Below are 57,671 nucleotides of genomic sequence, written 5' to 3' on the forward strand. Positions count from 1 at the left end.
TAAACGACTAACGGAATTCCTAATCTGATTAAACGATCTGTAATGAATTTGAAAGTTCCTTTTTTGGTGAAGGAAGCATCAGTAAAATAGGCGGCAAGCATAAAGAAAAAGCCCATAAAAAATGCCTGATTGATACTGATAAACATTTTCATTGGAATTAAAACGCCCATAATTGTAGTGGGTTCTGTATAATACCAACCTGAACCGGAATACGCAATAAAAGTGTGGTGCAGTATAACCAAAATGGTTAATAATACTTTGATGTTGTTGATGTAAACAAGCTTATTTGGCTGTTCTGCATTTTGAGATAAAGCTACATTTTGAGATGACATAATAAATAGATTTTGAGTTACTGATGGCAAACGTACAACAAGAAAACAGGGTTGTAAGTACGCATGTTATCGGCAACAAGCTTTTGTGATGAACAACAAGCTTAAGCTATTTGTCGGCTTCTCAATTGGTTATAACAGCTGTTAAAACTCTCAATTTGATTTCTGGAAACAGGCACTTTCAGATCGGTATTATAAAACGATAACACATATCCCTGAGAATTTCCGGATACTTTTTGAATCTTAAACATGTTGACCAAATAAGTTCTGTGGCTTCTGAAAAAATGAGGATAATCTGTTATTTGTTTTTCGAATTGAGTAAGGGAAATTCTTTTTAATTCGACATTGACTTCTTCATTTTCAGATTTGGTAAGTTCGATATAATTGCCATCAGCTTTTACAAATAGTAAATGTTCTAAATCTAGCGTAAAATCATCTTGTTTGACTTGCGTATTAATGAAAAGCGTCGATTTTAGAATTGTTTTTTCAGGTTCATTCGCTAACGGAACAAATTGCAGTACAAACGGCGAACCTTTTTTGGACTGAAAATAAAAACCGGTCAACCTCAGAAAAAAATAGAAAAAGATTCCTGCAACAAAGCAATTTCTGATTTCTTCGTATAAATAAAGTAATGACCAATTGAGTTTGTTATTATAAATCAGATCACGCATTAAGAAACTTCCAATGCCACACAACAGCAAAACAAAGCCAACATGAAGGTATTCGTGCAATAAACTCCAATTATTAAACCGATTTCTTTTTTGTTTGATGTAATTGAATGTTCCAAAATAAACAAACAAAATTAAGGCAGGCGAAAAAGCGTGGAAGAAACAAATCAGGAAATAATTCATTCTGAATTCCGGTTCGTAAACACCAAACGGAGTAAACAATAAAAGAAATACAAAAAGAACGGCAAAAACGGAAAGCGAACTTTTCAGGAGATTTTCTGGTTGATATCGGGTTGGATATTCAATTTCGTTTAATAAATGCTCTTTATTGATGTAAAATCCCATGGTTGAATTGCCTTTGTTCGGGAATAAAAGTACGAAAAAAGCCTTCTCAAAATCAAAAGATTTTAGAAGGCTTTTTTTAAAATCGCTTGTCTTATTCTAATACTTATAAAACTTATTGAGGCTGTTTCGTGATTGGCTTTCAATTTATTTTACTAACGCCTTACATTCTTTTGCTTTCTGGTCCACAGCACCTTTTGTGGATATTCTTGCATAAAACCTGCTAATGCTGAGTAATAAAAAAGCGATTCGAAATAATAACCCAAAAATACAAATATGAGTTTTTTAGCAAAATTAGAATTAGACAATGAAGTTTTTAATGTTTTAGAATTTGATGTGAATTTTACACAAAGCATTGATAACAACGGAAAACCCGCCAGTAAAGCCAAAGGCGGACAAATTAGACTAGTAATTGAAACAACCCAAACCGATTTATTTTCAGATTGGATGATGGCTTATACAAGTATCAAAGACGGGAAAGTAATTTTTTACCGCAGAGACGCCATGAGTACCATGAAAAAAGTAAGTTTTAAGAAAGCGTATTGTATTTCGCTTCAAAAAAAAATCAATAGCGAAGGAACTGTGCCTATGACTACAGAGATTTTAATCACTTGTAATGAAATAAAAGTAGGCAATACTTTATTTGATAATAACTGGAAAAACTCTTAAGTCGAAAATATACCATTAACTAATTTAAAACCAAGCAAGCATGGCACTACAAACTGATACAACAATTAAAATTGGTGAAACGATTATCCGAAATTTCAGCCGCTTAGCCATTATTCAAAAAATTCATGACCATCATAGTTTTACTTTAGAAGTACGAAAAGACCTGTTGGTTGATGAGTTTAAAAGTGTAATGCCGGTTTCACAGCAATTATCGGGCGCAAAAATCAGCATCGAAATAATACCTGCAAAAGGTTTGGATGATCTTATGATTATTCAAAACCCAAAAGATTATGTCATGCAGTTTTATGGGGTTATCACCAAAGTAAACTTTCAAAAATCGAATATTCGGGATGTAGAAGAAACAATATTGATTCAGGGACACAGTACTTCAAAATTATTAGACAATGCTCAGGATTGCTGCTCATTTACCAAAATGACGCTCGAAGAAATTGTCAATAAAGTAAAATCGGGTTATGAAATCGATATGCATGTGCATCCGTATTATAAGGATAAACTAGCTTATACAGTGCAGTATAACGAAAGCGATTTTAATTTCCTGAACCGTCTGGCCATGCGTCACGGGCAATGGTTTTATGATAACGGACGCATGATTGTTTTTGGAACTCCGGGAAGTTCATCCGTAGAACCCACTTTGGTTCACGGCGTTAACCTGCATGATTTTAGTTATGATATAGAATTAATGCCTGTATTGCTCAAAATCCTTGAAAATGACAATCGCAAAGGAGATTATTCGAGCGATGATGTTTTAAAATACAGAAAAGAAATTGACGGTTTCCACCAAAATTTTATCAATAAATCTAATGAGGTTTTCAATAAGGAAACTGTAATGCAGCGCAATCAAAATCCTGTTGAAGGATACGGAGACAGCACAGGCGAGGAATATGCTAAAAATAAAATGCGTGAAATAGCAGGCAAAATGATGCAGATAAGAGCTATCAGCGAAGTTCCGGGCATTACAATAGGCAATAACGTAATTGTAAGAGGTGTCGACATTCAACTGGACAGTTCTTACACAGTAACCGAAATAACGCATAGTTGTGACGATGGCGGCGGTTACGAAAATCATTTTACAGCGGTAAATTTTAATGGCAATGTGTTTTCACCTAAAACCAATCCTGATTTGATACCAATATGCAAAAGTCAGACAGCCATTGTAACAGCCAATGCAGATCCGGACGGACTCAGTGGTGTACAAATACAAATGCCGTGGCAGGAACTCAAAGGCGAAACTACACCATACATACCGGTATTGCAAAAATATGGAGGAGATGCCAGAGGAGCTCATGTCATACCTGAAATTGGCGATACGGTTTATGTCAGTTTTCAGGGAGACAATGCGGAATTGCCAATTGTAGAAGGAACTTTAGCGAGCGCAAAAGAAAAAAGCGGTTACAGTACACCAAATAATGATTTGAAGGTATTTCGAACACGATCAGGAATCTTAATTGTGTGTAACGATGAAGAAGGAAGTGTTTTGATTGAGGACCCAAGCGGGAATAAATATTTTATGGATGGGAAGGGGAGTATGGAATTAGATGCTCCTAAAAACATGACTTTTAATGCTGGGGAAAACATCAATATCAATGCTGGACAAAATATGAATACGAATATAGGTTTTAATAAAACAGATACTGTTGGTGGTGATTATACGGAAACAATAACGGGATCAAAATCTCTTAATATTGGTATTGATTTTATACTCAATGTTACAGGAAAAATGTTTGAGTGGATAAAAGGATCTAAAGAAACAAAAAGTGAAGAAATTAAGGAAATGGCGCAGGAGTTATTTATAAGTAGTACCGAAAAAAGTATAAACTTAAAAGGCTCTAAAGATATTAACAGCCACAGTGGTGAAAACTCAAGAAATTATTAGATATGAGCATTACAAGAATTATTGGCGGATCATTCACAAAGACAGCCACCGGAAATATAGAATTGCATGCAACTAATGGCAATATCAATCTTCATGCAGCCACACAAAATAACTGGGACGGAGGAGAAAATGGTATTTTTCATCACGATTATGAACCTTCACATCCGGAGGATTTAATGAGTAATAGATTGGATCTCACGCTGAATTTATTTTTTGATGGCACTGGAAATAATAGAGAAAATACTAGTGCCCGAGAATATAGAACGAGTGATTATGAAAAAGAATCGAACAAGAAAGATGATAGCTATGAGAACGACTATACCAATATTGCAAGGGCTTATGATGTAATTTCAACTAAAAAGCCTATTAAAATTAATGCTTCAAAACCTTTAAAAGTATATGTAGAAGGAGTTGGTACTAGAGATTTAAAAAGCGATGATATGTTGCCAATGGGTATTGCACAAAATGCAGGTTTTTGGAACACAGGAATAAAAGACAAAGTAAAAGTGGCTTGTGAAAAGGGAGCTTTGGAAATAAAAGATGCTTCTGATGGAAAACCCATTGATCTTCTCACTATCAACGTTTATGGCTTTAGCCGTGGCGCAGCAACTGCGAGACATTTTTTAGATATTACTAATGTAGCTTATACCGTAAAAGTTTCTAAAGAAGGATATTTTACGTTTCCAGGTGATTTGTTGCCAAAAAGATATCCAAAAAATCAAGATAAAAGCAAACCTGACTATCCCGAAAGTTTTGATATTAAATTGGGTTATTTTGGCAGATGTCTGGTTAATAATGGTGTTTTTGAGATAAAAAACGTTTCTTTCAATTTTGTAGGTTTGTATGATACCGTCTCCTCTCACGGTTTTAATCATAATAATGATGTAAAAGATTTAGGCCTTGATGCCATAAAAAAAGCAAAAATGGTTTTTCAGCTTTCGGCGGCTGATGAATATCGAGAGAATTTCGATTTGACTAATATTGATAGCGCAGGTTTAAAAGGATTGGAGTTAACGTTGCCTGGTGTACATTCAGATATTGGAGGTTCCTATATTGCCTGTGATATTGAACGTTCTGTAATACTAAAAGAAAAGTATTTTACAGGAACACGCGATGCACATTTTAAGTTTAGACCAACTACTAAAAAAGCAGATGCATTTAAGGAATTATTGGTAAATGAAGGCTGGTACAAAGATCATCAACTAATACTGGAATATAATGAAGATGCTGGTATAGCCTATTTGGTTGGCAGAAGAGAATTAGAAAATGCTTACGACAAAATCGCGTTGAATAAAATGATTATGGTTTCTAACCAATTTGGTGTCGAATATGATGAAAACAAAAAAAAGAAAAAGACAAATCTTTCAGATCCTTTTTTAGCTAGTATTTTCGATCAGCTTACAAAATATAGCCAGGCAGTTATGATGCACAGAAATCAATTTATAAGAGAAAAGAAACCCGTTCATCAATATTGGGCAGAATCAAAACAAATAAGTTATCTGGATTATTTAAGTCCAACAGATTTAAAAGAATTACGAAACAGATATTTGCATTGGTCGGTGAAAGCAGATCATTTTGGACTAGGCCCCAGATTTAATGAAGTTTTACCCGTCGAAAAACGTAAAAGAGAAATACATAATGGATAAAATAAACAAAATATTGATTTTTTTAATCATCACATTAAACACAAGCTGTCAAATGAAAAAATACGAATGGGAAAGTTATACCTGCCAACCTTCACGAGAATATAAGGGTAATGAAAATATATATGGTGTAGAATTTGTTAGAGGTGACATCCTTACGCTTGATGGAGATCACGCTCATTTGCCTTTTGGTGGTTCTTCAGGTGAATGGGGATATACTGGTGCTGCATGGACTTCACAACATGGTCTACCTGTAGGAGCCGATGTTATCTATTATGCTGGTTACGAAGATAAGTTTTACCAGCTAAAAGTTGACTTTCCTGTAGAAGAAATGAAAAAAGCAATGGATACGACTTATCGTTACAATGACCATACGAACGAAAAATTTTCAGGATTAATTTTTGGTTTTGCACCACAAGGTATGGTAGTAGTATGGAAAAAATATGGAATTTTTAGGATTGAACTGGGACGTTATCAGGCTCAGGTAATTAAAGACGACGCAGAACTGGAAGAAAAACTGTTTAAAGGCTGGTCAATGAACCGTTTGGCAGTCAAACAAAGAGATTTTTTGCCCGATGCAAGTTGTGCCAAATGGGATATGTATCGTAAGCGTTACACTTTTCGGATAAAAATGGAAAACGAAAATCCAGCATTGCGCCTATTCCGATATTGTTTTACCAATTACAATGGAGAGAAAGATATTATTTTTATGCCACCACTTCCTGCTACGAGCTATGATAATCGTGCTTTACCGCAAATTCTCGAACTAGATTGGGAAACTGGTGTGGGAGAAAGTTTTAGAGGAAATATTTTTTTGAATGAAAAAATAATATTCGAAAAATTTCAAAATTTTAAGACCGAGGATAAACAAGAATTTGAAGTCAGGATTAGTAAAGATAACAGAACTATGAAATTGTATTTAAATCATGAACCCTTAGAAGTAGATAGTGTCCGTATTTATAAAGGTTCTGTTATGTATGAAGGATCTTATTAGTTTTTAATTTGATTTTTTAGATTATTATAAAACCCAAATCAATAATAGAAAAAGGATAAATAGATATTTATCTTATTTTAGAACAAAAAAAAGCCTTCCAAAAATCAAAATGATTTTAGAAGGCTTTTTTAAATTGGAATAATAATCTACTTAAATTTATTCCTTGATTACTTTTTCGACTTTGCTGCCTTTTTCAGTTGTGATTCTGATGAAGTAAAGACCATTTGCTTTGTCTGAAATATTAAGTTGAGTTGAGTTATTGTCTTCTATTTTTGTTTGCAGGATTCTTCCCTGAACATCAAATAATTCGATATATTTTATAGCATTATCTGCCGTAATATTTACGTTTCCTTTTGTATGAGTTGGATATAAAGTGACAGTTTTATCAACCTGATGATCTTTAGTTCCTAAGTTTTTAAAGATCGTTTCAGCTTTGTTCGTTTCGATTGGCGCGTTGTAATCAAAATAAATATCAGCTTCTTTACCAACCTGGTCGCCTGAAAGCAGGTTTCCTTGTGTTTGAATTTTGAATAAAATATTTCCATGTCCGTTAACCGGAGGATCTTTAGACGTAATCTTATTTTTTTTAGCTGTACCTAAATTAATATTGGTAAAAATAAATTCGGCTACATTTCCGTGAATAACAATTTCAGATTCGTGAGATGTATTTAATACCTGTAGCGAATTAATGTCATATTTGGTTTGGTCAACCACAACTTTTACAACTACATTTTCTGCCGCAGCAGTTCCTGTGTTTTCAAAATTGACCACATAATGTAAATAATCTCCAATGGTACTTGGCGAAATACTTGGACCTTCAAGACACGTTATATCGTTTGGATCATATGAACCAACTATAATCTCATTGAAGTTGAATACATTGTCATCCGGATTAAAATCGCCTGCAATTGGGTTTACTGTCGCTGTAAAATTTAATACATCTCCAATATTTGCAGGAGGTGATTGTATTGGTGTATTTACATTTAAACCCACATAATAACTTCTGCTTTCAAAAGGAAGTAAATCATTATAATTCCAAGTCATTAATCCTGGACTTTGCACATTGGGCGCTAAAGTAGCCAGTCCGTAATGTAAAATATCCTGATTGTATGCAAAATTAAAACTTCCGCTTGCTGCCTGATTTCCTTTGTTTTTAATCACGATTTGATACCATGCCATAAATCCAGGTTTTGCTGGCGAAATTGGAGCAATCACAATTTCGACATCACTTTGATTTCCAGCTGCTGTAATACAAAAATCCTGAGCGGTAACATGATTATTGTTGTCTGTAAAAGTAAGTGTTGGGTTTACCGGAGAAATTGTAAAAAGCGTTGGGTTTTCAAGATGCGGAACTAAATTAAAATTTCCTGCATCGGTATAAAAAGTATATTTTCCGTTCGTTTTGGTAAAACCTTCACTTTGTATTGAACCATCGTTAATCCCTATTTTTACATTAGCTTGTTTAGCATCAGCAGCGTCACAGCCATTATTATCAATGTCAAAAGCAATCGTTCCTGTTATTGTATTATAATTTCCGCCCGGATTAAAAGAGCAATACGAGTTTACAACAGCATTTGATAATCCTAAATTGCCTAAATACAATTTTGTCGCATCAATATTGGCTTCATCCTGACAAACAAAAATCAAATTCGTGTTTGCGCTGCTAAAAAATAAGTTTTCGTTTCTTCCATTTTTAGCAAAAACCATTTTTAGATTCGGATTATTATTGGCAGATAAAGATTGAAAGTTTGTTAAATTTGAAACATCTATGGTTTCTAAACCAGTTGCGCTTACATTCAATGTTTCAATATTTGGAGCATCAGAAAAATCTAAAGTTGTAATTGGCGCTTCTATACAAAATAAAGAAGTTAAACTGCTACAACCCGAAATATCCAGAGAAGTAAGGCTATTATAACCACAATCTAAACTTTTTAAATTAGTTAAACCTGAAACATTTAAAGTTGTTAATGGCGCTTTTTGTACTGCAGTTCCGTTTAATGAAAGTGTTTGAAGTGCCGTACAACCCTGCACATTTACAGAAGCTAATACACTACTAAGATTACTAATGTAGGTTAATGCACTACAATTTGAAAAATCAGCTGTGACAAGATCCGTATTTTGTATCAAAAGATTATTTAATGCCGTACAACCTGAAAGATTTAAATTAGCAGTTGGGTTTTCATCTAAATTAAGAACTTGTAAATTGGTATTTCCTGAAAGATTTAAAGACGGAATTTGATTTGAATTTAAAATAGCATTCTTTAAATTACCTGTTCCCGTTAGATTTAAAGTAGCAATTGCATTTGTTGAAGCTCTAAGATCTGTAAGACCTGGTGATGTATTTAAATTTAGTGCTGTAATTTGATTATTGCTACAATCTAAATTATAAAGTGCAGTACAACCTGTAAGGGTTAATGAAGTTAAAGCATTGTTTTTTACATCTATTTCTTTTAATGCACTACAACCGGAAAGATCTAAAGCAGTAATCAAATTGTCCGGTATTTTTAAATATTCAAGACTTGAACAGTTTGAAAAATTAGCTGTTGTAATATCATGATGAAGACTAAATGTAGATTGCGGAAAATTAAGCAATGTACAACCTGCAGCATTTACAGAAGTTAACGTTAGATTATCTTCGATTAAAAAAGTAGTTAATTTTGTGAGGCCGGAAACATTCAATGAGGTTAGTTTATTGTTCACCGCATTAAAATAATTCAAATTTGGACAACCGGTTAAATCAAGAGATGTTAGAACATTATCTGCAAGATATATTTGATTTACGGAAGCAAGATTACTCACATTAAAAGTAGAAAAACTTGGGTTTTGCTGTGCAACAATTGTGGTTTGACTCGGGTTATTTGAGATGTTTAAAGTGGTTAATGACGGACTTTGCATAAAGGTAACACCAGTTAAAGTACTCATTCCTGAAACCGTTGCTGTTACCAAAGTTGGACTGTCAACATAAATAGTTTTTAGGTTTGGCATTCCGCTTAAACTTATTGATGTTGCACTGATTCCTTTAAAACCTAATTCGGTTACGTTGGTAAAACCTTCAATTCCTTGAATATTGGTTACCAAATACGCATTTGAACCTTCAATCCAAAGCCGATCAATTAAAGCCGCTTCAGAAACCTGAATCTGGTTATCAAAATTCGTATCTATTCTTGTCACAGCTACACCGCCTGAAAAGGCTGTAAAGTTGGCTGAACCACCATTTACTAACATGTTTTTGAATGTGCTATCTGTAAAAGTAAGTGTCTGGGCATTTACCATTCCGGTAAGCAATAACACCATTAAGAGTAATTTTCTTTTCATAATTTGGGTAATTAAGTATTCGTTAGAAAATATTGGGGATGATTTTTGTTAAAGTGAATTGATTAATTCTTGCAATTTTTCTTTTTTGCTTTGGGCAATCGGAATATTGGCATTATCAGCCATAATCACATATCCGCCATCTGTTTTAATGTATGATTTCAGATAAGATAAATTGATTAAATGTGATTGATGAATGCGTTCAAAACCATGTTCAGCAAGCAATTCTTCATATTCCTTAAGTGTTTTCGATATCAAAACAGGTTTATGGTTTTTAATAAAAAACTGCGTGTAATTTATTTTGGCTTCACAGCGAATAATATCCGAAACCTCAAATAAATGAATTCCGTCACTCGTAGATAAAGCGATTCTTTTGAAATTATCGACCTTTTTTCGAATGTTTTCCAACAATAAATCGATGTTTTCAAATGAATTATTTTTTCCAACAGCTTCTTTTATTTTAGCCATTGTCAATTGCAATTCTTCAGGATCAACAGGTTTTAGAATAAAATCTAAAGCACTAAATTTAAAAGCCTTCAAAGCATATTGTTCATGCGCGGTAATAAAAACAACATGCGATTTAAGTTTTGCATTTGCCTGAGAAATTCGTTCGAGAATATCAAAACCGGTTCCGTCTGTTAAATGAATATCAAGAAAAATAACCTGTGGGCGCAATTTTTCTATGGCAGCGATTCCTGTTTTTACACTTTCGGCTTCTCCAACAATAAAAATATCATTTGTATAACGTTCTAAAAGCGCTTTTAGACCTGTTCGTAAATGTTTATCGTCGTCGATTAATAATGCTGTTATCATGATTTTGGTATTATGGTATGTATTGAATAGGCAGAAACAAAGTAACCTTTGTACCTGTTTTTTGTTGGTCTGAATTTAATTCGATAATCTCAATTTTTGCCGATTTGGAAGTGATCGATTCCATAATCTTCAAGCGTTTTTTTGTAATGTCCAAAGCCATCGATTGGTGTGCCGTAACCGAGTTTTCTTTTAAAAGTTTTGATTCTGATAAACCAATTCCGTCATCCGTAATCGTGCAAACCAATTGTTGATTCTGAACATCAAAATTGACACTTATTTTTCCTTTTCCTTCTTTGGGAACCATTCCGTGCAGAATCGCATTTTCTACAAAAGGCTGAATCAATAAAGGCGGCAATCCCATATTAAATTCGACATTTTCTGTTGACTGAATATCAAATTCAAACTTATCATGAAAACGAAGTTGTTCCAGTTCCAGATAATTCTGAAGACTTTCAATTTCTTTATCAATCGGAATCAGCGAACCTTTAGAATATTCAAGTGTAAGGCGCATCAACTTTGAAAATTTAGAAAGATATTTTAAGGCAGAATCTGTTCCGTTCTGAACAATAAAACTTGATATTGAACTCAGGCAATTAAAAACAAAATGCGGATTCATTTGCAAATGCAACGCTTTTTGCTCGTATTCTGCCACTTCTTTTTTAAGTGTGAGCTGGCGTTTTACCTGCATTCGGTTATAAATTACGATGCCTAAAACAATCAGTAATAAAGCTCCAAAAATGGAAAAAATAACGAACTGAATTTGCCTTTTATGCTCTTCAGAAAGTAATGCTTCTTTTTTATTGAACTCATAATTCATTTCAGCTCTGGCAAACTTATTATTCGTTTCCTGATTGTTAATGCTGTCGCGGGCAATGATGTAATTTTTATAATGCGTTAAAGCCGCTTTCGAATCGTTTAGAGATTCATACAATTCGCTCAATAATTTTTCAGTATGAAAAGTCTGGTCCTGAACACCAATTTCTTTTGCATACGCCAATGATTTTATGGCAAAAGGAAGCGCTTCACTATATTTTTGTTGTTCCTGCAGTAATGATCCAATATTAAATAAGGAAAGGGAAGCACCAAATTTATTCTGAATTTCTTCGTATAGATTCAATGATTTTTGATAATAATCTAAAGCCAGCGATTTATTGTTTTGCTTTTTATAATAATCTCCCAGGTAATTGTTTAAGAGAGCAAATCCGCGTTTGTTATTATTTTTTTCAAAGCCTTTTTTCGCCTTTTCGTAATATTGAATAGCGTTTTGATATTCGCCCATTTCAAAATAGATAACACCAATATTAGTAAGCGTCATAGGCGCATTTTCTTCGCCAAGAGCCAATTGTATTTTGTGAGCTTCCTTAAGATAATATAAGGCTTTAGGATAAATTAGCTGTGATTTATAGACAATGCCAATATTGTTTAATACTTTCGAAATGCTAAGTTGTTCCTGAATTTCCTGATATAATTTTAATGCTTTTTCGAAATTTTTTAAGGCGAAAGTATAATTGCTTTGTTCTGAATACACTACGCCGGAACTTGCATAAGCGCGGGCTAATCCTTTTTTGAGTTGGTTTTTATCAGGATTTTGTTTCAGTTCAATTTCAAATTGAGTTTGGGCATTTTTAAAATATTTTATGGCAACAGGATAATTTCCTAAAATAATAGAAGCATTTCCTTTATTCATAAAAGCAGTTGCCAAACCAAAATTATATCCTGTTTTTGTACTTAATACGGCTGCTTTTTGGGCATAAAATAAAGTAGAATCGGGATTGATTTCTTTATATAAATCAGCAATTGTATTGTAGTGATTAACCTTTGCAGTGTCGGCCTTGATAATACGCAACACATGCTGTAAACTGTCGATTTGAGCGCTTTGTGCATGAACAATGCTGCAAAGAGAACTAAATAATAAGAAAACGGTTAAGCGGAATTTGGGATTCACCTGGTTTCTGTTTTGGTTGGTTGAGACAAATGTATAATATGTTTTCAACTATCATAACACCAATTATTATTTATGCCGTTTAGATTATTATTTGATTGTTTTGGATTATTTGTTGGTGAAGAGAATAGATGCAAGATGAAAGAGAATAGATGCAAGAATAAAGAATAAAGAGAATAGATTAAGATGTAAGAATGGATGTTTGATTTAATGTTTAAATTGATATTCCTTACTGATGAATTTATACCGATATACGATTAATTTATACCATTTTTAAAATTTAACAGGGTGTTATCTTTGATGTATTATTTTAACTTAAAGAGAGAGAAAATGAAAGCAATAGGATTTAAAACATCATTAGACATAGCAGAAAAAGAGAGTTTCATTGAATTTGAAACTCCAAAACCAATTCCGGGAGCACGAGATTTATTGGTAAAAATTAGTGCCATATCTGTGAATCCGGTAGATTTTAAGATTCGCCAGAATAGTGCAAAAGATACCGTTCTTGAAACTCCGAAAATTATTGGCTGGGATGCCGTGGGAATTGTTGAAGCGATAGGAGAAAACGTAACTTTATTTAATATTGGCGACGAAGTTTATTACGCAGGCGATATTACAAAACAAGGCAGTAATGCAGAATTTCAGGTTATCGATGAACGAATTGTAGGCAGAAAACCAAAATCGTTAAGTATTGAAGAAGCCGCTGCAATTCCGTTAACGGGTTTAACGGCATGGGAGATATTATTTGATCGTATTCGTATTAATCCTGAAAAAGATAAAGGCAAAACAATTTTAATCATTGGCGGAGCAGGCGGAGTTGGTTCAATCGCGATTCAATTAGCGAAAAAAATTGCAGGTTTAACGGTTATCTCAACGGCATCACGTCCTGAAACTATAGATTGGTGTAAACAACAAGGTGCCGATTTTGTTGTAGATCATAAAAACCTAATTGCATCTACGAGAGAAGCAGGATTTGAATTTGTTGATTTTATTTTAGATTTTGTAGATACCAATTTTTATTGGGATACAATGGTTGAACTTATCAAGCCGCAAGGACACATTGCATCGATTACCGGAAGTAGTGAACCGGTTGTATTGAATAAATTAAAAGGTAAAAGTGTTTCTTTTTCTTGGGAATTGATGTACACGCGTTCGATGTTTGAAACCGAAGATATTCAGGAACAACATAATATTCTCAACAAAATCGCCGATTTACTAGATGACGGAACGCTGAAATCTACTTTAAAACAAACGCTTACAGGACTTACAGTTGATAATCTTAAACAAGCGCATCAGCTTTTAGAATCAGGTAAAACGATTGGAAAAATCGCCATAAAGTTTTAATGCTATAGAATTCTTCAAACCTTTAATTACATTAAACTAAAATCCCAATTGTTCGATTGGGATTTTTTTGTTGTAAACAATGGACTTTTAAACAAATAAAACTTGAACTTTTAAACAAACCCGTGCTTTTGCAATATTCTGAACTTTGCTTTATAATTTTTTAATACAAATAAAAATGTGGACAAAAGAAAATATTACGGATCAATCAGGAAAAACAGTAATTGTTACGGGAGCGAATACCGGAATTGGATTCGAAATTGCATTGGCATTTTATGAAGCAGGAGCTAATGTTACTATTGCCTGCCGAAATAAAGACAAAGCAGAGGATGCCATAAATAAAATGAAATCGAGTGGAGGGAAAGGTACTTTAGAAATTGGAATTCTGGATCTTACGAATTTAAATGCGGTAAAAATTTTTGCAGATGATTTCAAATCAAAACATCAAAAATTAGATATTCTTATTAATAATGCTGGCGTTATGATGCCGCCTGCAACAACTACAGTTGATGGTTTTGAATTGCAATTTGGAGTTAATTTTTTAGGGCATTTTGCTTTAACTGCACATTTATTTCCGTTATTGAAAAAAACTCCAAATGCCCGAGTGATGACGCTTAGCAGCGGAGCCGCAACCTTGGTTGACGGAATTGTTTTTGAAAATTTAAAATTAGAAAAACCGTACGACGCACAACGCGAATATGGTGTGAGCAAACTTGCAAATGTTTTATTTGCTTTTGAGTTGCATAAAAAACTTAAAGCTTTAAACAGTACAATTATTTCTGTAGCAGCACATCCCGGTGTTGTATATACAGATTTACAACGTCATATTCCGTCAGAAATTTTAGAAACGGCTTTTGCAGAATTTAAAGAAGTTTCTCAGCCGTGGCAAGGCGCTTTGCCATCACTTTTTGCTGCGACAGAATCTACAGTAAAAAGCGGAGAATTTTACGGTCCAGATGGCGAAAAAGAATATACGGGTTATCCTACTCTTTCTAAACATACCTCAAAAGCCATGGAGGATGAAGAACTTTCTGTGAAACTTTGGGCTTTTTCAGAAGAAATTACCGGTTTACAATTTCCTTATTAATCAATTTAAAAATAAATAAAATGTCAAATTCAAATAAAACGGTTCTTGTAACGGGAGGTTCAGGCTATTTAGGCACGCAATGTATTTTGCATTTATTGCAGGAAGGTTATACCGTAAAAACAACAGTTCGTTCGTTATCAAAAAAAGATACTATTCTGCAATCTTTAAAAAGTGGCGGAATTTTATCTTTCGAAAAACTAAGCTTTTTTCAAGCCGATTTAAATAATGATGAAGGCTGGAGCGAAGCGGTAAAAGATTGCGATTATGTATTGCATGTTGCTTCTCCTTTTCCTGCACAACAACCTGAAGATGAGAATGAATTAATTATTCCGGCTCGTGATGGCGCTTTAAGAGTTTTAAAAGCTGCTCGCAATGCAGGCGTTAAACGATTGGTATTTACTTCTTCATTTGCGGCCATTGGTTACAGTATAAAAGATCAGAATCATGTTTTTACAGAAGAAGACTGGACAGATCCTGAAGCTCCGATTCAGCCCTATATTAAATCTAAAACTATTGCCGAAAAAGCGGCTTGGGATTTCATCGAAAATGAAGGTGGAAATTTAGAATTTACGGTTATAAATCCGGTTGGAATATTTGGCCCAGTTCTGAATAATAACGATTCAGCTTCTGTACAGGTTGTTATTACAGGAATTCTAAGCGGAATGGTGAAAGAAAGCCCTGATTTTACTTTGGGCGTTGTCGATGTTCGTGATGTTGCTGATCTTCACATCAAAGCGATGACAAATCCTAAAGCAAACGGCGAACGGTTTTTAGCAACATCTGATGGTGTAATGAGTTTTTATGATGTTGCGGAATTAATTCGAAAAGAAAGACCGGAATTATCTGCAAATATTGCCGACATGAAACCAACCGATACCTCGTTTTATATTAAAATGTCTAATGAAAAAGCAAAATCTATTTTAGATTGGAAACCAATTAGTAAAGAAGAAGCTATTTTGGCAAGCGTTGATACCGTAAAGATTGCTTAACTTTACAGGAACTTGTGTATTATAAAAAAATATTTAACACATAGAAACATAGATTTTATATACGAGGAAAAAGAATATAAAAAGAAACTAGTTTCTCACACATAGCTATCGGGATGTGTTATTGCAAGTAAAACGCCTTTGTCTAAGTTTGCAACAACTATATTTCTATGTGTTAGAACAAATTACACGCAACAGTTTATTAAAATAAATATGAAATTTAACAACATACAATCCTGCCATCTCGGACCTGAAATTTCTCCTGAGCAATTTATTCCGGAACATTTCTTTTTGTTTTTATTGAAAGGCTCGATGGTTGCTTATGATGGAAAAAAGCATTATCAAATGAAAGAAGGCAATTATTGCATTGCCCGAAAAAATCATTTGGTTCGCTATACAAAACATAAAGAAGATGGAATGTTTGAGAAAGTTATTATTGCTCTTGATGAAGCCTTTTTAAAGAAGTTTTTGGAAAGACATTCTTATTCTGTTTCCGTTTCTGGCAACGACGATGCTTTTTTGTTTATTGAAGAAGATAAACTAATAAAGAATTTTATACAATCGTTAGAGCCTTATTATAATGGTTCTGAACAAATTGATGCTTCTTTTGTAGATATTAAAAGAGAAGAATTACTGGTAATTCTGTTAAAGAATAATCCTGATCTGGCTAATGTATTTTTCAATTTCGGAATTCCTGAGAAGATTGATCTGGAAGAATTTATGAATAAAAATTTCAGGTTTAATATTAGCCTGGAGCGTTTTGCATTTTTAACCGGAAGAAGTTTGTCAACCTTTAAAAGAGATTTTCAAAAGACATTCAACAGCAATCCCGGAAACTGGCTAACGAAAAAACGTTTAGACGAAGCTTATTTTCTGATCAACAATAACAATCAAAAACCAAGTGAAATCTATCTTGAAGTTGGTTTTGAAGATTTATCACATTTCTCTTTTGCCTTCAAAAAGCAATTCGGAAAAGCACCAAGTTTATTATAACAAAAAAGAGCTGATTTTAGAATCAGCTCTTTTTTGTTCTGGTTCATTTAGCAGAATCTTTTTTCTTTACTTTTTCGAATAAAAAATCGCAGCTCTCTTTAAGGTTGTTAATAAAGTGAGGATTGCCTGTAATAGCAAGTTGTTTTACTACGGCTTCTTCATCGTTTAAAAAATAAATTTTCCTAACACGTCCTTCGCTTACAGAATCCCAATACGTTTCTTTTAATTCCTTATTGTCGGTAAGAAAAAAATTGAGGATGTACTTATTTTCGTCTTTATGTATGAGAATACTATCTTTCATCGTATCCCTATATAAGCCTTCATAGCCAATATTGTATCTTACATACGAACTATTCTTTTTTACATTTATTGTATATCCGTTCAACGAACTAAATCCGACTCTATTGTCATACGGGCCATACATAAATACAGAAACATTACTGACGGTTTCAAAATTTTTTGTGTCTAAAGATTTGTTTTTCTGTGCCTTGATTATTTTAGTTTTTTTTATTTCTGTTTTATTATCTGATTTACAGGAAAGAAAGAAAAGGCTAATTAAAAGCAATGTTTTGTAATAAGTAATTTTACTTTTCATAATTGATATACTTTACCTTTAAGCACGTTTAAAATAGGCTTATAAATAGCTATATTACAATAAAAAAAAGAGTTGACGACAAGTCAACTCTTTTTTTATCTTTATTAATGATTCTTATTTCAATGTAGTTTTAATAACTGTTGCTGCTTGCAAAATAGCAGTTTTCACGGCAGGAACATTAGCAATAGGATTTAAAAGCCCGTAATCGTGAATTAAACCGCTGTATCTTGTTAATGTTACAGGAACTCCGGCTTCGTTTAGTTTGCGTGCATAAGCTTCACCTTCGTCTCTTAAAACATCATTTTCAGCAGTTTGAACTAATGCAGGAGGTAAGTTTTTAAGTTGTTCTGTGCTAGCTTGTAATGGAGAAGCATAGATTTCTTTTCTTTTATTAGTGTCAGGCAAATAATTATCCCAAAACCATTTCATCATATTTTTAGTTAAGAATCTTCCGTCAGCAAATGAGTTATAAGATTCAGTTTCAAAATTAGCATCAGTTACCGGCCATAATAAAACCTGTAATTTAATTTGTGGGCCTTTTTTATCTTTTGCCATTAATGTAATAGCTGCAGTCATATTTCCACCAACACTATTTCCTACTACGGCAAGGTTTTTACCATTTACGCCAATTTCTTTTCCGTTTTCTGCAACCCATTGCGTTGCAGCATAAATCTCGTTTATTGCTACAGGATATTGCGCTTCAGGAGAAGGAGTATAGTCTGGAAAAACCGCAACGGCACCACTTTCTACAACTAAATCACGAACCAATCTTCGGTGAGTTGGATAATCTCCTAAAACCCATCCGCCACCGTGAATAAAGATAAATACCGGTGCATTTGCTTTGGCTCCTTTTGGTTTTGTAATATGAATTTTTACTTTTAAACCGTTTTGAGAAATCACTTTTTCAGATTCTTCAATTCCTGAATAATCCACTTCTACAGATTTTTGAGCACCAACTAAAACGCCGCGTGCATCTGCAACACTTAATTGTTCTAATGGTTTTCCGTTACCAGAATTTAAAGCTTTCAAAAATGTACGGACTTCTGTAAAAACCTGTGGGTCATTTTCTCCTTTAAATTGTCTTTCTTGTGCTAAAGCAATTGTATTTATGGTTAACAATGCTGCAATAAATAAACCTTGTTGTAATACTTTAATAGTTTTCATATCTCTAATTTTTTATCAGTTATAATTTGATAGGACAAAGATATGGCGGTAGTAAAGCTCTAAAAATAGACAAAAGTCTATTCTGATTGTACATTTTTCCCTAGAAGGTATTTTTTCTTGAAATTGGATGGAGTGTCACCAACTTTATTGGTAAAAAGGCGGTTAAAATAAGCCGGATCTTCATAACCAAGTTGGTAAGCGATTTCTTTTACACTTAAAGCAGAATATCCCAAGAGCCTTTTTGCTTCCAGCATAATTCGGTCTTTAATAATATCGTTGGGTTGTGTAAGTTCTAATCGGTTAAATTTATTCGATAATGTTTTGGGAGCCACGCCAAGAATATCAGCATAATCAGCCACAGTATGTTTGGTTCTGAAGTGAATTTCGACCAAACGGCTAAAATCTCTGAAAAAATCCATTTCTTTTGAAGGTTCATCGTTTAAAACTCCCAATTGTTGTATTTTCCAGATTCTGGTAGCTTTTATAATAAGTTGTTTCAAATATGTTCTGATCATTTCTTCCTGCGAAGAATCAGGAGCATCAAATTCTCCCTGAATCTGGTCGTAAATACTTTCTACAAATAAAACTTCTTTATCCGGTAAAGCCGTCATTGGCATTTCGAAAATATTATTAAACAATAATCCGTCGCAGGCAACCTCGGCATCGTGAATTTGTACGCAATAAAAATCGCGATTGTAGTACATAAAATATCCTTGGCTTTTTCCTTCTTTATCAATCTGCAAATACTGATTGCTGTTAATGAAAAAGAGGGAAGGTCTTGTGGTTTTATATTGTTTAAAATCGATCGTAACCGAATAATCTTTGGGTAAATAAAGGACTTTTATATAAGGTTTGTAATAATCGCCATTAATTTCTTCAATAGAATCCTGGTTCAAAACCAGAAACCCCAGTTTTTTATAATTAGATTCGAAAAATTTATGATTGTTCATTACTTATTCATGTTCAATAATAGTCAGAATGCTTTTTGGTATTTCTTCAAATGCCTCAAAAGAATAAGGTTTAATCAGATACGCTTTTACGCCCAATAAATCGCACTTTTCTTTATATGCAGGATTTATACTTGTAGAGTAAACAAAGCACGGAATTGTCTTTAAATCATTGTTATTCAATATTTCCTGCAGTGCTTCGATGCCATCAATTATGGGCATATTAATATCCGTAAGTATAACATCGGGATTTTCATTAGAGGTATCTTTCAGATAACTTAAAAGTTCTTCTCCATTTGCCACAAGACTAACTTTCCCAAAATTGGGGTTTTTATTAAACGTTTCGCAAATAACATCTGCGTCGTCTATATCATCTTCGGCAATAATAATATGTAAATTATGTAAGTGTGGCATTTTATAAGATTGGGAAAAAAAGATTAAATGTTGTACCTTCATTCAGGTTACTTTCTACAGTTATTTTTCCTGAATGGTTTTCCATTATTTTTTTGCAAATTGCAAGTCCAATACCGTTTCCGGAATATTCATTTCTGGCATGTAAACGCTGAAAAATGGTAAAAATTTTACTAAGATGATTTTTCTCCATTCCAATACCATTATCTTTTATCTGAATTTTCACAAATTGATTGGCTTCATTAGGAATTTCAGATTCAAAATTTTCCTGCTGAGAAATTTCTATAATTGGCGAAACATCTGCTTTGCTATATTTTATGGCATTTGTAATCAGGTTAGAAAAAAGCTGGCGCATTTGTACTTTAGAGGCTTGTATTAAAGGTAGTTTTCCTATTTGAATTTGTGCTTTTTTATCCGTAATTATAATTTCGAGATCATCCTGAACTTCAGAAATTATTTCAACCAAATTAATTTCTGTACGTTGTTCCTGCGCGGTATGCGATGAATATTGAACCAAATCATCTACAAGTGAGTTCAATCGTAATGCCGATGATTTCATAACACTTATAGATCTTGCATCTGTTTCATTAAGATAACTTCCGTCTATTTTTCCGTTATGCATTACAATTTTTCTTAAAGGCTCTTTCAAATCATGCGATATAACATGAATAAATTCTTCAAGATTTTTGTTGGTTTTATTTAATTCGTTTATTTTTTCTTCAAGTTCTTTCTGATGGCGTATTAATGCTTCTTCATGTTTTTTCTTCTCTGTCAGGTCCGTGACAACAATTCCAATGGCTTCTACAGAAGGTTCAAGATCTGTGACGGTTATATTTGCGGGGAAAATCTTTTTGGCATTGTTTGTCTTAAATTGTATTTCATGGTCAGTTATACCATATTTTAAAGCTTCGATAAGCGCAACAAAATTTCCCGGATTATCAAAATATTCATTTAAAAAAGTTCCGATTATTTTTTCAGAAGGTAAACCCACAAGTTTTGAAAAATAGGTGTTACAATATAATATAAGTCCATTTCTTGAAATACTCAAAGCGCCTTGTCTGAATTTCTCAATTAATAACCTGAAAGTATAATCAGCAGTTTCAAGCGAATAAAGCTGAGGCACTCCATTACTATTTAGCACCAATGCATCAACATCTCCGTCTTTTATGGCATCAACAATACTATTTGACTCGTAAAGTTGGTCCTTTAAAGAGGCTATTTCAGCTAGTAAAGAGTCTATATTTTTATCGTTAACCTCCAAATTATTCACTTAAGTTTAGTATTCGTAATACCTTTTCTTTATCGGATAAATCGCCTAATATGATTCTTCTTGGAGCAGGATTTGTCTTTATTAAAGTTGGTATTGCTACAATTTGATGCAATACCGCCTGTTCTGTATCACGACTTATATCTATAATTTCAAGTTCGTAATTTTCAGCAAGATATTTATCACATACCCTGCGCAGGTTTTCGATGGCATGACCTGATTTTACAGACATACCCGAAACAAAAAGCATAAACTTATGTCTGGTTGAACTTGAATCATCGGAGGAGTTGTCCATTTTTAAGAGTTTAAGGGTTTGATATTAAGCCCAACAAGTACTCTTTCCTCATTCGAAAGATCACCAATGATTTTACGAATAGGTTCTGGAAATTTTCTCACCAAAGTAGGTACAGCCAAAATTTGATCGCCTTCGGCCAATTGTGGACTTTTAAGCAAATCGATAATTTCAATGCTGTATTTTCCTTTCAGGTGTTCTTCGGCGTATTTTTTTATGTTTTCAAGCGCCTTGATTGATTTTGGCGTTTGACCCGCTATATAGAGCAGTAATTGCCATTCGGCTACAACTTCTTTCTTCATTTTACTGCTATTTTTTATTATTTTTTTGAAGCCAGTTTTTCCTGTAATTCTTCTGTTGCTTTAAGTATACTCAATTCTTCCTCTGCAGATTCGAACTCGTTTTTCAACGCCTCTATATTTGCTTCTAAAACTTTACGTTTACGCTCAATTTCTCTGTCTTTTCGGTTAATTTCATTTTGAAGTTTAATATCCGAAATTGTTTTCTTGAACTGATGAGATTTTCTTGCAGCTCCCGTAAGTATTCCTTGTGGACCCAATTCTACATCCAGTAATTCTATTCCGTTATTGGTAATTACAAATTCTCTTACCTGGTTAGAATGTCCCATTCCTCTTGATTTTACAATAAAAATTCCACGGTTTCTTTCCCCAATTCCTTCCATATCGCGCACCGTAATCCAGGTATCTACCAATGAAGAAACAGATTCTTCTGCAAGGTCAGGTCTGAAATTATCAGTTTGTTTATTTAAAGAAGTAAAAAGTGCCGTAATATTATTGGCTTTGAGCATATCTATAAGCCTTACCAGCATCGAACGAACTTCCTGCTCGCTGCCAACGGTAATAAGATTGCTTATAGGATCTATAATTATAGTTGTTGGATTAAACTCCTTAATCAATTTTCTAAGGGTAAGCAAATGCAGCTCCAGACCATTTAATGACGGACGTGAAGAGTGAATTTGTAATGTACCGTTGTCAAGATGTTTTTGAAGATTAACATTTATCGATTTCATGTTGCGAACCAATTGCTGTGGCGATTCCTCAAAAGCAAAATAAATAGTTCTTTCGTTTTTTTCACATTGCTTGTCAGCAAAATAAGACGCTATGGTTGTTTTGGCTGTACCGGCAGTTCCTGAAACTAAAATATTGCTTCCGCGGTAAAATCCTCCACCCTGAAACATATCGTTTAATCCCGGAACTCCTGTCTCGATTATATCAGAAGAAACTTCATTATCAAGTTTAAGCGATGTAATTGGTAATACAGAAATTCCTTCTTCATCAATAAGAAACGGATATTCGTTTGTTCCGTGAGTTGATCCTCTGTATTTTACAATACGAAGTCTTCTGGTAGAGACCTGCTCGATAACACGATGATCCAGAACAATAACGCAATCTGAAACATATTCTTCTAATCCCTGACGGGTTAAAGTTGCTTCGCCACGTTCTCCTGTTATAATTGCTGTAACGCCTTTTGTTTTTAGCCAGTGAAATAATCTTCGCAATTCAGCTCTAAGAATTGCCTGATTATCTAAACCGGAAAATAAAGATTCAACAGTATCTAATACTACTCTTGTTGCTTTTATTGAATCTATAGCATGTCCTAACCTGATGAATAAACCATCAAGATCGTATTCGCCCGCTTCTTCAATTTCAGATCTTTCGACCCTAACGTAATCTACTACGAGTTTTTTTTCAGCTTTAAGCTGTTCAAGGTCGAAACCAAGTGATTTAACATTTAAGGTAAGGTCAGCCGAAGGTTCTTCAAAAGACATGAAGACTCCGGGTTCATTATATTCAGTTATGCCTTTAATAAGGAACTGCATTGACAATAAGGTCTTTCCGCATCCGGCTCCACCACAGATTAAAGTAGGGCGCCCTTTCGGGAATCCTCCATCAGTAATCTCATCTAGGCCATCTACTCCGGTAGGAGTTTTGGGAAATATAAAACTATGTGATTTTTCTTTTTCTTGCACGATATAAAATATTCTATTTACTCAAATATACGTTTTCCTAAAAGACTTTCAAAAATTATTTATTAAGATTTAACAGATGTTTAATGAAAATTAATAAGATTTTAGAAATATTCGCGACCAAAAAACGCAAAAGATGAGAAAAATAGTTAAAAAATAAAAATATTAACTTTTATCGATCAAGTTGGTCAATATTTTTGCGAATAATATTTTTATCGGAAGTTGTTTTGGCTAAGCCAATTGCAGTTTCAAAATATTGACGTGCTTTTTTGTTATCAACGTCAGTATATAAATTTCCAAGTAAGGAATAGTAAAAATGATTGTCGGTTAAATTTAGTTTTTCAGCTTCAACAATCGCTTCTTGTTTGTTTTTTGCTTTAGATAAAGCATAAGTTCTGTTTAAAGCTACAATTGGAGAATACTCCAAAATAATCAGATTGTTGTAAAGCTCTAAAATATGCTGCCACTTTTCGGTAGTATCTTTTTTCTGTGTATGCCAATAAGCGATTCCGGCTTCTAAATGGTATTTTGAAAGTGTATTTCCTGTAGAAGATTTACTTAAAAAATAAATTCCTTTATCGATTAATTCCTGATTCCAAAGTAATTCATCCTGATCCTGATAAAGAATAATTTCGCCACTTTCAGTTGTTCGGGCTTCAAATCTTGAAGAATGAAAACACATTAATGCCATTAATGCATTAGTAGCAGGCAAATTGGTAGCTTCATTTTGAATTAGCAAATAAGCAAGACGCATCGCTTCTGTACAAAGATCTTTGCGTAAAGTAGTATTTTGCGAAGTAGAATAGTAACCTTCGGAATAGAGGAGATAAATGGTTTTAAGAACCGTTTCTATTCGGTCTTGTACCTGTGTTGCGCTCGGATTTTGAATTTTGATATTTTCTTCCTTTAGTTTTTCCTTAGCGCGATTAATTCTTTTATAAATCACCTCTTTGTTAGAAAGAAAAGCATCTGCAATTTCATTTATTCCAAAACCACACAATAAGTTCAGTGCAAGCGCAATTTGTGCTTCGTCAGAATTACAGGGATTACAAACCGTAAATATCATCGCCAACTGGCTGTCGGCAATATTTTTTTCGGATAAATCGATTTCCGTTTCAGGATTGTTTAGTGGGGTATTGTATTTTATTTCAGAAACAATTTTCTTTTCAAAAATATCATTTCTCTTAAAGTGATTTTTGGTTTTGTTTTTTGCCACGGTATAAAGCCAGGCTGTAGGATTTTCGGGAATTCCTTTTATAGCCCAGGTTTCTGAAGCCGCCAGAAAAGTATCACTCACAATATCTTCGGCAATTTCGATATGATAAATGCCAAACAGATTACAAAGTACAGAAACGATTTTTTGGTATTCGGTTCTGAATAAATTGGGGATGAGTTCCTGGTTGTTCATGTAAAGGTTAAAAGGCTAATTTAAGATAAATTCTAATTGTATTTAACGCAGTTTGTGTCATTTCGACCGAAGGGAAAAATCACATAACGGATTCACGGTTCGTTGCTCTCTGGATGTGATTTCTCTCTCCGGTTGAAATGACACACCTTTATCTAAAATCCAAAAAATCTAAACCGCCATTCTTATTTCCACATTTCCACCCAAATTCAAAATTGGGCATTCCTGTGCAATTGCAGCCGCTTCATCGTAATCTTTTGCTTTTATGATAATCAGTCCGCCAATAGATTCTTTAATCTCTACAAAAGGCCCGTCAGTGATTCCTTTGCTTTTGCTTACCACTTTTCCTTCGCCATCCCAACGTTGCAAAGGTCTTGCAAGTTTATCCTGAGCGGCAAGGCCTCCAAACCAGTTTTGCCATTGTTTAAAGTGTTGTTGCATTTCTTCCGGAGAAGGCTGTATTTCTTTTGATGTAAAATCTCTTCTGAAAATTAATATGAACTCATTCATTTTTTTCATTTTTTATACGTTGTCAATTATCATTTATAAATTGTTTATAAGGATAAAAGGCTGTTTTTTATAAAGATAAAATTACTCTTTTACCAGATATAAAAAACAGCCTTGATTTATTTATCCAAATTGTCCCACTCTGTAAGTTCCCGGAGTATTAGGGAAAGCAAGATTAAAACGGTTCCAGGTATTAATTGTCGTAATTGCCAAAGTAAGATCAATTAATTCTTCATCAGAAAATTCATTTTTTGCTTCATTATAAACTTCATCAGTAACATGACAAGCCGTTACAGCTTCGGCGTAAGCCAATGCAGCTCTTTCTTTAGCAGTATAATATGGAGTTTCTCTCCAGGCGCTTAAACCAAATAAACGTTGTGGAGTTTCTCCTGTTGCTAAAGCTTCTTTTGAGTGCATGTCTAAACAATATGCACAGCTATTAATTTGAGATACTCTGAAATCTACTAAATCTACCAAAGATTTTTCAAGTCCTGATTTTTTTAAATACGCGCTGATTCCAAATAAAGTACTTAACGCTTTTTGACCTTTTTCGAATGCATTGATTCTAGTTTCCATCTTGTATAATTTTTAAATGTTATACCCTAATGACAACTGAACTTTCAGGATTGGACAAAATTTATAAAAAAAAATGAAAAAAAATTCAGATCTAAAAAAAAGAACGCGGATGACACAAATTCGCTAAAGCGAAAACGCGGATAAAAACAGATTTTTTCTTTTAGTTATCAATATTAAAGCAATAAAAAATCCGTTTTTATCCGCGTTTTTACGAAGTAAATCTGTATTATCTGTGTTCAATTTTTTGCACTTTATGTGTATACTGTATACCAAATGGGTAAAAATTATACACATAAAATTTTGATAAAATCAGGTAAAACGCTCAATTCCAGTTGAAAAAGATAATGGCATGTTGGTTGCTTAATGAAAAAGTGTGTTTCTGTATACAAATTCAATAATAACAAAAGAAACCGTTTTTAAGTAAGAGCCATTAGATAAAATAAATACAAAATATGGAAAGCGAAACAATCATCTCAAAACAATTTTATTCTTCAAGTGAAGTAATAAATGCCGAACATTCTTTAAACAATTCCATCTTTCGTATAGATAACGACAAACCAAACAATAATATTGCAAAAAAATCAAATCCATTTGGATCTTTTGTACTGGCCGGTACATTTGCCTTAATGATAATGGGTGCTTTTTTAGTATATCAATTACAACCGGATTTTGACCAATTTCAATTAGACAGAATAAATTCGACTTGGGGTTATCCATTTCTTATTTTCACAATGGTGTTGTTCTTTTTTCAAACCGCATCATTTTTATATAACGCCTATTTATATCTTCGTTACAAACCTATCGAATCTGTTTCAGATGAGTTATTACCAACTTGTACCGTAATTGTTCCTGCATACAACGAAGGAAAATTAGTTTGGGATACTCTAATAAGCTTGGCAGATAGTGATTTTCCGGAACACAAAATGCAATTATTAGCTATTGATGACGGAAGTAAAGACGATACATGGTATTGGATGCAACAAGCAAAAATAAAATTAGGAGATCGTTTAACGATTTTTCAACAACCAGAAAACAAAGGAAAGCGTCACGCACTACACCGTGGATTTGAACTTGGTACGGGAGATATTTTTGTAACCGTAGATAGTGATTCTATCGTAAAAAAAGATACCTTACGTAATTTAGTTACTCCGTTTGTAACAAATGAAAACTGTGGAGCTGTTGCAGGAAACGTTCAGGTTTTGAATAATAAGAAAGCTGTACTTCCAAAAATGCTAAACGTAAGTTTCGTAATGAGTTTTGAGTTTATGCGCTCTGCAGAAAGCATGTTAGGTTCTGTATTATGTACTCCGGGCGCTGCGGCGGCTTATCGTAAAACGGCAGTATTTGCATGTCTTGACGAATGGATCAACCAGACTTTTATGGGACAGCCATCTGATATTGGTGAAGATCGCGCGATGACCAATATGATTTTAAAACAAGGACAACATGTATTGTTTCAAAGAAATGCTACTGTTTTAACAAACGTTCCTGAAGAATATACAGGTTTGTATAAAATGTTCATTAGATGGGCGAGAAGTAATGTTCGTGAAAACATTGCAATGGCAAAATTTGTTTTTACAGATTTTAGAGAAGGTTCTAAATTTGGTTCAAGATTATTGCTTATCAACCAATCGCTAAAAATGATGATGTCATATCCGTTTTTGATCTTCATGTTCATTTTTATTGCAACACATCCGTTATTATTTTTTAGTTCAACACTTGCGAGTATATTAATAATATCAACTTTCCCAGTTATATTTTATGCTAAAAGATATAATCTGAAAGATTCTCTTTGGGCTTATTCATATAGTGTTTTTTATACTTTTAGTTTATTCTGGATTACGCCATACGCTATTGCAACCGCAAATAAAAGAGGTTGGTTAACCCGAGGTTTAGCTGAAACGAAACAAAATTAATTACCATAAATATTTACTACTTTAAATTAGAATCTGTTATTTGTTTGAAAGACTCCTGCCCATAAAGTAGGAGTTTTTTTATGTACTTGAAGGATTGAGACTGAATATGTTATTATTTGAGAAAAAAAATAAGTTAAGGTACGTATTGCGGATAATTAACTAGTAGGATATCTATATTTTTGCCTTAAATCCTTAAGAAACGATTATAAATACCCAATAAAACTAAAATACCTATGTCTGATTTTTTAAAACAATTTGGAGAAGATCTTCAAAAAAATGTTCCTGGCTTTATCGCAGTTTCTGTAGCTGAAATCAAAAGCGGAATGTCATATTACTCACAATCTGTTGTATCTGATTTTGATCCTGAATTGGCATCTGCATTTAACCTTGAAGTTGTAAAAGCTAAAATGAACGCTATAAAAGCATTGAATTTACAAGGGCAAGTAGTAGATAATGTTATGATCACGCTTACATCTCAAATTCATATTCTTGATGTTTCTGATAACGGAGATTATTTTATTTACTTAGCAGTAGATTCTACTAAAGCAAATTTAGGAATGACAAAATCTATTCTTAATAAATATAAAAAAGAGATTGCCGAAAAATTATAACTGTACTTTTTCGTAATTCAAAGGGAATATTCAAATTGTGTATTCCCTTTTTTTTGTTTCTTTATTTTCACGATTCATATCCGTCTCCCATAGTTTAAACTGCGGGCTATGTTTATTATGATTGCAAACATAACCAATGGTTTTAACCATTGGAACGCAATATTATCACTATATGTTGTCATAATCCGTCTCCCGCAGTTGAAACTGCGGGCTATATTTATAATGATTGAAAACATTGCCAATGGTTTCAACCATTGGGACGCAATATTATCACAATATATTATCATAATCCGTCTCTCGCAGTTTAAACTGCGGGATATGTTTATAATGATTACAAGTATAGCCAATGACTTCAACCATTGGGACGTAATATATTATGACAATATGTTATAAAGATCTATAAATATTTATCCTATATTTATTCCGTAAACATAAAGTGCAGCAATGGAATTACGTGCGTTTTTCGAAAAATATCCGGACGAAGAAACTTGTATTGAAGAATTTAAGAACAAACGTCTTGAGAATAATTTAGTCTGTAAAAAATGCCAGCACAATGTACATTCTTTTAGAAAGGTTGATTTAAAATTTCAATGTAAAAAATGCGGTAACCGAATGAGCCTTCGTTCAGGAACCGTAATGGAGAATTCAAATTTGCCAATAAAGTACTGGATGATTTGTATTGAATTAATGACATTATCCAAGAGAAAATTCTCGGCACTTCAAATACAATATTTATTAGGACACAAACGCTATGAACCAATCTGGTTAATGGTTCAGAAAATAAATTTCGTTATGCGTAAAAGGGATGAAAAATACAAACTTCGGGCATATTCAGAATTCGATCCTGAGTTTTTAAACGAAATAGAAAAGCTTACGTTTTCAAAAAAGAAAAATTAACAGGGAATTAAAGAATTGTTCTATAAAGAAATTTGATGCAAAATTATAATTAATAGTTAGTAGCTATTGTTAATAATTAAATTATTACATTTGATAGGAAAGAAAATAGATTTAGTGTTAATTTATAAATAATGTCTTATCTGACATCATAAAATTTTACAGAGTGAGATCTAAAATTACAGCAAAAACAAAATAGAGAAATTAAATTTGAAAATAACATTTTTCAGACTTATCTCTAAAAATATAATACGACCAATGACATATAAAAATTTTCTGCAGATCGACGATGATTCGGACGATTGCGAATTGTTTATGGAAGCACTCAGTGCGGTTTCGACTTCGCATTACACATCAATCAATGATCCTGTAGAAGCTTATCATAAGTTAATCAGACAAGAGATCGAACCGGATGTTATTTTTCTGGATCTTAATATGCCAATCATGTCTGGCCTTGAACTTTTATCCGAAATAAAAAAACAGGATATACTACAACAAATTCCCATTATTATTTTTTCTACTTCACAACTTGACGATATTATCAAGGAAGCTAAGTCGCTTGGAGCACACGATTATATTTCGAAACCCAATAACTTTAATGAATTAAAAAACATACTAAAGCAATATGCATCTGAAGTAAAACATGTTTAAGTTACTGAATAATTTTTTGAGATGAAGTATAATAACTTTAAACTTTCGGGAATTTTGAATTTATTTTTTTTATATTTTTATTAAAAAATAAATATCCCATAGTCTTATGTATGCTTAATTCCCAACAATGAAATTATCTACCCAAATCCTTTTAGCATTTACATTGATAATTTTGCTCTCCGTTGCAGACTCATATACGAATTATATGATGTCGAAAAAAGTGCAGCTTAATTCGCATTTCCTGGCAAGATCAGAAGAAATCATTCGGAATTCAAACAAAACCCATAAAGCGATTATCGGGATGCAAAGTGCCTTTAGAGGTTATTTGCTCACAGATGATAAAGTTTTTTTAGATTCTTATTTTCAAGGTCTCAAAAACGTTCCGTATTTATTTAAAGTTCAAAAAAAACAAATAGGAGATCATAATACACAGCGTACCATATTAGATTCAATCGAATTACTTCATAACGATTGGCTGAAATATTCAGAACAATTGATCGAATCCAGAAAAAGAGATGCAAATTCATTACAAATTACCTTAAGAAAACATGTTGGCAAAAAGATAAACGATGATATCGCCAGAAAGTTTACCAGATTTGACCGAATAGAATACAAAAGAAGAAAACATCATAGTGCGATGCTGCTTACTTCGCTTAAATATACCCGCACTTTCTCACTTATTTTCCTGACCTTAACCATTATTGTTGGTGTAATTAGTACCATTTATATAATGCTCATTACAACCAAACGAATTTCTTCGATGGTTCGTCTGGCCGAAAATATTTCAAAAGGAAAATTTACCAGTATTGAAGATACCAGAAATGATGAATTGACGGCATTGGCATCATCATTAAACAGTATGTCCAGTAAATTAGACAAGAATATCCGCGAACTTAAAAGCAGAAATGCTGAACTCAATAAATTTGCTTACGTCGTTTCTCATGACCTTAAAGCGCCTATACGCGGCATTCACAACGTAATTACGTGGATTGAAGAAGATCTTGATAATGAGCTTTCGCCGGAGTTAAAAAGATACCTGAACATCATTCCTCAAAAAACCAAAAGAATGGAAGCTTTGATTAATGGTTTGTTAGATTATGCAAGACTGAATATAAATGTTCCGCCAGAGCTTATTAATACAAATACTTTGGTTCGCGAAATTGCAGATTCGATTGTTCCGAGAAACTTCACACTTGAAATTGCTGATTTACCGGAATTATTTACAGAAAGAATCAAACTTGAACAGGTATTTGCTAATTTAATTAGCAACGCCGTAAAATATACACCACAGGAAAACGGAAAAATTGAGATTAGCTGCAGGAAATTTTATAAGCATTATGAATTTTCTGTAAAAGATAACGGAATTGGAATTGCTGGAGAATATCACAAAAAAATATTCGAAATATTCCAGACGCTGAGAGAACAAAATGAACAGGAAAGTACCGGAGTTGGACTCGCTATTGTAAAGAAAATTATTGATGATCAACAAGAAGATATTATTGTAATTTCGAAAGTGGGCGAAGGTGCAGAATTTATTTTTACGTGGAGAAATAGTTAAATTATGAAAAAACCAGCCATTTTACTAGTAGAAGATGATGAACTCGATATTATAAGTGTAGAGCGGTCATTAAAAAAATTGGAGATAGAATACGAGCTTTTTTCCGCATATAACGGAATTGAAGCTTTAAAAATGCTAAGAGATACCGAACTAAAATTAAATCCGATGGTAATTCTGCTGGATATTAATATGCCGAGAATGAACGGAATTGAATTTTTGAAAGTGCTTCGGGAAGATGAAAAATTAAAAGATTTGAAAGTTTTTATAATGACAACTTCATCAGAAGGAAATGACAGGTCAGTAGCAGAAAAATTAGGAATTTCAGGATACATCATAAAGCCTTTAAACTACAATGATAACACCAAAAGATCAGATTCTATGGATGCTTTTGTGCAATTTCATTTAAGGAAAATTTTGCTCGACGAAAATATTTAGAACATAAAGATTACTGTTGTTTGATTTGAAAATAACAGAAAAAAACATAAAGATTTTTAATTCATTCTATAAAGAATTATGAAAAAAGCACATGAAGAGTTCGAAGAATCTGTTTTGACAGATGCTGAATTTTTAAAGATTTTGGTAAAAGTCAAAAACGGGAATTTTACCCAGCGTTTTCCAACAGATCAAAGCGGGATTAAACGGTCTATTTGCGATACTTTGAATGAAATCATCGACCTGAACGAAAGAATGGTTTTTGAATTTCAAAAGGTTGGAAAAAGTATTGGTAAACAAGGAAAACTAACCAATAGAGTAGCATTAGACGGAGCAAGAGGATCGTGGAGTTCCTGCGTCGACTCTGTAAATACACTGATTTCAGATCTGGTGCATCCAACCATCGAAATTGCACACGTAATTACATCCGTAGCAAAAGGAAATTTATCTCAGGAAATGCCGCTTTCTATTGAAGGAAACCCGCTTCAGGGAGAATTTCTTAGAATTGCAAAAGAGGTAAACGGAATGGTAAAACAGCTGAATTTATTCTCGATGGAGGTAACGCGTGTGGCGCGTGAGGTTGGTACCGAAGGAAAACTGGGAGGTCAGGCAAAAGTAAGAGGAGTTGGTGGTGTTTGGAAAGATTTGACCGATTCTGTAAATAAAATGGCGAGTAACTTAACGGGTCAGGTACGTAATATTGCCGATGTAACAACCGCCGTAGCAAAAGGAGATTTATCTAAAAAAATTACCGTAGACGTAAAAGGAGAAATCCTTGAACTTAAAAATACCATTAATACGATGGTAGATCAGCTGAACTCGTTTTCATCTGAGGTAACCCGTGTAGCGAGAGAGGTAGGAACCGAAGGAAAACTGGGCGGACAAGCGCAGGTAAAAGGAGTTGGGGGAACCTGGAAAGATTTAACAGATTCCGTTAACCAAATGGCATCGAACTTAACCGGTCAGGTACGTAATATTGCTGATGTAACAACCGCCGTGGCAAAAGGAGATCTTTCTAAAAAAATTACTGTAGACGTAAAAGGAGAAATCCTTGAACTTAAAAATACTATTAATACCATGGTGGATCAGCTGAATTCATTTTCATCTGAGGTTACGCGTGTGGCGGTAGAGGTAGGTTCAGAAGGAAAACTGGGAGGTCAGGCCAAAGTAAGAGGTGTTGGTGGAGTTTGGAAAGATTTGACCGATTCCGTAAACCAAATGGCATCGAACTTAACCGGTCAGGTACGTAATATTGCCGAGGTAACAACCGCTGTAGCAAAAGGAGATTTATCTAAAAAAATTACAGTAAACGTTGCGGGAGAAATTCTGGAACTTAAAAATACCATTAATACGATGGTGGATCAGCTGAACTCCTTTGGTGCCGAGGTAACTCGTGTTGCGCGTGAGGTAGGTTCAGAAGGAAAACTGGGAGGTCAGGCCAAAGTAAAAGGAGTTGGGGGAACCTGGAAAGATTTAACCGATTCCGTTAACCAGATGGCATCAAACCTAACGGGTCAGGTACGTAATATTGCCGAGGTAACAACCGCCGTAGCAAATGGCGACCTTTCTAAAAAAATTACAGCTGTAGCCGAAGGAGAAATTCTGGAGCTGAAGAAAACCATTAATACGATGGTAGATCAGCTGAACTCGTTTTCATCTGAGGTTACGCGTGTGGCACTTGAGGTAGGAACCGAAGGAAAACTGGGAGGTCAGGCCAAAGTAAAAGGAGTTGGAGGAACCTGGAAAGATTTAACAGATTCCGTTAACCAAATGGCATCGAACTTAACCGGACAAGTACGTAACATTGCAGAGGTAACCACAGCCGTAGCAAAAGGAGATTTATCACGCCAGATTACCGTAGATACAAAAGGAGAGATCCTAGAGCTTAAAAACACCATTAATACGATGGTGGGACAGCTGAACTCATTTGCCTCGGAAGTAACGCGTGTGGCGCGTGAGGTTGGTACCGAAGGAAAACTTGGAGGACAAGCGCAGGTAGAAGGTGTTGGTGGAACCTGGAAAGATTTAACAGATTCCGTGAACCAAATGGCATCGAATCTTACGGGTCAGGTACGTAATATCGCCGAGGTAACCACAGCCGTAGCAAAAGGAGATTTATCATTACAAATTACCGTAGACGTAAAAGGAGAAATCCTCGAACTTAAAAATACCATTAATACCATGGTAGATCAGCTTCGAGGCTTTGCTTCGGAGGTAACAAGGGTTTCACGTGAGGTAGGAACAGAAGGAAAACTTGGAGGACAGGCGAATGTGCCGGGAGTTGCAGGAACCTGGAAAGATTTAACAGATTCCGTGAATCAAATGGCGGGTAACTTAACCGCTCAGGTACGTAATATTGCCGATGTGGCAATTGCCGTTGCAAACGGAGATATGTCCCGAAAAATTACCGTTGACGTTCGTGGAGAAATTCTTCAATTGAAAGAAACCCTGAATACGATGGTAGATCAGCTTCGTGAGTTTGCATCAGAGGTAACTCGTGTGGCGCGTGAAGTTGGTACCGAAGGAAAACTGGGAGGTCAGGCAAATGTACCCGGAGTTGCCGGAACGTGGAAGGATTTAACAGACTCTGTTAACCAGATGGCGGGTAACTTAACCACGCAGGTACGTAATATTGCCGAGGTTACGATTGCCGTTGCCAACGGAGATATGTCGAAAAAAATTACAGCCGACGTTCGTGGAGAGATTCTTCAATTAAAAGAAACCGTAAATACCATGGTGGATCAGCTGCGTGCCTTTGCATCAGAGGTAACTCGTGTGGCGCGTGAGGTTGGTACTGACGGAAAACTGGGAGGACAAGCCTTTGTACCGGGAGTTGCAGGAACGTGGAAAGATTTAACGGATTCTGTGAACCAGATGGCATCGAACTTAACGGATCAGGTACGTAATATTGCCGAGGTAACCAAAGCCGTAGCAAATGGCGACCTTTCGAAACCAATTACGGTTGACGTAAAAGGGGAGATTTTGGATTTGAAAAACACCTTTAATACGATGGTGGAACAGCTGAATTCGTTTGCATCAGAGGTAACCCGTGTGGCGCGTGAAGTTGGTACCGAAGGAAAACTGGGAGGACAATCTGAAGTAAAAGGGGTTGCAGGAACCTGGAAAGATTTAACAGACTCCGTTAACTTGATGGCTTCGAATTTAACGTCGCAAGTACGTGGAATTGCAAAGGTTGTAACATCGGTAGCAAAAGGAAACTTAAAACAAAAACTATCGATTGATGCCAAAGGAGAAGTGGCACAACTTACCGATACCATCAACGAAATGATTGATACATTGGCAACCTTCTCAGATCAGGTAACTACGGTTGCCCGTGAGGTTGGAGCAGAAGGAAAACTGGGAGGTCAGGCAAACGTACCGGGAGCATCCGGAACGTGGAAAAACTTAACAGAAAACGTAAATCAGCTTGCGGCGAATCTTACCACGCAGGTACGTGCAATTTCTGAGGTGGCTTCTGCGGTAACACAAGGAGATTTAACACGAACAATTGGTGTTGAAGCAAAAGGTGAGGTTGAGGCGTTAAAAGATACGATTAACCAGATGATTTCGAACCTTAAGGCAACAACGTTGCGTAATCAGGAACAAGACTGGCTGAAATCGAATTTAGCGAAATTTACCCAAATGCTTCAAGGGCAAAAAGAATTAAATTCTGTTACCAAAAAAATCCTTTCGGAGTTAGCTACCGTTGTAACCGCACAACACGGATTGTTTTATATTCTGCAGGAAGATGAGAATTTTGATGATTCAAAATTGAATCTTATTGCTTCATACGCATACATAAAAAGAAAAAATTCTCCAACGCAATATGCAATGGGAGAAGGACTTATTGGTCAGGTTGCAGTCGAAAAAGAAAGAATTATTCTGAGCAATGTTCCAAAAGATTATATCAAAATTAATTCAGGACTTGGAGACGCCAAACCTAAAGACGTTATTATTTTACCCGTACTTTTTGAAGGGCAATTAAAAGCGGTTATAGAATTGGCATCTTTGGATACTTTTAGCGAAACGCACTTGGATTTCCTTGAAGGATTAACAGAAAGTATAGGTATTGTATTAAATACGATCGAATCGAATTCAAGAACCGAAGAATTATTGGTACAATCGCAATCATTGGCCGGAGAGCTTAAAAGCCAACAGGAAGTATTGAAAAATACGAATGAGGAACTGGAAGAAAAAGCATTCTTATTAGCGAATCAAAAAGAAGAAGTAGAGCTTAAAAACCAAGAGGTTGAGGTTGCAAGAAAAGCATTAGAAGAAAAAGCCGATCAGTTAACGCTTACATCCAAATATAAATCGGAATTCCTGGCGAACATGTCGCATGAGCTAAGAACGCCGTTGAACAGTTTGCAGATTTTAGCGAATGAATTAATTGCCAATCGTGACGGAAATTTATCTGAAAAACAAATTCAATTTGCTAAAACGATCAATTCATGCGGAGATGACCTTATTCAGCTGATTAACGATATTCTTGACTTGTCTAAAATTGAATCAGGATATATTTCTGTGGATTACAATCCGATTAGTTTTGATGAAATTAGCCGATTTGTGGCTTCTACTTTCGACCCGATTTCTGAAGCGAAACATCTTCGATTTAATATTTCAATGGATGAAAATCTTCCTGAATTAATAGAAACAGATTCACAGCGATTGAATCAGATTTTGAAAAACCTGCTTTCGAATTCGTTTAAATTTACTGAAAAAGGAGAAGTTAAACTTAAAATATACAAAGCCAATAACAATTGGAAAACCAGTAATATTAGTCTTGAAAACGCAGAAGCGGTCGTTGCTTTTGAAATTTCAGATACGGGAATTGGTATTTCTAAAGAAAAACAAAACATCATATTTGAAGCTTTTCAACAAGCCGAAGGTTCAACGTCGCGTAAATACGGCGGTACAGGTTTAGGATTATCGATTAGCCGTGGACTTTCTGATTTATTAGGCGGAAGTATTGAACTTGAAAGTGAAACGAATGTGGGAAGTAAATTTACCTTATTCCTTCCGCTGAAATATGTTCATATTGCTGAAATAGAAAATATTACTGTTGATGAAGATTCAGACTTAAAAGGCCGAATTAAATCATTGCCATCAGAAAAATTCAACAGATCTGATATTGATTTGTTCTTTGTTGATGAGGTTGGTGATGACAGGACTGACATTAAACCAAATGATAAGGTTTTATTGATTGCAGAAGATAATCTTACGTTTGCAAAAATAATGTTAGATCAGGCACACAATAACGGAATTAAAGCTATCGTTACTACAAAAGGGAACGATGTTATTGATTTTATAAATCAGTTTCACCCGCATGCTATTACGATGGATCTTAATATGCCGGACACCAGCGGCTGGAAAATCCTTGACCGATTAAAAACAGATTTTAATTTACGCCATATTCCGGTTTATATAATTTCAGGTGAAGATGAACGAAACAAAGGCCTTAAACGTGGCGCAAGAAACTTTCTTCTTAAACCTGTAAAAAATGATTCGCTGACCAATCTTTTTAATGATATTCATGATTTTAAAAACAAGAAAATCAAAAACTTGTTAGTTGTAGATGATAATGAACTGGATTTAAACAGAATACTTGAAGCTGTAAGCGGAAAAGATATTGAAGTTTTAAGTGCAAAAACAGCCAAAGAAGCAGTAACTTTAATTAGAGAAAAATCATTTGATTGTATTATCTTAGATTTGGTTTTACCGGATGCAGATGGTCTGGATCTTATTAGTGATTTAGAAAACAATATTGCAGGGCAGGAAACCGCGATTATAATACATTCAGCAGGAGATGTTACCAAACAGCAAAGAGCTAAATTAAACAGATTTGCCCACAGTATTATTTTAAAAAGCATTGATTCTATTGATGAACTTGTAGACCAGACGGCTTTATTTATGCACCGCGTTCATAAGGAATTACCGGAAGAAATGCGAGAAAGAATCGAATCTTTCTATTTGAAAGAAGATGTATTACAAGGCAAAAAAGTGCTTTTGGTAGATGATGATGTTCGAAATTTATTTGCTTTAACAACAGCATTAGAACGCTATGGACTTGATGTTATTAGTGCAGAAAGCGGACAGGAAGCAATTGATATTCTTAATGAAGATAAAGCTATAGATATTGTTTTGATGGATATTATGATGCCGGAAATGGATGGTTACGAAACAATGAAAAACATCAGAAAAGATCCTGAACATAAAGATCTTACTATTATTGCTGTAACGGCAAAAGCGATGAAAGGCGACAGACAGCGCTGTATAGAATCCGGCGCTTCAGATTATATGACAAAACCTGTAAATGTTGAACAATTATCCACGTTAATGCGTGTGTGGCTTAAATAATCAGATATCCGATGAAAAGTATAATTGCAGATAATCCGATCAAAATTTTGATTGTAGATGACAAGAAAGAAAATCTGCTTTCATTACAGGTTATCCTGGCCGATAGAGGATATAAATTTGTCGAGGCATCTTCCGGAAAAGATGCCTTGCGAATTCTCTTGAAAAATCAGGATTTTGCAATCATTTTAATGGATGTACAAATGCCATTGATGGATGGTTTTGAAACAGCCGAATTAATTCGTCAGAGTGAAAAACTCAAACATGTTCCGATCATTTTTCTGACCGCAAACATGAATACGACCGAATATATTTTTAAAGGATATCAATCCGGTGCAGTAGATTATATGATTAAACCGTTATCTCCTGAAATTTTGCAGGCGAAGGTTATGGTTTTTACCGAATTATTTAAGAAAAATCAGGAATTGCGTGTTAAGGAAGAAGAAGCCAGGGCATTAAATGAAATGATTTTAAAAGCCAATACCAAACTTGAAGCACAATACGCCGCAATAGAAAAACATGCCGAAGAACTGAAAAAGAAAAACATGGAACTTGATGCGTTTACGTACATTTCAAGTCATGATCTTCAGGAACCTTTAAGAAAAATTCAGACTTTTACGAATCTGATACTTTCTAATGAAGCGGCGAATTTATCTGAAGATGGAAAATCGAAGTTTGGCAGAATTCTTTATTCGACCAACAGAATGAGGGAACTTATCAATAGTTTACTTGCTTTTTCGCGCACGACCATTGTAGATCGCAGTTTCGAGAATATAGATCTTAATGCTATTATAGCCGATGTACAAGAAGCATTGCATGAAAATATAACAGAAAAAAAGGCAACAATTATTACCCATTTGCACGGTTCTGCTAATATTATCCCTTTTCAGTTTATTCAGTTGATGGAGAATTTAATTCATAACGCGATAAAATTTGCGAGAGAAGATGTGCCTTTGCAAATCGAAATCACAAGCCGTATTGGACTTGGATCTGAACTGGAAAATGAAAAATTGTCTCCAAATACAAAATATTGCCACATTTGTTTTGGCGATAACGGAATAGGATTTGATGCGCAGCACAATGAAAAAATCTTTGGCGTTTTCCAAAAATTGCACAGCAAAGATGTCTATGAAGGAACCGGAATTGGGCTTGCCATTGTAAAGAAAATTGTAGAAAACCATAACGGTCTTATTTCTGCAACCGGTGAACCTAATAATGGTGCAAAATTTAATATTTATATACCACACACAGCAGCTTAAATAATAATTGAGATATAGTTGTATTTTAAAATTAGATAAATGAGTAAGATTAATAATGGTTTTAAAATGATGTAAGACTTTTGACTTTACGACTTTTAAACTTTCGACTTACTTAGATTTTAGGATGAAACTTAGCAATGTTAAAGTTTTTCGATTTTATTATTTTACCGTTATCCGTAATCATAACGCAGCTGTATTCAGGATATTTATTAATTAATTCGAGTCCCGCTTTTTTTCCTAAAACCATTATAGAAGTACTAAAACCGTTTGCCATTTCAGCATTCGGACCAAAAACACTCACACTGCAAAGTCCTGTAGAAGGATATCCCGTTGCAGGATTTATAATGTGAGAATAACGTTTTCCGTCTAAAACAACAAATTTCTCATAACTTCCAGATGTTGTTACTGCACCGTTTTTTAGCGGCACAATTGCAAAAAGTTTATTGGTATCAAAAGGATTTGTCATTCCGATATTCCAGTCTTTACCATTAGGCTGCGTTCCCCAAGTCGTCATATCTCCCGAAGCATTTACAATTCCCGCTTTTATCCCTTTAGAAAGCATTAAATCCCGGCATTTGTTTGTTGCATAACCTTCGCCCAAAGCTCCAAAACCAATTTTCATTCCTTTTAATTTTAAAAAGATTGTAGATTGAACACTATCCAATATAATATTTTGATACCCCACTTTTGCAACCGATGCTTTAATTGCTTCCGGCGTTGGCATAACCGTCATCGAACCATCAAATTTCCAGATTCTATCCATCGCAGCAAAGCTTACATCAAAACTGCCGTTGGTAATTTTAGAAAAATGAAGCGCCCTTTGCGTTAACTCAAAAACTTCGCGATCTACTTTTACAGGCGCAATTCCCGCATTCCTGTTCACTTCTGAAACCTGAGAAGTTGATTTCCAATCCGAAATCAGGTTTTCAATTCTCGTAATTTCGGCAATAACTTCATTAATCGAATTTTCTGCCGTTAAAGAATCGTTTGCAACAATAGAAATATCGAAACGGCCTCCCATCAACATTGTAGTTCTTTTACGCAAAACCTGTGCATTCGAGATAAAACAACATCCCAATAAAAAAAGGGTTGTGAAGGATTTCAAATATGAAATATATTTACTTTTCATAATTATTTATAATAGATAAAGCACAAATATAGAACACGGATTATACGGATTCGCTAAAGCGAAGACACGGATAATACGGATTTTTTAGTTATGCCAAACGAGTAAAAAATCCGTTTTATCCGCGTTTTTACGAAGTAAATCTGTGTCATCAGCGTTCATTTTAAACTAGGTTAATGCAAAATTGACATTCTCAAAAAATGCATTTTAATTTTTTCACGCAGATTTAAAAGATTTAAGCTGATACAAGCAGATTTATTTGCAAGCATTTTTAATTAAATCTGCTATAATTTGCTCTAATCTGCAGAATCTGCGTGAAATAAAATCGTTTAAATCCTTTAATCTGTGGCTAATATTTAAAATTTTATGCGCTGGTTAATAACAATCCGTAAGCAATTGTTTGTTTTTCTTGTAATGAGCAAGATTACTATTGTTTTTATCAGAACAAATAATCTCAAGAGCCTTTTCTACATCCTGTTGCATCGCCAGCGAACCACAAATCATAATTTTTCCACCTTGTTGCAGCAAATTAGCAAAGAAATCGGCATCTTTTTGAATCAAATCCATTACATAACATTCATTTTGTTCTCTTGAAAAAGCAATATGAAAACTTTTAAGGTTTTGTTTATTAATTTGTTCTTCAGCAAATTGTTTGTATTTGCCAATCATTTCCGTTTCATTTCTAAAACCGCAATACAAATGGCATTCCGTTTTGTTTTTGTTTCCTTCAATCATTCCCAGGAAAGGAGCAATTCCAGTTCCGTTAGCAATCATGGCAACTAAAGGAGCTTTTTTAGGAAAATGAAATCCATTATTTTCAATCGTTCTTGCTTTAATAATCGCACCGGTTTCAAGTTTGTTTAAATAACCCGAACCCAAACCATGTTCATGCAATTTTACAACCAATTGTATGTTGCCGTTGCTTTTGCTTATCGAATAAAAACGATCTCTGCCGTCGCCTGCAGGATAAATAGCCAGCAAATCGCCAGAAGTAAATGTAGTTCGCATTCGTGGTTTCAAAGTCAGCATAAAAGTATGATCCGTTTCAGATAATTTCGTTTTTTCCAGAACCTTCATTTTTTGCAAACCTGTTGGTTTTTGTGCATAATATGCTGGCGTACTATTCAGGTGAATTCCTGTTTTAGTACTCCAGTTTTTCACCCATTCTGTAAATTGCAAAGGTGATTTATCGTCGATCGTATGCAAATCCAAAAGCATTTTGGTCCAGGTTTGACTTTCTAAAATGGCATTAACTTGTTTCGCAAATCCACAAAAATCCGGATACGATTTCGAACCAAAACCAACTACAGATACATTCACCGCTTTTTCCTGTTGATATTGATTTAAAAGCGATAAAAATTTCCCTCCGTTTGAAGGCGCATCGCCCAAACCGTGTGTAGAAGAAAAAATGATAATATGTTCTGCTTCCGGAAATTGCTTATAATGATTTAATCCTCCCAAATAAGAAGAAAATCCGTTTTTGAGTAATTGTGTATGAATCGCATTTGCAAAACGAAAGGTGCTTCCGTTTTCAGATCCGGCCAATAAAATAAAACGACTTTCCTTCGCTTTATATTTGTTTTTGATTCGCGTTTCTTTTCGCTTGAAAGTCATCGTAAATCCTGAATAAATAAAGAACAGGATATTCGCTGATGCAATTGCTAAAAAAATCGCCCAAAACATATTCGCACGACCTGTATGAAGATCAAGACTTAGATTTTCGAATATTACTGTTGAAGCGTAAGGAGCATCGCTTAAAATTTGTCCTGTAAGCTGATTTACCTGCAATTCGCGGTCTGTAAGTTTAAGAATAAAAACCTCTTCAGGATCTTCAGGATCAAAAGGAAATTCTATTTTTTGAACATCAGCAAGTTTTGTGTTTTTGAAAATTTCAAAATTGGCGATATCTTGTTTTTTTGCTTTTGCATCAAATTTAATTTCCTTTGCCTGAACCGGTTTTTCGGTAAAAACCTTAAAGCGTAACAACGAAAGATAAGTTCCTGAAAGTGCAATAATAAAAATAGGAATAAGCATAAGCCTTCCTAAAACAACATGATAATATTGTGTAAAACTGTCTTTAACGATTTTAGAGAAAAATCGGCGAAAGCCTTTCTGTCTTTGTAAAACCAATGCAATACCGGAAATGGCGATTAAAAAAAGTAAAAACGAATTGACTCCAATAATAAAACGCCCGGTTTCATGCAAAAATAACGAACGATGAAGTGAAGTTATCCATTGTATAAACTCGCTTTTCTTTTCGGGTTTACCTAATATTTTTCCTGTTTGAGGATTTATGTAGGCATCAATATCGTTGCTGTCTTCATCCAGCCCTTTAAGCGTGGTAAATTTATTATGATTGATATTGATTTCGCTGATTTCTAAGTACTTCTTCTGCAAAGCGGGAATTACCTGAGCAACAGTTAAATCATTAAAATTAGTAACGCTATAAGGCTGTGTTTTCTCCTGTGCAGCATCTACGGCAAGTACAATTCCTGTAACGGATGCCATGACAAGAAACAGAGAAGAAAATACAGCCAAAGTTAAATGCGCGTATCTCCAAACGGATAATGTCATGCGTGTTAGATCTTGTTGATTTTTACATATCTAATGTATCCTTTTCCTTCTGCTTTTTCTGCAATTCCTTCTGTAGTCAACAGTATTTCGGCATCAGTTACGTGGTATTTTTGATCTTCTACAGCCGTTTCAAAACGTAATTTGTAACCTTTATTAATTTTAGAAGCGTCAATTTCAAATGTTGTTACGCTACGATCGCCTCCGGTTACAGAAGCTCCTGTTTTTGCACTGATATCCGGCTTTTTAGCATAGAATTTATACCATTCCTTAATGCTTTTGTACCATTTTTTATCATCGCCCATTACAGACAATGTTTCTTCGTATTCTCCTTTAGGGTTAATAAGTGATACTACTATATAAGCGCCTTCGCCAACGTAATTGGACATTTGCAAAAGGCATTTGTATTTTTCAGTTTGTGCAGATGCCTGAAACGAGAAAAGGCATGCAAATGCTGTCATAAGACAGATTTTAGATAATGATTTCATGTATAATTGTTTACTTTAAAAACTCAACCGATGTATTATTCTTTTTCAGAACTTCATTTTCTTTTGCCAAATCATAGGCAGTTTCATCAAACTCTGTTTTGATGTCTTTTTTAGCGCCCAATTCTATTAAATATTTTAAAACTGCATCATTTTTGGCAACCATTGCCGCTTTATGCAATGCCGTTAAACTTTCTTTATTCTTGGCGTTGATATCAACATTAAGTCCTTCCAGTTTTTTAAGAAGACCTATATTATTCTTAATTACAGCGGTATGCAAAACCGTGTTGCCATCTTTTTGCGGCGTAGCAAAATTTATTCCTTTACTTTTTAAAAGATTCAATTTATCGGTAAAATCATCTTTTTGTGGTGCTTCTCCAGCAGTTCTAAAAGAATCTACAAGATAAAAAGCAAGATTATTTCCGTTTTTATCTTTGATGTTTATATCAGCTCCTTTACTTAAAAGTAATGTTATAACTTCAACCGAACTTCCTTTTACGGCTTGCGTTAGCGCAGATTCTCCTTTTGCATTTACAGCATTGATATTTTTAACTTTTGGTAATAACGTTTGCAGTAAATCAAGATCTTTTCCTTCTGCTGCTAATATAAAAGCAGTATTTCCGTCTTTATCAGCTTTATTAACATCTACACCTTTATCGATAAAATACTTTACGATTTCGGTTTGTTTTTCCTTGCGTGCCAAAACATGAAGTACAGTTTGTCCGCTAGGAGAAGTTACCGTAGGTTTTAATTTTAAATCATCAACTAAATATTTATAGACTTCAATTGGTGCAGTATTGCGACGCATTCCCTGAGCAGCAATTAAAATAGCATTGTCTGTATATTTTACTCCTTTTGCAGCAAGCGATTTTAATAAATCGATATTTCCTGATCTTGCTGCATAGTTAAAAGCCGTATTGCCATTATTATCAACGTCATTTAGCGATAAACCTTTTGATACAAGATAATTGGTAACTGTAAGGTCTTTATCATTAGGAATTGCAAGTAAAAGTAGGTTTGTTCCGTCTGCATATTTTTTCTTCGGATCGATTCCTGCTTTAAAAAAAGCATCATAAGTTGCAGGATTCGTAGTTCCGGATCCGGCAGCAAATACAATTGGAGTAGTGCCGTGGCTGTCTTCAAAATTAATATCAGAACCTTTTGCTATAAGAAATTCTACCAATTCGGTATTTCCTTTATAAGCAGCCCAATGCAAATAGGTACGGGCGTCATGTGTGGTTTTTTTAACGCCATTGCCTGGAAGATCGACCAAATACTTAACGACTTCATTAGAAGCACTGTTATTGATCGCTAAAGAGGTTGGATCAAAGGCAAAAATATTGGCTTCTGCAGGATTATTTCCTTTTTCAATTTCAGATTTTACGGTGGTTAAATCTGGAGATGTTTTCCAAAAACTGGCATCTAAAAGTTTGTTTTGTTGAGCATTAACAAACAGAGAAGCCGAAAGCAATGCTGTAAAAAGTATTTTTTTCATAATTTCGATATATACGAATGTGGTATTGATTTAACGAAACGTTCTGCTACGAGATTTCGAGGCCGAAAGTTATTGCTTATTTAGAATATTTCCAAATAATAAACACCAGTTATGATTATTTTTTACTTTTTTAAGCTCAGGAAGATTTAAGGCGTTGGTAATCAGGTTTACAAATTGCCGTATAACAATTGTATCGTATGAAAATCTAAACCTCCATCAAAATATTTATTGATTATTTCCTGAAAAACGGGTTCTGTATTTTGAATGCTTGCAAAGAGTGTCATGCTCGATTTTAATTTTTCGGCATCACTTAAACCAAGAATTTCCAAAGCGCTTCTTTCATTAGTATTGATAAGCTCTTTTGTAATTTCAATAAGATGTTTCCCTAAAATAGGGTGTTCCAGATATGCTATTGCTTCGTCAGCATTTTGAATTTCATAAAACTTTGAAGTATCACTCGAACCCAATCCTTTTATTTGTGGAAAAATGAACCACATCCAGGGCGATTCTTTTTTTCCTTTTTTAATTTCAGAAAGAGCAACTAAGTATAATTTATTTTGGGCATCTAAAAATCTAACCAAATTATTTGTATTGTAAGCCATTCTATTTTGGATATTTATCGGGGTAATTCGGTCGTAAAACTAATCAAAAATTATTGTGATTTACATTATCAAACCTTTATATATAGATTTTTTTTTGCTTATTTTAAGGGTGTAAAAAAAATCCTATTTGTTTGCGTAATAGTTGTTAACTCTCAGATTCTTACAAAAACAGTTCTAGATTTTTGAATAAATCAGGGTTTAATATTAATTTGAGATTGACTATATTTATACCATACAAATGTTTTGATTATTACAGGAAAATCTAATGTAGAAATTAGATCTTTTTAAGCCTTATTTCTATGAAAAAGATAAAACCAACAGAAGATTTAGGCATTAATAAAGAGCTTGGCATAATTACAAATAAAGCACTTATACATTAGGAACTCAGCTTGCCAATTGGGAAACTGATTTATGGGAAGAAAACAGGAATTTTAAAAATATAATTACGATTTAATTTCATTAAAACCCATTTCAATTGAATGGGTTTTTGGTTTATAAAGCAATAAAATTAGACGATTTTCTAAATGCAGATGGAGTAGTGCCGTGATGTTTTTTAAAGATCTTATTAAGATGGCTTTCATCATTAAAACCCAATTCGTTTGCGATTTCACCAACACGTAAATCACTGTATAATAGTCTGTTTTCGACAAGTTTTATTCGATATTTCGAAATATAATCCTGTAAAGTTTCATTAGCCTGTTTTTTAAAATAGCGACCAAGATACGTTTCAGAGATTCCAAACCTTTCGCTCATAATCGTAACACTCAATTTTTCAGGCTCATAAATATGTGTCTGAATATATTCTAAAATCGTATGAGCCTTTCCATCAGATTGTTTGTTGATATTTTCAGGAAGATATTCAGAAATATTTCTCGCGATAATGACAATCAAAGTATTAATTAATAATTGAATTAACTCTGTATTATAAAGCGTAGGATTTTGATATTCATGCCGAATGGCTTCAATAACAGGATGCACCAGATTTTTATCCGTAATTCTCTTTAAAATACAACCCGGTTGATGATGCGCGTGTTGTAAGATATATTCTAATTTGTAAAGACTATTAGAAGTTAGTGGACCGTTTTTGATATAAATATCCGTAAAGCGTAATAAAAAAATGTTGGTTGGAGTTTTTATTTCTAACGAATGAGAATCTTCGGGCGTTATCAAAAAAAGATGTCCAGATTCATACAACAATCGATTTTCATTGATAGTTTGTACGCCGGTTCCGGAAACAATATAGATTAACTCAAAGAAATTATTTCCCACTGAAGTATGAAGAGATTCCTCGACTTCCTTAAAAATAATTTCATAAGGAAGATATAAATTATTCTTTGCCATAACAGAATATTACTAAATTAACGAATGATTTTACAATTTAAAAACAATTAAATCAGTATAATTTTGCTCAAAGTTAAATTAAATATTTTAATAATGGATAAAATTGTAGACAAAACAGTACAACAAGAATCTCAAATACAAAAGATTACGTTACCAATTGCACCCGCATCTTTTTTTGCAATGACTTTAGGATTGGCAGAAACAGGAAATGCCTGGAGAAATGCAACTTCTTTATGGAATATGCCTTGGTATATTGGTGAAATTCTCGAAGCTTTAGCCGTAATTTCGTTTGTTTGGTGGATGACACTTTACATCAACAAATGGATTCAGCATAGAAAAGTTGCCGTAAATGAATTTAATGATCCGGTACAATCGTCTTTTCTAGCCTTGATTCCTGAATCTGTAATTTTAATGGCATTGGCGTTGCATATTTACAATGAATCAATTGCAGTTTCTTTGTTTTGGATTGGCTCTGTATTAAATTTAACGTACGGCGCTTTCCGACTTTCGACATTGTGGACAAAGGAACGTCAGGCAGAACAGACAACACCGTCATTATTTTTAACCTTTACCGCAAGTATTTTAGTTAATGCCCTTGTAGCCGGAATATTAGGGTATAATCATTACGGTTTTTTATTGCTCGGAATTGGAACTATTTCATGGCTGATAATGGATTCTGTAATTTCACAACAACTATTCGTTGGAGGACTTGGTGCAAAAACCAGAAATTTCATGGGAATTTATATGGCGCCGCCGGTAATTTTATTTGTGGTCTATCAGGTTTTGGCAGGCGAAACTTTAAGTATTCCAATTGTTTATGGTTTAATGGGTTATGCTTTATTCATTTTTGTAGCCATAACTTTATCTATAAAATGGCTAAAAGAACAGGCTTTTGCTCCCGGATATTGGGCGTATACTTTTGGAATTGCAACTTTATCTCAGGGCTTATCAATATTTGCCTTAAAAACATCAGATACAGCCGTTACTATCGTTGCTTTGATTGTTTTTTGCTTAACGAATCTTTTGGTTTTAGGAGTTATAATTGGATCTGTAAAATTGATTCTAAAAGGAAATTATTTCCCGAAATAAAATCTTTTTTGAGTATCCTAACAGGTTTTCAAAACCTGTTAGGTATCTATTTTAGAAGTAGAACAATTGTTAGTAGAAATATTTAATAAATACCTAACTGGTTTCTAAAACCTGTTAGGATATTTCACATCTTCAAAACCAAACCAATCATTAATTTTGATTGATGTGCTTCAAAATCATAAGCAGGCATTGTCCAGATAGTAGATGAAAGTTTCGGAATTGAAAATCGAAAATTAGGACCAACTCCATGAAATCTCGAAGCGGTAAAACCAAAGGTAAATACATCAGAATATTGATGAAATAAATTCGCTTTATATAGATAGTTATCTTTTCCGTCACCCAATTCCCATAGCATTGCAAATGTTGTTTTTTCTTTTCCTGTTCGCATGCTAATACTATATCTAGGACTTTTTGTTCCGTGTTCAATCCCGGCACTTGCGCCAAAATTAAATAATTTTGATGGAGAATAAGAAACACCAATAAGTGCTTCGCTCCACTTTTGTTCAACAAGCCCAAAGAAAGTCAGCGCCAGTTTATTAGTAATTTTTTTAGATGTAAAATAATTAATATTAAGTTCTATAGAACCACCATTGGTATATCTTCCATAAGTTTCTAATTGAGCCTGGGCAAAAAAAGGAAACAATAGAAATAAAATAAGTACAATTTTTTTCATGTAAGGATTATGCTGAATAATTGCTTTAAAAGAATTATTCTTCACTTCTTGCGAAAAGGTTATCAAGGCTCAAATAATAAACAGGAATTGTTGCCAATAATAAACTAGCGGCACAAACAGGAAATACTGCGAAATTGATTGGCGCTTTTATTCCTAAAAAAGTAGTCATAGACAAAGCAAAAATAAGTGTCAGGATACAACTGGCAATGGCGGCTTGTCTTGTTTTAATACCAACAATAAGCATAATTCCAATAATGGCTTCAGCAATAGTAGCAATGCTTCCCATAATATTTACTGCTGGACGATCCAGAAAAGGCATTAAGGTTGCGGTGTAATTGATGAAGTTTTCCCAATTGCCCCATTCGATATTATTTGTTCCCATTGGTCCAAGTAAACCAAGTCGATCAGAAACAGTTGTAAGAAAGCCAATTCCTAATGCAATACGTAAAAGAAGCTGCGGAGTTTTAAATGAATTTTTCATGTCTTTATTTTTAAGTGTTATTATTTATACCGCAAAATTAGTTTCTTATTGGACTGTAATTACATACCAGTTTTAATATAAATAATAGCCCAGAAAACTAGTTTAAGAGCGAATAATTTGATTAATCCAAAATAAAAGTTAAAAAACTTGCTTAATAAGACCGATCGGTCTTATCTTTGTGTCGTAAAATTTATAGATCATGAGTAAAGCAGAAAGAACCAGACAATTTATTATTGAAGCATCAGCGCCAATAATCAACAAAAAGGGAATGGCGGGAACTTCATTGACAGATATTATGCAGGCTACAAAGTTAGCGAAAGGAGGTATCTACGGAAATTTTGAAAGCAAAGAAGAAATTTGCATGGAATCGTTTTTCTATTTAAGATCTCAATTAAGAATCCAACTCGATGCAGCAGTTTTTCAAGGTAAAACAGCTAAAGAAAAGTTATTCAATTTATTAGAGGTTTATAGAAATGATAAAAACCTGGAAGATGGTTGTCCTATATTAAATTTTGGAGTAGAAGCTGATGATACAAATCCTGTCATGAAACAACAGGTAAAAAGTGCTATTGGATCTGCTCAAAAGCGATTGTTCAATATAATTGAATTCGGAATTGTTAACAATGAATTATCCACAGAAATAAACCCGGAACATTTTAGCATTAAAGCTTTTGCGATGATCGAAGGCGCTATTTTATGTAGAAAAGTGTTAGAAAATAATTACCAAATGGAAATTATCATGGACGGTATCAAAAATGAATTTGAAGCCTATTTATTATAAACTATTTTTTTTACCCAATTTTAGACCAATCGGTCTTATTTATTAATTATCAATTTTCAAAATGAGAAATTTAAAAGAAAATCACAAAGGTTTTAGTACTTTACTGGCCTTGTCACTTATCCCGTTATCCGGATTTGCTACGGATATTTATTTGCCATCGCTTCCGGCAATGGCAAAAGATTTGCACGTTTCAGCAGGAGCAATTCAGCTTTCGCTGGTATTTTTTATGTTTAGTTTAGGCGTGAGCCAGATATTTATAGGAAGTATATTAGATAGTTTCGGTCGTTTTAAAATCAACATTGCATCGCTTGCCGTGTTTTCAATTACAAGTTTTGTTATTGCTTTGGTGCCGGATATTTACGTTATATATGCCATGCGAATCATTCAGGGAATCGCCATTGCTTTTATTGTAATTGCCAAACGAGCTTATTTTGTAGATTTATATTCCGGTGAAAAATTAAAAAGTTATATCAGCTTATTTTCTATTATTTGGGCGTGTGCACCAATTATGGCGCCGTTTTTAGGCGGATATTTAGAACATAGTTTTGGATGGAAATCTAACTTTTATTTCCTTGGCGGATTATCATTTCTTTTCCTGATTTTGGAATTATTATACAGTGGTGAATCTTTAAAATATTTTCATCCTTTTAAATTAAAAAACATTGCAGAAACTTATTCAGGAATGCTAAAATCTAACGATTTTACCTTAGGAATATTAATTTTGGGCATCTGTTTTGGGCTTGTTGTTGTTTATAGTTTATCTAGTCCGTTTATTGTAGAACGCGTAATGGGTTATTCAGCCATTACAACAGGTTACAGTTCTTTATTATCTGGTTTAGCTGTTATGGCAGGAGGTATAATTTCTAAATCACTTATTCATAAACCTTTGGCTAAAAAAGTAACCATAGCAGTTTGTGTACAAGTTGCTCTGGTATTGCTTATGATTTCTACAGCGACCATAACAAGTAACATTTATACCTTAATAGGTTTTACAATGGGAATCAATGTTTGTGGAGGCTTTATTTTCAATAATATTTATGGATATTGTTTAAGCCGTTTTTCTAAAAATGCCGGAGTTGCAAGCGGACTTACTGGCGGCGGAACATATATGGTAAGCTCAATTTTTAGCTACGGATTTGTAAATTTATATGCTGTAAAAAGCCAGTTATTATTAGGATTTGCAAACATTTCCTTAATCTTTATTATCGTTGTTGTTTTCATGATTTTTAACAGATATAGAATATTGAATCTGAAACCTGAACCAATTACTATCAAATAATTCAAATAAAAAAAGCCTCAAATTCAAATTGAGGCTTTTTTATTTTATGTCATCGGGATCGCATAAATGGCTAAAATTATTTACAAAAATTTAGCTTTCAATTCTGGTGTCGGAATCATGCAGCTATCCTTTTTGCCATACCATTTATAACGATTTTTAGCAATATAATCGTAAATATAATTTCGAAGTTTTTCAGGAAAAATTTTAAAGACAGAAATCAAACTATAAAATCCACCTAATTCTTCGGCAATTTCAATAACTGCAGAGGATTTATAATAATAAGCAACGCCAGGATTGTATAAAATAATGCTGTCAATTTTAGTTTGATCGACACCAATATAATTACAAATCTCAATTCCTGTTTCAGATTGCAAAGCCACAAATCTAAAATTGTCTTTTTTGTCATGTTTGATAACAAACTGAACCGCACCGTTGCAAAGGTTGCAAACACCATCGAAGAGAATTATTTTTTTATTTTTTGGAAGATCCTGCATTGGGGTAAAGTTTCAAATTTAGGGTTTCAAGTTATTTTAAAGTTGATTAAGTGTGTCATTTCGAGGAACGAGAAATCACATAACGGAATTCCGGTTCGTTGCTCTCTGGATGTGATTTCTCCTTCGTCGAAATGACACAAAATTGTAGATATAAATTGTAGATATATAATTGAAAATTAAAACTAAAAACCTATTTTTTTCCAGCTTCAACAAACTCCAATTCATCTAAACTTACTTTAGAAGTAAAAATTCCGTAATTTACAGTTGCTTTGTTTTTCTCAATAGAATCAATGCTTCCAACAGATCTTCCGTCAAGCATTCTAACTCTGTCACCAACTTTTAAAACTGGCTTTGGTTTTTCTACAACAGGTTTAAGTTTCTTTTCTTTTTTCTCTTTTCTGATTTCTTCAACCTGAACAGTTACTTCTGCAATAACTTCTTTTTTCTTTTCGATTATAGCTTTTGTTTCTTTTGGAGTTGCCTTTTTACGTTTTGAATTCTCAATTTCAATGATTTTCAAAAACTCACCAATAAGCTCTTTTTTATTTTTATTATTGAAATATTTCTCTGAAATATCTTCAATTTTCTGACCAATGTAAATCGTCTTTTGGTTACTATCATACAATTCCTGATAGCTTTCCAGTTTCTGTTTGATTTTTACATTGATGTTTTCCATTTTTTTACTTTCTTCGCGCGCTCTTGTTTCTTCTTCTTTTAAGTTAATAGAAGTTTTCTCCAGTTTAGAACGTTCTTTTTGAAGCGTTGCAATCGTTTTATCGAAACGAACTTTACCAACTTCAATTTTCTTTTTAGCACGATTAATTAACCCAAACGGAATTCCGTTTTTCAAGGCAACTTCAAATGTAAACGAGCTTCCGGCCTGACCTAAAGCCAATTTATACATCGGTTCTAATGATTTTTCATCAAACATCATATTCGCATTTGTTGCAAAAGGCAATTCGTTCGCCAGAATTTTCAAATTTGAATAATGCGTTGTGATAATTCCAAAAGCTTCACGATGGTAAAATTCTTCAAGGAAAATTTCAGCCAAAGCACCACCTAATTCAGGATCAGAACCAGTTCCGAATTCATCAATTAAAAACATGGTTTTCTTGTTGCATTTCTTCAAGAAATAATTCATGTTTTTTAATCGATAACTATAAGTACTTAAGTGATTTTCAATAGATTGATTATCACCAATATCAGTTAAGATTCTGTCAAACAAGAAAGTTTCACTGCGTTCGTGAACCGGAATCAACATACCGGATTGCAGCATCAATTGTAGTAAACCAACTGTTTTAAGCGAAATTGTTTTTCCTCCGGCGTTTGGTCCGGAAATAACAATAATTCGGTTATCTTGTTTTAATTCAATAGTTTGCGGGTGCGTAACTTCGTTCTTTTGTTTATTATTCAAATACAAAATAGGATGATAGGCTTCTCTAAAAAATAATCTTCTTTCTTCGGTAATTGTTGGCAAAATTCCGTTGATTCTATTCGCATATTTTGCTTTTCCCGAAACAACATCAATATCACTCAAAAACTCCTGATAATCAATTAATATTGGTAAATACGGACGAATAGCATTTGATAATTGTTTTAGAATTCGGGTAATTTCTTCTTTTTCCTCGTATTCTAAATTAGCTAATTCTCTTGAATATTGTAAAGTTGCTTCCGGTTCAATATAAGCGATGCTTCCTGTTTTCGAACTTCCTAAAATAGAACCTTTTACTTTACGACGATACATTGCCAAAACCGCTAAAACTCGTCGGTTTTGCACAAAACTTTCCTTGATGTCATCTAAATAACCAAGACTGTTATTGTGTGTAAGAGCAACTCCAAAACTTTGATTTACCTTACCACGAACAATATTCATATTCTGGCGAATACTCAAAAGGGCAGGCGAGGCGTTGTCTTTTATTTCACCGTATTTGTCTACAATTGCGTCAATTAGAGTAACAATGTCTTTAGTATATTCTACTCTTGAAGCTCTTGCATTTAAATTTGGATAATAATCATCGAATTTTTTAAGGAAATTCAATAAGAAATTTGCTGTTGATGAAAGTGTTGCAATTTTTCTAAAGCTTCCAACTTCAAGGAAACTGTCTTCAATTGCCAGGAACTTTATTTCATGCGTTATGGCGTCAAATCCGTGATTCGGAATGGCGTTGTTATTTTCAAAAGATGAAACATATTCTGATGTCTGCATTAAAGCCTGCATCAAAGTTTCTTTATCTCTAAATGGAGTTATTTGTAAAGCTTTTTCTTTTCCAATATCTGTATTACAGCCTGCTGAAATAGTTTCTAGAACGGTTGGAAATTGTAAATCTTGTAATGTTTTTTCGGTAATACTGATCATTTAATCTCTTTAAGAAAGTATACAAAAGTACAAAAATTGTATCATTGAATACTGTTAAGTTTGTGTCTAATTTTATTCGTTGTAAATATGATTTCAACTAAAAATTTCTGAAATTCGCATAAAAAAATTATGGACGTAAAAATGCATTCTTCTTGGAAGCCAGTTTTGAATGATGAATTTGAAAAATCCTATTTCAAAGAATTAATTGAATTTGTAAAATCTGAATATGCCACTAAGGTTTGTTACCCGAAAGGGAGTCAGATTTTCTCTGCTTTTGATCATTGCCATTTCGATCAGGTAAAGGTTGTTATTATAGGACAAGATCCTTATCACGGACCAAATCAGGCAAATGGTTTATGTTTTTCTGTAAATGACGGGATTCCGTTTCCTCCTTCACTTCAAAATATTTTCAAAGAAATCGAAACTGATTTAAGTAAACCTATTCCTAAAACCGGAAATTTAGAACGTTGGGCAGATCAGGGTGTTTTTCTTTTAAATGCAACTTTAACGGTTCGACAAAGTGAAGCAGGAAGCCATCAGGGAAAAGGCTGGGAAAAATTTACAGATGCTGTTATTAAACAAATTTCTGCTGAAAGTGAAAATGTTGTCTTTTTACTTTGGGGCGGTTTTGCTCAAAAGAAATCAGCTTTAATTGATGCTTCAAAACATCACATTTTAAAATCTGGACATCCTTCTCCTTTAAGTGCAAACAGAGGATTTTGGTTTGGAAATAAACATTTTAGCCAAACAAATGCTTTCCTGAAATCTAAAGGTATGAAAGAGATTGAATGGTAGCAATCAATTTTGTCATTTCGAGGAACGAGACTCGAGCGATAGCGAACAGACGAAGTAAATCACATAACGGAATTACGCTCGTTGCTCTCTGGATGTGATTTCTGCTTTCGTCGAAATGACACAAAGTTTCGATTGTAATTATAATTAATCGATTATTTTTCGGCCGGTTTTTTTACAATCTCGTCTAAAATAGCTTTGTTTTCGTAGTTTACTACTTTTAGGATAATTTCTTGATCTTTAGAAGTTTTTCCTTCAATAATGTATAATTTCCCTTTTTTGAACGGAACATTACTTTGGTCAAAATCTACATCGCCATACGTCAATGTTTTTCTGATATCAGAAGTATCTACCCATTTTTCATTCAAAGTCTGAATTGCTTTATCTGAATACTGAAAAGGTTTGGTACGTAAATTATTTAAAACGCGGGCATTAGGAAAATAGTTGCAACGCGTATCTTTTCCACTGAAAACAAGGGCTACAAAAAAGCATCCCATAATCAAACCAATCAAATAATAAGCAAAACGGTGTACGAACTTCATGAAATAATTTTTTTGCAAAGGTACATTAAAGTTCTTTTAAAATACAAGTAAATTAATATCGTTGTCCGGTAAATCAAACCATTCGCCAATTGCCTTATTTGTTAAGATTCCGTGGTATAAATAAATGCCATTTTTAAGACCTTTATTGCATCTTATAGAACTTTCTAAACCACCCTCTTCGGCTATCTGAAGCAGGTAAGGGGTAAGTATGTTACTTATTGATAATGAAGCAGTTTTAGAATATCTTGATGGAATATTTGGCACGCAATAATGCAAAACATTACTTTTTATAAAAGTTGGTTTTTCATGTGTTGTAACTTCTGAGGTTTCAAAACAGCCTCCGGTATCAATGCTTACATCTACAATTACAGCACCTTTTTTCATATGTTCGACCATAGTTTCGGTAACGATAATCGGGCAGCGTTCTTTACCACGCATCGCACCAATAGCAACATCGCAGCGTCTTAAAGCTTTTAATAATGCTTTTTGCTGTACTGTAGAAGTAAAAATTCGCTGATTTAAATTATTTTGTAAACGACGTAATTTTGTAATCGAATTATCAAAAACTTTCACGTTTGCTCCTAAACCAATTGCGGTTTTTGCAGCAAATTCGCCTACAGTTCCGGCTCCTAAAATAACAACTTCAGTAGGAGGAACTCCAGTAATATTTCCGAATAAAAGTCCTTTCCCGAATTCATCCGTAATCATTAATTCTGAAGCAATAAGAATCGACGCCGTTCCTGCAATTTCGCTTAGCGATTTTACAGCCGGATAAGATCCGTCTTCATCTTTAATATATTCAAAGGCAAGAGCTGTTATCTTTTTTTGCGCCAAAGCTTCAAAATAAGCTTTCTTTTTAGTTTTTAACTGAATGGCAGAAATGATAATAGTTTCAGGATTAATCATTTCAATTTCGGCCAATGTTGGCGGTTCGACTTTTAAAAGCATCGGACATCCAAAAACCTTTTTCGTGTCTTTTGTCACTTCCGCTCCGGCGTCACTATATTCTTTATCAGAATAACTTGAACTTTCTCCTGCTCCGGATTCAATCATAACGCGGTGACCTTCGTAAGTCAAAGAATTTACTGCGTCCGGCGTCAGGCAAATACGACGTTCCTGATAACTTGTTTCTTTAGGAATTCCTATGAAAAGCTCTCTTTTGAATCGGCCAACTTCAAGTTTTTCTTCTTGCGGCAACAATTGTTGTTTCGTAAATGGAGTTAAGGTTATTGACATGGATTGTGCGAAAAATTAAGGGTACAAATTACGTAAAAAGTTTTAAAATTAATGCAAAAATTCTGCTAATAGTATTTTAATAATCAAGTCATTATTTTTTCCATTTTAATATCGGCTCTTTCGTAAATTCCATCTTCTAAAGGCACTTCAACAAAACCAAATTTTTCGTATAAATGAATGGCAGGAAGTAACTTTGTATTTGAATATAAAAACAACTTTTTTATCTTGTTTTCTTTGGCTACGGCCATGCAATGCTCCAGTAATTTATTTCCAATTCCAAGACCTTGTGCTTTATCTGAAACTGCCATTTTACTCAACTCAAAAGTTTTATGATCAACCTTCATAAGTGAAAAAGTTCCGATAATTTCCCCGTTATATTTAGCATAGAAAATCATTCCGCCTTTATCAATAATTTCTTCTTGCGGATTTGAAAGCGTCAGTTCATCTTTTTCTTCAACTTTAAAATATTTCTGAAGCCATTCTATGTTT

At 33.9% G+C, this 57,671-nt stretch carries 48 protein-coding genes and 1 pseudogene (2 of these 49 only partly in view); 20 read left to right on the forward strand and 29 right to left on the reverse strand.

All coding sequences use genetic code 11. From position 1 onward, the window contains the following. Positions 1-332 carry the start of an acyltransferase gene (locus GKZ86_RS05065; protein WP_154782024.1) on the reverse strand. It extends 817 nt beyond the left edge of the window, so 332 of the gene's 1,149 nt are visible here — the first part of the coding sequence; its start codon is at positions 330-332; the stop codon falls past the left edge of the window. A gap of 101 nt (positions 333-433) precedes the next feature. After that, the gene (locus GKZ86_RS05070) at positions 434-1,342 is read right to left on the reverse strand and encodes a LytTR family DNA-binding domain-containing protein (RefSeq protein ID WP_154782025.1); all 909 of its coding nucleotides are present in this window, start codon (positions 1,340-1,342) and stop codon (positions 434-436) included. A 273-nt stretch (positions 1,343-1,615) separates the two neighbouring features. Between GKZ86_RS05070 and tssD the strand changes: the two genes are divergently transcribed. Genes tssD through GKZ86_RS05090 form a run of 4 tightly spaced genes read left to right on the forward strand, consistent with a single transcriptional unit; the run spans position 1,616 to position 6,539 of the window. Beyond that, positions 1,616-2,008, forward strand: a complete 393-nt coding sequence (tssD, locus tag GKZ86_RS05075; protein ID WP_154782026.1) for a type VI secretion system tube protein TssD — start codon at positions 1,616-1,618, stop codon at positions 2,006-2,008. Between the two features lie 40 nt (positions 2,009-2,048). After that, positions 2,049-3,902, forward strand: coding sequence for a contractile injection system protein, VgrG/Pvc8 family (locus GKZ86_RS05080; RefSeq protein WP_154782027.1), 1,854 nt, complete (start codon positions 2,049-2,051; stop codon positions 3,900-3,902). Positions 3,903-3,904: 2 nt separating this feature from the next. Beyond that, positions 3,905-5,548 carry a phospholipase effector Tle1 domain-containing protein gene (locus GKZ86_RS05085; protein ID WP_154782028.1) on the forward strand — a complete coding sequence of 548 codons (1,644 nt, stop codon included), beginning with the start codon at positions 3,905-3,907 and terminating at the stop codon, positions 5,546-5,548. After that, a complete protein-coding gene (locus GKZ86_RS05090; RefSeq protein WP_228526536.1) occupies positions 5,499-6,539 on the forward strand; it encodes a DUF2931 family protein in 1,041 nt (346 codons plus the stop codon). The genes GKZ86_RS05085 and GKZ86_RS05090 overlap by 50 nt, the downstream gene beginning before the upstream one ends. Positions 6,540-6,695: 156 nt before the next feature. Here GKZ86_RS05090 and GKZ86_RS05095 read toward each other — a convergent pair whose 3' ends face one another. From GKZ86_RS05095 to GKZ86_RS05105, 3 genes are read right to left on the reverse strand one after another with little or no spacing between them, the layout of a single operon-like run. Further along, positions 6,696-9,854, reverse strand: coding sequence for a T9SS type A sorting domain-containing protein (locus GKZ86_RS05095; RefSeq protein WP_154782029.1), 3,159 nt, complete (start codon positions 9,852-9,854; stop codon positions 6,696-6,698). A gap of 48 nt (positions 9,855-9,902) precedes the next feature. Continuing rightward, a complete protein-coding gene (locus GKZ86_RS05100; protein ID WP_154782030.1) occupies positions 9,903-10,664 on the reverse strand; it encodes a LytTR family DNA-binding domain-containing protein in 762 nt (253 codons plus the stop codon). Positions 10,665-10,674: 10 nt separating this feature from the next. Continuing rightward, on the reverse strand, positions 10,675-12,609 hold the full coding sequence (locus GKZ86_RS05105) for a tetratricopeptide repeat protein (protein WP_154782031.1): 1,935 nt from the start codon (positions 12,607-12,609) through the stop codon (positions 10,675-10,677). Between the two features lie 327 nt (positions 12,610-12,936). On the opposite strand from GKZ86_RS05105, the gene GKZ86_RS05110 reads away from it, so the two are divergent. From GKZ86_RS05110 to GKZ86_RS05125, 4 genes are all read left to right on the forward strand, one after another. Continuing rightward, positions 12,937-13,950: a zinc-binding alcohol dehydrogenase family protein gene (locus tag GKZ86_RS05110; RefSeq protein WP_154782032.1), complete on the forward strand. Its 1,014-nt coding sequence runs from the start codon at positions 12,937-12,939 to the stop codon at positions 13,948-13,950. A 175-nt stretch (positions 13,951-14,125) separates the two neighbouring features. Further along, positions 14,126-15,034 (forward strand): oxidoreductase, encoded by a 909-nt coding sequence (locus GKZ86_RS05115; protein ID WP_154782033.1) that lies wholly within the window; start codon positions 14,126-14,128, stop codon positions 15,032-15,034. 20 nt (positions 15,035-15,054) lie between these two features. Further along, positions 15,055-16,023, forward strand: coding sequence for an aldehyde reductase (locus tag GKZ86_RS05120; RefSeq protein ID WP_154782034.1), 969 nt, complete (start codon positions 15,055-15,057; stop codon positions 16,021-16,023). Between the two features lie 210 nt (positions 16,024-16,233). Continuing rightward, positions 16,234-17,013, forward strand: coding sequence for an AraC family transcriptional regulator (locus GKZ86_RS05125; protein ID WP_154782035.1), 780 nt, complete (start codon positions 16,234-16,236; stop codon positions 17,011-17,013). 43 nt (positions 17,014-17,056) lie between these two features. Here GKZ86_RS05125 and GKZ86_RS05130 read toward each other — a convergent pair whose 3' ends face one another. The 11 genes from GKZ86_RS05130 to GKZ86_RS05180 all read right to left on the reverse strand — a co-directional run bounded on the left by GKZ86_RS05130 (position 17,057) and on the right by GKZ86_RS05180 (position 26,164). Next, on the reverse strand, positions 17,057-17,608 hold the full coding sequence (locus tag GKZ86_RS05130; protein ID WP_154782036.1) for a hypothetical protein: 552 nt from the start codon (positions 17,606-17,608) through the stop codon (positions 17,057-17,059). 114 nt (positions 17,609-17,722) lie between these two features. Next, entirely contained in the window at positions 17,723-18,772 is a 1,050-nt protein-coding gene (locus GKZ86_RS05135; protein WP_154782037.1) for an alpha/beta hydrolase, read from the reverse strand. 77 nt (positions 18,773-18,849) lie between these two features. Further along, the gene (locus GKZ86_RS05140) at positions 18,850-19,722 is read right to left on the reverse strand and encodes a helix-turn-helix domain-containing protein (protein WP_154782038.1); all 873 of its coding nucleotides are present in this window, start codon (positions 19,720-19,722) and stop codon (positions 18,850-18,852) included. A 3-nt stretch (positions 19,723-19,725) separates the two neighbouring features. Continuing rightward, positions 19,726-20,133 carry a response regulator gene (locus tag GKZ86_RS05145; RefSeq protein WP_154782039.1) on the reverse strand — a complete coding sequence of 136 codons (408 nt, stop codon included), beginning with the start codon at positions 20,131-20,133 and terminating at the stop codon, positions 19,726-19,728. Between the two features lies 1 nt (position 20,134). Further along, complete coding sequence (locus tag GKZ86_RS05150; RefSeq protein ID WP_317173548.1) at positions 20,135-21,400, reverse strand: ATP-binding protein; 1,266 nt, start codon at positions 21,398-21,400, stop codon at positions 20,135-20,137. After that, positions 21,393-21,692: a circadian clock KaiB family protein gene (locus GKZ86_RS05155; protein WP_154782040.1), complete on the reverse strand. Its 300-nt coding sequence runs from the start codon at positions 21,690-21,692 to the stop codon at positions 21,393-21,395. Before GKZ86_RS05155 ends, GKZ86_RS05150 begins: the two co-directional genes overlap by 8 nt. A gap of 2 nt (positions 21,693-21,694) precedes the next feature. Next, positions 21,695-21,991: a circadian clock KaiB family protein gene (locus GKZ86_RS05160; protein WP_154782041.1), complete on the reverse strand. Its 297-nt coding sequence runs from the start codon at positions 21,989-21,991 to the stop codon at positions 21,695-21,697. A gap of 17 nt (positions 21,992-22,008) precedes the next feature. Continuing rightward, positions 22,009-23,679 (reverse strand): circadian clock protein KaiC, encoded by a 1,671-nt coding sequence (kaiC, locus tag GKZ86_RS05165; RefSeq protein WP_194632448.1) that lies wholly within the window; start codon positions 23,677-23,679, stop codon positions 22,009-22,011. A 169-nt stretch (positions 23,680-23,848) separates the two neighbouring features. Then, positions 23,849-25,084: an RNA polymerase sigma factor gene (locus GKZ86_RS05170; RefSeq protein ID WP_154782042.1), complete on the reverse strand. Its 1,236-nt coding sequence runs from the start codon at positions 25,082-25,084 to the stop codon at positions 23,849-23,851. A 168-nt stretch (positions 25,085-25,252) separates the two neighbouring features. Then, complete coding sequence (locus GKZ86_RS05175; RefSeq protein ID WP_154782043.1) at positions 25,253-25,591, reverse strand: YciI family protein; 339 nt, start codon at positions 25,589-25,591, stop codon at positions 25,253-25,255. A 120-nt stretch (positions 25,592-25,711) separates the two neighbouring features. Next, positions 25,712-26,164, reverse strand: a complete 453-nt coding sequence (locus GKZ86_RS05180; protein WP_154782044.1) for a carboxymuconolactone decarboxylase family protein — start codon at positions 26,162-26,164, stop codon at positions 25,712-25,714. A 452-nt stretch (positions 26,165-26,616) separates the two neighbouring features. On the opposite strand from GKZ86_RS05180, the gene GKZ86_RS05185 reads away from it, so the two are divergent. The 8 genes and pseudogenes from GKZ86_RS05185 (at position 26,617) to GKZ86_RS05220 (ending at position 39,839) form a co-directional block, all read left to right on the forward strand. Beyond that, on the forward strand, positions 26,617-28,080 hold the full coding sequence (locus GKZ86_RS05185; RefSeq protein WP_154782045.1) for a glycosyltransferase family 2 protein: 1,464 nt from the start codon (positions 26,617-26,619) through the stop codon (positions 28,078-28,080). A 233-nt stretch (positions 28,081-28,313) separates the two neighbouring features. After that, complete coding sequence (locus tag GKZ86_RS05190) at positions 28,314-28,691, forward strand: hypothetical protein (protein ID WP_154782046.1); 378 nt, start codon at positions 28,314-28,316, stop codon at positions 28,689-28,691. 444 nt (positions 28,692-29,135) lie between these two features. Then, positions 29,136-29,582, forward strand: a pseudogene (locus GKZ86_RS05195) (IS1595 family transposase); the annotation flags it as partial. A 261-nt stretch (positions 29,583-29,843) separates the two neighbouring features. Beyond that, positions 29,844-30,236 carry a response regulator gene (locus tag GKZ86_RS05200; RefSeq protein ID WP_154782047.1) on the forward strand — a complete coding sequence of 131 codons (393 nt, stop codon included), beginning with the start codon at positions 29,844-29,846 and terminating at the stop codon, positions 30,234-30,236. A gap of 127 nt (positions 30,237-30,363) precedes the next feature. After that, a complete protein-coding gene (locus GKZ86_RS05205; RefSeq protein ID WP_154782048.1) occupies positions 30,364-31,794 on the forward strand; it encodes an ATP-binding protein in 1,431 nt (476 codons plus the stop codon). A 3-nt stretch (positions 31,795-31,797) separates the two neighbouring features. Beyond that, positions 31,798-32,229, forward strand: coding sequence for a response regulator (locus GKZ86_RS05210; protein WP_154782049.1), 432 nt, complete (start codon positions 31,798-31,800; stop codon positions 32,227-32,229). A 78-nt stretch (positions 32,230-32,307) separates the two neighbouring features. Further along, complete coding sequence (locus tag GKZ86_RS05215; RefSeq protein WP_154782050.1) at positions 32,308-38,583, forward strand: HAMP domain-containing protein; 6,276 nt, start codon at positions 32,308-32,310, stop codon at positions 38,581-38,583. Between the two features lie 11 nt (positions 38,584-38,594). Beyond that, a complete protein-coding gene (locus tag GKZ86_RS05220) occupies positions 38,595-39,839 on the forward strand; it encodes a response regulator (protein WP_154782051.1) in 1,245 nt (414 codons plus the stop codon). A gap of 112 nt (positions 39,840-39,951) precedes the next feature. Here GKZ86_RS05220 and GKZ86_RS05225 read toward each other — a convergent pair whose 3' ends face one another. The 6 genes from GKZ86_RS05225 to GKZ86_RS05250 form a co-directional block, all read right to left on the reverse strand. After that, a complete protein-coding gene (locus tag GKZ86_RS05225) occupies positions 39,952-40,968 on the reverse strand; it encodes an FAD:protein FMN transferase (protein WP_154782052.1) in 1,017 nt (338 codons plus the stop codon). 372 nt (positions 40,969-41,340) lie between these two features. After that, on the reverse strand, positions 41,341-43,539 hold the full coding sequence (locus tag GKZ86_RS05230; RefSeq protein WP_154782053.1) for a PepSY domain-containing protein: 2,199 nt from the start codon (positions 43,537-43,539) through the stop codon (positions 41,341-41,343). Positions 43,540-43,544: 5 nt separating this feature from the next. Further along, a complete protein-coding gene (locus tag GKZ86_RS05235) occupies positions 43,545-44,024 on the reverse strand; it encodes a DUF2271 domain-containing protein (protein WP_154782054.1) in 480 nt (159 codons plus the stop codon). Positions 44,025-44,034: 10 nt separating this feature from the next. Continuing rightward, the gene (locus GKZ86_RS05240; RefSeq protein ID WP_154782055.1) at positions 44,035-45,516 is read right to left on the reverse strand and encodes an ankyrin repeat domain-containing protein; all 1,482 of its coding nucleotides are present in this window, start codon (positions 45,514-45,516) and stop codon (positions 44,035-44,037) included. Positions 45,517-45,683: 167 nt separating this feature from the next. Then, a complete protein-coding gene (locus tag GKZ86_RS05245) occupies positions 45,684-46,118 on the reverse strand; it encodes a DUF1810 domain-containing protein (protein WP_154782056.1) in 435 nt (144 codons plus the stop codon). A gap of 492 nt (positions 46,119-46,610) precedes the next feature. Continuing rightward, positions 46,611-47,459 carry an AraC family transcriptional regulator gene (locus tag GKZ86_RS05250; protein ID WP_154782057.1) on the reverse strand — a complete coding sequence of 283 codons (849 nt, stop codon included), beginning with the start codon at positions 47,457-47,459 and terminating at the stop codon, positions 46,611-46,613. A gap of 93 nt (positions 47,460-47,552) precedes the next feature. Between GKZ86_RS05250 and GKZ86_RS05255 the strand changes: the two genes are divergently transcribed. Further along, positions 47,553-48,548: a hypothetical protein gene (locus tag GKZ86_RS05255; RefSeq protein ID WP_154782058.1), complete on the forward strand. Its 996-nt coding sequence runs from the start codon at positions 47,553-47,555 to the stop codon at positions 48,546-48,548. 124 nt (positions 48,549-48,672) lie between these two features. Here the strand turns inward: GKZ86_RS05255 and GKZ86_RS05260 are convergent, their stop codons facing one another. Both GKZ86_RS05260 and GKZ86_RS05265 read right to left on the reverse strand, forming a co-directional pair. Continuing rightward, on the reverse strand, positions 48,673-49,221 hold the full coding sequence (locus tag GKZ86_RS05260; RefSeq protein WP_154782059.1) for a hypothetical protein: 549 nt from the start codon (positions 49,219-49,221) through the stop codon (positions 48,673-48,675). 34 nt (positions 49,222-49,255) lie between these two features. Next, positions 49,256-49,702, reverse strand: a complete 447-nt coding sequence (locus GKZ86_RS05265) for a DoxX family membrane protein (RefSeq protein WP_154782060.1) — start codon at positions 49,700-49,702, stop codon at positions 49,256-49,258. Between the two features lie 199 nt (positions 49,703-49,901). Between GKZ86_RS05265 and GKZ86_RS05270 the strand changes: the two genes are divergently transcribed. After that, positions 49,902-50,483 (forward strand): TetR/AcrR family transcriptional regulator, encoded by a 582-nt coding sequence (locus GKZ86_RS05270; RefSeq protein ID WP_154782061.1) that lies wholly within the window; start codon positions 49,902-49,904, stop codon positions 50,481-50,483. A 61-nt stretch (positions 50,484-50,544) separates the two neighbouring features. Continuing rightward, positions 50,545-51,762: an MFS transporter gene (locus GKZ86_RS05275; protein ID WP_154782062.1), complete on the forward strand. Its 1,218-nt coding sequence runs from the start codon at positions 50,545-50,547 to the stop codon at positions 51,760-51,762. A gap of 80 nt (positions 51,763-51,842) precedes the next feature. Here GKZ86_RS05275 and GKZ86_RS05280 read toward each other — a convergent pair whose 3' ends face one another. Further along, entirely contained in the window at positions 51,843-52,256 is a 414-nt protein-coding gene (locus GKZ86_RS05280) for a thiol-disulfide oxidoreductase DCC family protein (RefSeq protein WP_154782063.1), read from the reverse strand. Between the two features lie 190 nt (positions 52,257-52,446). Further along, a complete protein-coding gene (locus GKZ86_RS05285; protein ID WP_154782064.1) occupies positions 52,447-54,612 on the reverse strand; it encodes a DNA mismatch repair protein MutS in 2,166 nt (721 codons plus the stop codon). Positions 54,613-54,741: 129 nt separating this feature from the next. Between GKZ86_RS05285 and GKZ86_RS05290 the strand changes: the two genes are divergently transcribed. Further along, entirely contained in the window at positions 54,742-55,407 is a 666-nt protein-coding gene (locus tag GKZ86_RS05290) for a uracil-DNA glycosylase (RefSeq protein WP_154782065.1), read from the forward strand. 152 nt (positions 55,408-55,559) lie between these two features. On the opposite strand, the gene GKZ86_RS05295 is transcribed toward GKZ86_RS05290, so the two are convergent. The 3 genes from GKZ86_RS05295 to GKZ86_RS05305 all read right to left on the reverse strand — a co-directional run. Further along, on the reverse strand, positions 55,560-55,946 hold the full coding sequence (locus GKZ86_RS05295; RefSeq protein WP_154782066.1) for a DUF4258 domain-containing protein: 387 nt from the start codon (positions 55,944-55,946) through the stop codon (positions 55,560-55,562). A 36-nt stretch (positions 55,947-55,982) separates the two neighbouring features. Then, on the reverse strand, positions 55,983-57,182 hold the full coding sequence (locus GKZ86_RS05300) for an alanine dehydrogenase (RefSeq protein ID WP_154782067.1): 1,200 nt from the start codon (positions 57,180-57,182) through the stop codon (positions 55,983-55,985). 83 nt (positions 57,183-57,265) lie between these two features. Further along, positions 57,266-57,671 carry the 3' portion of a GNAT family N-acetyltransferase gene (locus GKZ86_RS05305; RefSeq protein ID WP_154782068.1) on the reverse strand. The gene runs 68 nt beyond the window's last position, so only the last 406 of its 474 coding nucleotides appear in the window; its start codon lies off the right edge, out of view — the gene reads right to left on this strand; its stop codon occupies positions 57,266-57,268.

This window comes from Flavobacterium sp. LC2016-13 (assembly GCF_009707955.1).
In the GTDB taxonomy this organism is placed as follows: domain Bacteria; phylum Bacteroidota; class Bacteroidia; order Flavobacteriales; family Flavobacteriaceae; genus Flavobacterium.

Bases quoted from the DNA above. Each gene is read 5' to 3' on its own strand.
- GKZ86_RS05275 (WP_154782062.1), top strand. From the start codon at position 50,545: ATGAGAAATTTAAAAGAAAATCACAAAGGTTTTAGTACTTTACTGGCC.
- GKZ86_RS05300 (WP_154782067.1), bottom strand. From the start codon at position 57,182: ATGTCAATAACCTTAACTCCATTTACGAAACAACAATTGTTGCCGCAA.
- GKZ86_RS05220 (WP_154782051.1), top strand. From the start codon at position 38,595: ATGAAAAGTATAATTGCAGATAATCCGATCAAAATTTTGATTGTAGAT.
- GKZ86_RS05120 (WP_154782034.1), top strand. From the start codon at position 15,055: ATGTCAAATTCAAATAAAACGGTTCTTGTAACGGGAGGTTCAGGCTAT.
- GKZ86_RS05190 (WP_154782046.1), top strand. From the start codon at position 28,314: ATGTCTGATTTTTTAAAACAATTTGGAGAAGATCTTCAAAAAAATGTT.
- GKZ86_RS05280 (WP_154782063.1), bottom strand. From the start codon at position 52,256: ATGCAGGATCTTCCAAAAAATAAAAAAATAATTCTCTTCGATGGTGTT.
- GKZ86_RS05260 (WP_154782059.1), bottom strand. From the start codon at position 49,221: ATGAAAAAAATTGTACTTATTTTATTTCTATTGTTTCCTTTTTTTGCC.
- GKZ86_RS05180 (WP_154782044.1), bottom strand. From the start codon at position 26,164: ATGGAAACTAGAATCAATGCATTCGAAAAAGGTCAAAAAGCGTTAAGT.
- GKZ86_RS05255 (WP_154782058.1), top strand. From the start codon at position 47,553: ATGGATAAAATTGTAGACAAAACAGTACAACAAGAATCTCAAATACAA.
- GKZ86_RS05140 (WP_154782038.1), bottom strand. From the start codon at position 19,722: ATGAACAATCATAAATTTTTCGAATCTAATTATAAAAAACTGGGGTTT.
- GKZ86_RS05175 (WP_154782043.1), bottom strand. From the start codon at position 25,591: ATGAATGAGTTCATATTAATTTTCAGAAGAGATTTTACATCAAAAGAA.
- GKZ86_RS05170 (WP_154782042.1), bottom strand. From the start codon at position 25,084: ATGAACAACCAGGAACTCATCCCCAATTTATTCAGAACCGAATACCAA.
- GKZ86_RS05145 (WP_154782039.1), bottom strand. From the start codon at position 20,133: ATGCCACACTTACATAATTTACATATTATTATTGCCGAAGATGATATA.
- GKZ86_RS05130 (WP_154782036.1), bottom strand. From the start codon at position 17,608: ATGAAAAGTAAAATTACTTATTACAAAACATTGCTTTTAATTAGCCTT.
- GKZ86_RS05125 (WP_154782035.1), top strand. From the start codon at position 16,234: ATGAAATTTAACAACATACAATCCTGCCATCTCGGACCTGAAATTTCT.
- GKZ86_RS05215 (WP_154782050.1), top strand. From the start codon at position 32,308: ATGAAAAAAGCACATGAAGAGTTCGAAGAATCTGTTTTGACAGATGCT.
- GKZ86_RS05185 (WP_154782045.1), top strand. From the start codon at position 26,617: ATGGAAAGCGAAACAATCATCTCAAAACAATTTTATTCTTCAAGTGAA.
- GKZ86_RS05250 (WP_154782057.1), bottom strand. From the start codon at position 47,459: ATGGCAAAGAATAATTTATATCTTCCTTATGAAATTATTTTTAAGGAA.
- GKZ86_RS05115 (WP_154782033.1), top strand. From the start codon at position 14,126: ATGTGGACAAAAGAAAATATTACGGATCAATCAGGAAAAACAGTAATT.
- GKZ86_RS05135 (WP_154782037.1), bottom strand. From the start codon at position 18,772: ATGAAAACTATTAAAGTATTACAACAAGGTTTATTTATTGCAGCATTG.
- GKZ86_RS05095 (WP_154782029.1), bottom strand. From the start codon at position 9,854: ATGAAAAGAAAATTACTCTTAATGGTGTTATTGCTTACCGGAATGGTA.
- GKZ86_RS05090 (WP_228526536.1), top strand. From the start codon at position 5,499: ATGAAGTTTTACCCGTCGAAAAACGTAAAAGAGAAATACATAATGGAT.
- GKZ86_RS05270 (WP_154782061.1), top strand. From the start codon at position 49,902: ATGAGTAAAGCAGAAAGAACCAGACAATTTATTATTGAAGCATCAGCG.
- GKZ86_RS05155 (WP_154782040.1), bottom strand. From the start codon at position 21,692: ATGGACAACTCCTCCGATGATTCAAGTTCAACCAGACATAAGTTTATG.
- GKZ86_RS05070 (WP_154782025.1), bottom strand. From the start codon at position 1,342: ATGGGATTTTACATCAATAAAGAGCATTTATTAAACGAAATTGAATAT.
- GKZ86_RS05285 (WP_154782064.1), bottom strand. From the start codon at position 54,612: ATGATCAGTATTACCGAAAAAACATTACAAGATTTACAATTTCCAACC.
- GKZ86_RS05245 (WP_154782056.1), bottom strand. From the start codon at position 46,118: ATGGCTTACAATACAAATAATTTGGTTAGATTTTTAGATGCCCAAAAT.
- GKZ86_RS05110 (WP_154782032.1), top strand. From the start codon at position 12,937: ATGAAAGCAATAGGATTTAAAACATCATTAGACATAGCAGAAAAAGAG.
- GKZ86_RS05100 (WP_154782030.1), bottom strand. From the start codon at position 10,664: ATGATAACAGCATTATTAATCGACGACGATAAACATTTACGAACAGGT.
- GKZ86_RS05240 (WP_154782055.1), bottom strand. From the start codon at position 45,516: ATGAAAAAAATACTTTTTACAGCATTGCTTTCGGCTTCTCTGTTTGTT.
- tssD (WP_154782026.1), top strand. From the start codon at position 1,616: ATGAGTTTTTTAGCAAAATTAGAATTAGACAATGAAGTTTTTAATGTT.
- GKZ86_RS05210 (WP_154782049.1), top strand. From the start codon at position 31,798: ATGAAAAAACCAGCCATTTTACTAGTAGAAGATGATGAACTCGATATT.
- GKZ86_RS05235 (WP_154782054.1), bottom strand. From the start codon at position 44,024: ATGAAATCATTATCTAAAATCTGTCTTATGACAGCATTTGCATGCCTT.
- GKZ86_RS05225 (WP_154782052.1), bottom strand. From the start codon at position 40,968: ATGAAAAGTAAATATATTTCATATTTGAAATCCTTCACAACCCTTTTT.
- GKZ86_RS05295 (WP_154782066.1), bottom strand. From the start codon at position 55,946: ATGAAGTTCGTACACCGTTTTGCTTATTATTTGATTGGTTTGATTATG.
- GKZ86_RS05160 (WP_154782041.1), bottom strand. From the start codon at position 21,991: ATGAAGAAAGAAGTTGTAGCCGAATGGCAATTACTGCTCTATATAGCG.
- GKZ86_RS05080 (WP_154782027.1), top strand. From the start codon at position 2,049: ATGGCACTACAAACTGATACAACAATTAAAATTGGTGAAACGATTATC.
- GKZ86_RS05200 (WP_154782047.1), top strand. From the start codon at position 29,844: ATGACATATAAAAATTTTCTGCAGATCGACGATGATTCGGACGATTGC.
- GKZ86_RS05290 (WP_154782065.1), top strand. From the start codon at position 54,742: ATGGACGTAAAAATGCATTCTTCTTGGAAGCCAGTTTTGAATGATGAA.
- GKZ86_RS05230 (WP_154782053.1), bottom strand. From the start codon at position 43,539: ATGACATTATCCGTTTGGAGATACGCGCATTTAACTTTGGCTGTATTT.
- GKZ86_RS05265 (WP_154782060.1), bottom strand. From the start codon at position 49,702: ATGAAAAATTCATTTAAAACTCCGCAGCTTCTTTTACGTATTGCATTA.
- GKZ86_RS05205 (WP_154782048.1), top strand. From the start codon at position 30,364: ATGAAATTATCTACCCAAATCCTTTTAGCATTTACATTGATAATTTTG.
- GKZ86_RS05085 (WP_154782028.1), top strand. From the start codon at position 3,905: ATGAGCATTACAAGAATTATTGGCGGATCATTCACAAAGACAGCCACC.